Annotated in this window: 51 protein-coding genes (2 of these 51 cut by a window edge); 23 read left to right on the forward strand and 28 right to left on the reverse strand. The window is 73.5% G+C overall.

What is annotated here, in order from left to right:
- The 6 genes from LDL48_RS03310 to LDL48_RS03335 form a co-directional block, all read left to right on the forward strand.
- On the forward strand, positions 1-20 hold the 3' end of the coding sequence (locus LDL48_RS03310) for a carbohydrate ABC transporter permease (protein WP_225253470.1). The gene continues 916 nt to the left of window position 1, outside the view; only the last 20 of its 936 coding nucleotides appear in the window; the start codon falls outside the window, past its left edge; the stop codon is at positions 18-20.
- Positions 17-853: a carbohydrate ABC transporter permease gene (locus LDL48_RS03315; RefSeq protein WP_225253471.1), complete on the forward strand. Its 837-nt coding sequence runs from the start codon at positions 17-19 to the stop codon at positions 851-853. The genes LDL48_RS03310 and LDL48_RS03315 overlap by 4 nt, the downstream gene beginning before the upstream one ends.
- Positions 854-899: 46 nt before the next feature.
- The gene (locus LDL48_RS03320) at positions 900-1,931 is read left to right on the forward strand and encodes a LacI family DNA-binding transcriptional regulator (protein WP_225253472.1); all 1,032 of its coding nucleotides are present in this window, start codon (positions 900-902) and stop codon (positions 1,929-1,931) included.
- A gap of 63 nt (positions 1,932-1,994) precedes the next feature.
- Entirely contained in the window at positions 1,995-3,317 is a 1,323-nt protein-coding gene (locus LDL48_RS03325) for an FAD-dependent oxidoreductase (RefSeq protein WP_225253473.1), read from the forward strand.
- A gap of 6 nt (positions 3,318-3,323) precedes the next feature.
- Entirely contained in the window at positions 3,324-4,979 is a 1,656-nt protein-coding gene (locus LDL48_RS03330) for an SLC13 family permease (RefSeq protein WP_225253474.1), read from the forward strand.
- A gap of 5 nt (positions 4,980-4,984) precedes the next feature.
- Positions 4,985-6,052 (forward strand): tartrate dehydrogenase, encoded by a 1,068-nt coding sequence (locus tag LDL48_RS03335; RefSeq protein WP_372472036.1) that lies wholly within the window; start codon positions 4,985-4,987, stop codon positions 6,050-6,052.
- A 22-nt stretch (positions 6,053-6,074) separates the two neighbouring features.
- On the opposite strand, the gene LDL48_RS03340 is transcribed toward LDL48_RS03335, so the two are convergent.
- Entirely contained in the window at positions 6,075-7,022 is a 948-nt protein-coding gene (locus tag LDL48_RS03340; RefSeq protein ID WP_225253476.1) for a helix-turn-helix transcriptional regulator, read from the reverse strand.
- A gap of 136 nt (positions 7,023-7,158) precedes the next feature.
- Here LDL48_RS03340 and LDL48_RS03345 point away from each other — a divergent pair, with 136 nt between their 5' ends.
- The gene (locus tag LDL48_RS03345; RefSeq protein WP_225253477.1) at positions 7,159-8,100 is read left to right on the forward strand and encodes an alpha/beta fold hydrolase; all 942 of its coding nucleotides are present in this window, start codon (positions 7,159-7,161) and stop codon (positions 8,098-8,100) included.
- A 27-nt stretch (positions 8,101-8,127) separates the two neighbouring features.
- Here the strand turns inward: LDL48_RS03345 and LDL48_RS03350 are convergent, their stop codons facing one another.
- On the reverse strand, positions 8,128-9,060 hold the full coding sequence (locus tag LDL48_RS03350) for a MerR family transcriptional regulator (RefSeq protein WP_225253478.1): 933 nt from the start codon (positions 9,058-9,060) through the stop codon (positions 8,128-8,130).
- A 171-nt stretch (positions 9,061-9,231) separates the two neighbouring features.
- Between LDL48_RS03350 and LDL48_RS03355 the strand changes: the two genes are divergently transcribed.
- Positions 9,232-9,459 (forward strand): hypothetical protein, encoded by a 228-nt coding sequence (locus LDL48_RS03355; protein ID WP_225253479.1) that lies wholly within the window; start codon positions 9,232-9,234, stop codon positions 9,457-9,459.
- Positions 9,460-9,526: 67 nt separating this feature from the next.
- Here LDL48_RS03355 and LDL48_RS03360 read toward each other — a convergent pair whose 3' ends face one another.
- On the reverse strand, positions 9,527-9,838 hold the full coding sequence (locus LDL48_RS03360) for an ester cyclase (RefSeq protein WP_225253480.1): 312 nt from the start codon (positions 9,836-9,838) through the stop codon (positions 9,527-9,529).
- Between the two features lie 65 nt (positions 9,839-9,903).
- On the opposite strand from LDL48_RS03360, the gene LDL48_RS03365 reads away from it, so the two are divergent.
- Positions 9,904-10,281, forward strand: coding sequence for a DoxX family protein (locus LDL48_RS03365; RefSeq protein WP_225253481.1), 378 nt, complete (start codon positions 9,904-9,906; stop codon positions 10,279-10,281).
- 78 nt (positions 10,282-10,359) lie between these two features.
- Here the strand turns inward: LDL48_RS03365 and LDL48_RS03370 are convergent, their stop codons facing one another.
- The 5 genes from LDL48_RS03370 to LDL48_RS03390 form a co-directional block, all read right to left on the reverse strand.
- Positions 10,360-11,775, reverse strand: a complete 1,416-nt coding sequence (locus LDL48_RS03370) for an NAD(P)(+) transhydrogenase (Re/Si-specific) subunit beta (RefSeq protein ID WP_225253482.1) — start codon at positions 11,773-11,775, stop codon at positions 10,360-10,362.
- Positions 11,772-12,068: an NAD(P) transhydrogenase subunit alpha part 2 gene (locus LDL48_RS03375; protein ID WP_225253483.1), complete on the reverse strand. Its 297-nt coding sequence runs from the start codon at positions 12,066-12,068 to the stop codon at positions 11,772-11,774. The genes LDL48_RS03370 and LDL48_RS03375 overlap by 4 nt, the downstream gene beginning before the upstream one ends.
- Positions 12,065-13,210 (reverse strand): NAD(P) transhydrogenase subunit alpha, encoded by a 1,146-nt coding sequence (locus LDL48_RS03380; protein ID WP_225253484.1) that lies wholly within the window; start codon positions 13,208-13,210, stop codon positions 12,065-12,067. Before LDL48_RS03380 ends, LDL48_RS03375 begins: the two co-directional genes overlap by 4 nt.
- A gap of 116 nt (positions 13,211-13,326) precedes the next feature.
- Positions 13,327-14,001, reverse strand: a complete 675-nt coding sequence (locus tag LDL48_RS03385) for a malonic semialdehyde reductase (RefSeq protein ID WP_225253485.1) — start codon at positions 13,999-14,001, stop codon at positions 13,327-13,329.
- Entirely contained in the window at positions 13,998-14,513 is a 516-nt protein-coding gene (locus LDL48_RS03390) for a flavin reductase family protein (RefSeq protein ID WP_225253486.1), read from the reverse strand. The genes LDL48_RS03385 and LDL48_RS03390 overlap by 4 nt, the downstream gene beginning before the upstream one ends.
- A 528-nt stretch (positions 14,514-15,041) precedes the next feature.
- Between LDL48_RS03390 and LDL48_RS03395 the strand changes: the two genes are divergently transcribed.
- Positions 15,042-16,160 carry an SGNH/GDSL hydrolase family protein gene (locus LDL48_RS03395; protein WP_225253487.1) on the forward strand — a complete coding sequence of 373 codons (1,119 nt, stop codon included), beginning with the start codon at positions 15,042-15,044 and terminating at the stop codon, positions 16,158-16,160.
- Positions 16,161-16,297: 137 nt separating this feature from the next.
- Here the strand turns inward: LDL48_RS03395 and LDL48_RS03400 are convergent, their stop codons facing one another.
- Positions 16,298-18,196, reverse strand: coding sequence for a glycoside hydrolase family 9 protein (locus LDL48_RS03400; RefSeq protein WP_443667665.1), 1,899 nt, complete (start codon positions 18,194-18,196; stop codon positions 16,298-16,300).
- A 168-nt stretch (positions 18,197-18,364) separates the two neighbouring features.
- Between LDL48_RS03400 and LDL48_RS03405 the strand changes: the two genes are divergently transcribed.
- Positions 18,365-19,078, forward strand: coding sequence for an SDR family oxidoreductase (locus tag LDL48_RS03405; RefSeq protein ID WP_225253488.1), 714 nt, complete (start codon positions 18,365-18,367; stop codon positions 19,076-19,078).
- A gap of 6 nt (positions 19,079-19,084) precedes the next feature.
- On the opposite strand, the gene LDL48_RS03410 is transcribed toward LDL48_RS03405, so the two are convergent.
- Positions 19,085-19,300, reverse strand: a complete 216-nt coding sequence (locus LDL48_RS03410; RefSeq protein WP_225253489.1) for a hypothetical protein — start codon at positions 19,298-19,300, stop codon at positions 19,085-19,087.
- Positions 19,301-19,389: 89 nt separating this feature from the next.
- Between LDL48_RS03410 and LDL48_RS03415 the strand changes: the two genes are divergently transcribed.
- Positions 19,390-19,851 (forward strand): MarR family winged helix-turn-helix transcriptional regulator, encoded by a 462-nt coding sequence (locus tag LDL48_RS03415; protein WP_225253490.1) that lies wholly within the window; start codon positions 19,390-19,392, stop codon positions 19,849-19,851.
- Between the two features lie 6 nt (positions 19,852-19,857).
- Here LDL48_RS03415 and LDL48_RS03420 read toward each other — a convergent pair whose 3' ends face one another.
- Positions 19,858-21,069 (reverse strand): PucR family transcriptional regulator, encoded by a 1,212-nt coding sequence (locus LDL48_RS03420; RefSeq protein ID WP_225253491.1) that lies wholly within the window; start codon positions 21,067-21,069, stop codon positions 19,858-19,860.
- Positions 21,070-21,208: 139 nt separating this feature from the next.
- Here LDL48_RS03420 and LDL48_RS03425 point away from each other — a divergent pair, with 139 nt between their 5' ends.
- Positions 21,209-23,239, forward strand: coding sequence for a M6 family metalloprotease domain-containing protein (locus LDL48_RS03425; protein WP_225253492.1), 2,031 nt, complete (start codon positions 21,209-21,211; stop codon positions 23,237-23,239).
- Between the two features lie 78 nt (positions 23,240-23,317).
- On the opposite strand, the gene LDL48_RS03430 is transcribed toward LDL48_RS03425, so the two are convergent.
- The 5 genes from LDL48_RS03430 to LDL48_RS03450 form a co-directional block, all read right to left on the reverse strand.
- The gene (locus tag LDL48_RS03430) at positions 23,318-23,983 is read right to left on the reverse strand and encodes a M15 family metallopeptidase (RefSeq protein WP_225253493.1); all 666 of its coding nucleotides are present in this window, start codon (positions 23,981-23,983) and stop codon (positions 23,318-23,320) included.
- 130 nt (positions 23,984-24,113) lie between these two features.
- The gene (locus LDL48_RS03435; protein ID WP_225253494.1) at positions 24,114-25,976 is read right to left on the reverse strand and encodes a CocE/NonD family hydrolase; all 1,863 of its coding nucleotides are present in this window, start codon (positions 25,974-25,976) and stop codon (positions 24,114-24,116) included.
- Positions 25,977-26,026: 50 nt separating this feature from the next.
- The gene (locus LDL48_RS03440; protein ID WP_225253495.1) at positions 26,027-27,448 is read right to left on the reverse strand and encodes a hypothetical protein; all 1,422 of its coding nucleotides are present in this window, start codon (positions 27,446-27,448) and stop codon (positions 26,027-26,029) included.
- Positions 27,445-28,212: a sulfotransferase family protein gene (locus LDL48_RS03445; RefSeq protein ID WP_225253496.1), complete on the reverse strand. Its 768-nt coding sequence runs from the start codon at positions 28,210-28,212 to the stop codon at positions 27,445-27,447. Before LDL48_RS03445 ends, LDL48_RS03440 begins: the two co-directional genes overlap by 4 nt.
- On the reverse strand, positions 28,205-29,128 hold the full coding sequence (locus LDL48_RS03450; RefSeq protein ID WP_225253497.1) for a sulfotransferase family protein: 924 nt from the start codon (positions 29,126-29,128) through the stop codon (positions 28,205-28,207). The genes LDL48_RS03445 and LDL48_RS03450 overlap by 8 nt, the downstream gene beginning before the upstream one ends.
- Positions 29,129-29,211: 83 nt before the next feature.
- On the opposite strand from LDL48_RS03450, the gene LDL48_RS03455 reads away from it, so the two are divergent.
- The 4 genes from LDL48_RS03455 to LDL48_RS03470 all read left to right on the forward strand — a co-directional run bounded on the left by LDL48_RS03455 (position 29,212) and on the right by LDL48_RS03470 (position 33,222).
- Positions 29,212-30,453: a glycosyltransferase gene (locus LDL48_RS03455; RefSeq protein WP_225253498.1), complete on the forward strand. Its 1,242-nt coding sequence runs from the start codon at positions 29,212-29,214 to the stop codon at positions 30,451-30,453.
- Positions 30,450-31,328 (forward strand): sulfotransferase family protein, encoded by an 879-nt coding sequence (locus LDL48_RS03460; protein WP_225253499.1) that lies wholly within the window; start codon positions 30,450-30,452, stop codon positions 31,326-31,328. The genes LDL48_RS03455 and LDL48_RS03460 overlap by 4 nt, the downstream gene beginning before the upstream one ends.
- The gene (locus LDL48_RS03465) at positions 31,325-32,248 is read left to right on the forward strand and encodes a sulfotransferase family protein (RefSeq protein WP_225253500.1); all 924 of its coding nucleotides are present in this window, start codon (positions 31,325-31,327) and stop codon (positions 32,246-32,248) included. Before LDL48_RS03460 ends, LDL48_RS03465 begins: the two co-directional genes overlap by 4 nt.
- 278 nt (positions 32,249-32,526) lie before the next feature.
- On the forward strand, positions 32,527-33,222 hold the full coding sequence (locus LDL48_RS03470) for a hypothetical protein (protein ID WP_225253501.1): 696 nt from the start codon (positions 32,527-32,529) through the stop codon (positions 33,220-33,222).
- 104 nt (positions 33,223-33,326) lie between these two features.
- Here LDL48_RS03470 and LDL48_RS03475 read toward each other — a convergent pair whose 3' ends face one another.
- Positions 33,327-34,523 carry a cytochrome P450 gene (locus LDL48_RS03475; RefSeq protein ID WP_225253502.1) on the reverse strand — a complete coding sequence of 399 codons (1,197 nt, stop codon included), beginning with the start codon at positions 34,521-34,523 and terminating at the stop codon, positions 33,327-33,329.
- A gap of 188 nt (positions 34,524-34,711) precedes the next feature.
- On the opposite strand from LDL48_RS03475, the gene ppdK reads away from it, so the two are divergent.
- Positions 34,712-37,399 (forward strand): pyruvate, phosphate dikinase, encoded by a 2,688-nt coding sequence (ppdK, locus tag LDL48_RS03480; protein ID WP_225253503.1) that lies wholly within the window; start codon positions 34,712-34,714, stop codon positions 37,397-37,399.
- Between the two features lie 10 nt (positions 37,400-37,409).
- Here ppdK and LDL48_RS03485 read toward each other — a convergent pair whose 3' ends face one another.
- Both LDL48_RS03485 and LDL48_RS03490 read right to left on the reverse strand, forming a co-directional pair.
- A complete protein-coding gene (locus tag LDL48_RS03485; RefSeq protein WP_225253504.1) occupies positions 37,410-37,652 on the reverse strand; it encodes a hypothetical protein in 243 nt (80 codons plus the stop codon).
- 54 nt (positions 37,653-37,706) lie between these two features.
- Positions 37,707-40,535, reverse strand: a complete 2,829-nt coding sequence (locus LDL48_RS03490) for an AfsR/SARP family transcriptional regulator (protein WP_225253505.1) — start codon at positions 40,533-40,535, stop codon at positions 37,707-37,709.
- 132 nt (positions 40,536-40,667) lie between these two features.
- Between LDL48_RS03490 and LDL48_RS03495 the strand changes: the two genes are divergently transcribed.
- On the forward strand, positions 40,668-41,267 hold the full coding sequence (locus tag LDL48_RS03495) for a hypothetical protein (protein ID WP_225253506.1): 600 nt from the start codon (positions 40,668-40,670) through the stop codon (positions 41,265-41,267).
- Positions 41,268-41,324: 57 nt separating this feature from the next.
- Positions 41,325-41,741, forward strand: coding sequence for a hypothetical protein (locus LDL48_RS03500; protein ID WP_225253507.1), 417 nt, complete (start codon positions 41,325-41,327; stop codon positions 41,739-41,741).
- Positions 41,742-41,761: 20 nt separating this feature from the next.
- On the opposite strand, the gene LDL48_RS03505 is transcribed toward LDL48_RS03500, so the two are convergent.
- Positions 41,762-45,778, reverse strand: a complete 4,017-nt coding sequence (locus tag LDL48_RS03505) for a trypsin-like peptidase domain-containing protein (protein WP_225253761.1) — start codon at positions 45,776-45,778, stop codon at positions 41,762-41,764.
- A gap of 289 nt (positions 45,779-46,067) precedes the next feature.
- Between LDL48_RS03505 and LDL48_RS03510 the strand changes: the two genes are divergently transcribed.
- Positions 46,068-46,577 (forward strand): hypothetical protein, encoded by a 510-nt coding sequence (locus LDL48_RS03510; RefSeq protein WP_225253508.1) that lies wholly within the window; start codon positions 46,068-46,070, stop codon positions 46,575-46,577.
- Here LDL48_RS03510 and LDL48_RS03515 read toward each other — a convergent pair.
- The 3 genes from LDL48_RS03515 to LDL48_RS03525 are packed head-to-tail and all read right to left on the reverse strand — an operon-like array spanning position 46,472 to position 48,859.
- The gene (locus LDL48_RS03515) at positions 46,472-47,152 is read right to left on the reverse strand and encodes a VanZ family protein (RefSeq protein ID WP_225253509.1); all 681 of its coding nucleotides are present in this window, start codon (positions 47,150-47,152) and stop codon (positions 46,472-46,474) included. The genes LDL48_RS03510 and LDL48_RS03515 overlap by 106 nt on opposite strands.
- Before the next feature lie 11 nt (positions 47,153-47,163).
- A complete protein-coding gene (locus LDL48_RS03520; RefSeq protein ID WP_225253510.1) occupies positions 47,164-47,448 on the reverse strand; it encodes a hypothetical protein in 285 nt (94 codons plus the stop codon).
- A complete protein-coding gene (locus LDL48_RS03525) occupies positions 47,438-48,859 on the reverse strand; it encodes a DUF1349 domain-containing protein (protein ID WP_225253511.1) in 1,422 nt (473 codons plus the stop codon). The genes LDL48_RS03520 and LDL48_RS03525 overlap by 11 nt, the downstream gene beginning before the upstream one ends.
- An 86-nt stretch (positions 48,860-48,945) precedes the next feature.
- Here LDL48_RS03525 and LDL48_RS03530 point away from each other — a divergent pair, with 86 nt between their 5' ends.
- Positions 48,946-50,064, forward strand: a complete 1,119-nt coding sequence (locus LDL48_RS03530; RefSeq protein ID WP_225253512.1) for a sensor histidine kinase — start codon at positions 48,946-48,948, stop codon at positions 50,062-50,064.
- Positions 50,061-50,717 carry a response regulator transcription factor gene (locus LDL48_RS03535; RefSeq protein ID WP_225253513.1) on the forward strand — a complete coding sequence of 219 codons (657 nt, stop codon included), beginning with the start codon at positions 50,061-50,063 and terminating at the stop codon, positions 50,715-50,717. Before LDL48_RS03530 ends, LDL48_RS03535 begins: the two co-directional genes overlap by 4 nt.
- Before the next feature lie 14 nt (positions 50,718-50,731).
- On the opposite strand, the gene LDL48_RS03540 is transcribed toward LDL48_RS03535, so the two are convergent.
- From LDL48_RS03540 to LDL48_RS03560, 5 genes are all read right to left on the reverse strand, one after another.
- Positions 50,732-52,546 (reverse strand): glycoside hydrolase family 3 protein, encoded by a 1,815-nt coding sequence (locus tag LDL48_RS03540; RefSeq protein WP_225253514.1) that lies wholly within the window; start codon positions 52,544-52,546, stop codon positions 50,732-50,734.
- A gap of 34 nt (positions 52,547-52,580) precedes the next feature.
- Complete coding sequence (locus LDL48_RS03545) at positions 52,581-53,480, reverse strand: alpha/beta fold hydrolase (protein ID WP_225253515.1); 900 nt, start codon at positions 53,478-53,480, stop codon at positions 52,581-52,583.
- A gap of 14 nt (positions 53,481-53,494) precedes the next feature.
- Positions 53,495-54,088 carry a TetR/AcrR family transcriptional regulator gene (locus tag LDL48_RS03550; RefSeq protein ID WP_225253516.1) on the reverse strand — a complete coding sequence of 198 codons (594 nt, stop codon included), beginning with the start codon at positions 54,086-54,088 and terminating at the stop codon, positions 53,495-53,497.
- Positions 54,089-54,139: 51 nt separating this feature from the next.
- Positions 54,140-55,756, reverse strand: coding sequence for a diguanylate cyclase domain-containing protein (locus LDL48_RS03555; protein WP_308016431.1), 1,617 nt, complete (start codon positions 55,754-55,756; stop codon positions 54,140-54,142).
- Positions 55,757-55,819: 63 nt separating this feature from the next.
- Positions 55,820-57,292: the 3' portion of a carbohydrate-binding module family 20 domain-containing protein gene (locus LDL48_RS03560; RefSeq protein WP_225253517.1), read on the reverse strand. It continues 288 nt past the right edge of the window; the window shows 1,473 of its 1,761 coding nt (coding positions 289-1,761); its start codon lies off the right edge, out of view; the stop codon is at positions 55,820-55,822.

Consider the following 57,292-nt stretch of genomic DNA (forward strand, 5'->3'; position numbering starts at 1 on the left):
TCGGCGGTGAGCAGCAGTGAGGCGAGCCCGCACCGCCTGGCTGCCGACCGCGGTGCTGGTCCTGGGCGCGGTCTACTGCCTCTTACCGGTGCTCTGGGTGCTGGTCGCCGCCACCAAGAGCGGTTCGTCGCTGTTCACCACGTTCACCTTCGCCCCCGGCGGGGACCTGGTGGCCAACCTGACGGACCTGTCCGGGTACGGCGGCGGCCTGTACTGGCGCTGGCTGCTCAACACGGTGCTGTACGCGGGCGTCGGCGGCGCGCTGTCCGCGCTGGTCTCCGGGCTGTCCGGCTACACGCTGGCCAAGTTCCGCTTCGCCGGGCGCGACGCGCTGTTCACCATCCTGCTGGCCGGGGTGCTGGTGCCCGGGGTGACGCTGGCGATCCCGCAGTACCTGCTGCTCGCCGAGGCCGGCCTCACCGACACCTACTGGGCCGTGCTGCTGCCCAGCATCATCAGCCCGTACGGCATCTACCTGGCCCGGATCTACGCCGCCGCGGCGGTGCCGGACACGGTGGTCGAGGCGGCCCGCACCGACGGCGCCGGCGAGTGGGCCATCTTCCGCCGGGTGGCGCTGCCGATGATGGCGCCCGGCCTGGTCATCGTGTTCCTGTTCCAGTTCGTCGCGATCTGGAACAACTTCCTGCTGCCGTTCGTGATGCTCTCCTCGGACCGCAGGTTCCCGGTCACCGTGGGCCTGTTCACGCTGCTCAACCAGGGTCAGACCGTGCCGGCTTTGTACCGCGTGGTGATCACCGGTGTGCTGCTGTCCGTGCTGCCGCTGATCGCGCTGTTCCTCAGCCTGCAGCGGTTCTGGCGCGTCGACCTGATGTCCGGCGCGGTCAAGGGATGACGCCTCCCGGCTGCGCCGCCCGGCGGGCACCGGACAGAATGTGACCGTGACCGAGCCCCACCGCGCCCGCGGCAGCCGCATCTCACCCGCGCGGCCCACCATGGACGACGTCGCCGCGGTGGCCGGGGTGTCCCGGGGCACGGTCTCGCGCTTCCTCAACGGCGGGCACAACGTCAGCCGGTCCGCCCGGGAGGCGGTCGAGCGCGCCATCCGCAAGACCGGGTACGTGGTGAACCAGCACGCCCGCAGCCTGGTCACCCAGCGGGCCGGCTCGGTGGCGTTCATCCTCTCCGAGCCGCAGGACCGCCTCTTCGAGGACCCGAACTTCAACAACCTGCTGCGCGGCTGCACCCAGGTCCTCGCCGACCACGACATCACGCTGCTGCTCACGGTCGCGGCCACCGACGCCGACCGGGTCCGGATCGGCCGCTGGGTCACCGCCGGTCACGTCGACGGCGCACTGCTGATCTCCAACCACCTGGGCAGCCCGCTGCTCGGCGACCTGAAGGAACGCGGCCTGCCGGTGGTGGTCTGCGGTCGCCCGCTCGGCCACGAACGCGACGTCAGCTACGCGGCCGCGGACGACCGCGACGGCGCGCGGCAGATGGTCGAGTACCTGCGCTCCCGGGGCCACCGGCGGATCGGCATCGTCACCGGCCCGCTGGACACCTCCGGCGGCGTGGATCGTCTGGACGGCTACCGCGACGTGCTCGGGGCCGCCGATCCGGCGCTGGTGGTGTCCGGCGACTACACCCAGGCCTCCGGCGAGGCGGCGACCGCGAAGCTGCTGGACCAGGCGCCGGACCTGGACGCGATCTTCGTCTGCTCGGATCTGATGGCGGCCGGCGCGGTCGCCGCGCTGCACCGGGCCGGGCGGCGGGTGCCGCAGGACGTCGCGGTCGGCGGTTTCGACGACTCCAAGGTGGCCACCACCACGACGCCGTCGCTCACCACGATCCGGCAGCCGTGGATGCGGCTCAGCGCGGAGATGGTGCGGCTGCTCCTGGCCCGGGTGGACGGTGAGGACCCGGCCGCGGTCCTGCTCCCCACCGAACTGGTGGTCCGCGACTCCGCCTGACCGGCGCCGAAGACCGCACGATACGACGAGCATTGGAGCGCTCCCATCACTTAGCGTTGCCTGATGGAGTCTGTCCGTAACGCAGTGGTGCTCGGTGCCAGCCTGGCCGGGCTGGCCACCGCCAAGGTGCTCAGCGAGGTGTACGACACGGTCACGGTCGTCGATCGCGACCAGCTGCCGGAGCGGCCCGGCCCGCGCCGGGGCGTGCCGCAGTCCCGGCAGTTGCACGTCGTGCTGGCCCGCGGCCGTCAGGACCTGGACAGCCTGTTCGACGGGCTCAGCGACGAACTCGGTGCGCGCGGCGCGCCGCAGGTCGACATCAACCACCAGGTGCACTGGCTCAACGACGGCTACCGGATGCGCCGCGCGCACTCCGGCCTGATCGGGGTCGGGGTCAGCCGCCCGCTGCTGGAGCACGTGGTCCGGGAGCGTGTGCGGCGGCTGTCCAACGTGCGGTTCCGGTGCGGCGCCGCGGCGTCCGAGCTGTGCACCACCGACGACCGGACCCGGGTGGTCGGCGTCCAGGTCACCCCGCGCGACGGCGCGCCGTACCCGATCGACGCGGACCTGGTGGTGGACGCCTGCGGGCGGTCCTCGCGGACCCCGGCCTGGCTCACCGCGCTGGGGTACCCGGCGCCGCCGGAACGGCGCGTGAGGATCGACATCACCTACGCCACCCGCCTCTACCGGCGCGAGCCGCACCACCTCGGCGGGCGGCTGGGGGCGCTCACCAACGCGGTGCCGGAGCGGCCCCGGACCGGAGTGGTCGCCGCCCAGGAGGACGACACGTTCGCGGTCGCGCTGTGCGGCGTGCTCGGCGACGAACCACCCCTGGACCCCGACGGATACCTGCGGTTCGCCGAGTCGCTGGGGGTACCGGAGATCACCGAACTGGTCCACGACGCCACCCCGATCGGCCCGCCGGTGCGGATGCGGTTCCCGGCCAGCGTCCGCCGCCGGTACGAACGGCTGCGCCGCTTCCCGGCCGGCCACCTGGTCGTCGGCGACGCGCTGTGCAGCTTCAATCCGGTGTACGGCCAGGGCATCACGGTCGCCACCGCGGAAGCCGTGCTGCTCCGGGACCTGCTGCGCACCGGCCGGACCGACCTGTGGCGGCGGTTCTTCCGGGGCGCCGCCCGGATCATCGACGGGCCGTGGGACATCGCGGTCGGGACCGACCTGCGCTTCCCGGCGGTCCAGGGCCGGCGCACCCCGAAGATCAGGTTCATCAACGCGTACGTGCACCGGCTGCACGCCGCCGCCCGGCGCGACCCGGTGCTGGGCGCCGCGTTCCTGCGGGTCCTCAATCTGGTCGACCCGCCGGCCCGGCTGCTGCGCCCGGCGATCGCGATTCGGGTAGTGCGCGGCGGGTGGCGACCGGTCTAGCATCGGATGATCGAGATCACTCGATGGGCCCACGCGACGCAGCGGGAGGTCACCGTGTCCGCACCCGACGAAGCCACCGAGACCCGGACCGACATCGACGGCGCGCTGCTCGGCGGCGCCACCTACCGCAGCCTCGGCGAACAACAGCTGTCACCGGCCGAGGAACGCTTCGAGCGCAACCGCCGTACCGTCGGGCTCTTCCTGGCGCCGCTCGTCGCGCTGATCTTCCTGGCCCTGCCGCTCGACCTGCCGCCCAGCCAGCAGACCCTGGCCGGGCTGCTGCTCGGCGTCATCGTCCTGTGGGTCACCGAGCCGGTGCCCATCCCGATCGGCGGCCTGATCGGCGTCGCCCTCGTGGTCATGATGGGCGTCGCCCCGGCCGCCGACGTGCTGGCGCCGTTCGGATCGTCCACCGTGTTCACGTTCATCGGCGCGTTCATCCTGGCGCAGGCCATGCTCAAGCACGGGCTGGCCCGGCGCTTCGCGTTCCGGGTGCTGTCGCTGCCCGGCGTCGGCCGCACCACACCGCGGGTGATCATCGCGTTCGGCGCCATCACCTGCCTGCTGTCCGCGTTCGTGTCGAACACCGCCACGGTCGCCATGCTGCTGCCCACCGCGCTCGGCATCCTCTCGGTGATCGCCAAGCTGATGCAGGACCGCGGGGTGGTCCGACCCGGCTTCGACCCGACCCGGTTGCGCGTCGGTGCCGCGCTGATGCTCATGCTGGCGTACGGCGCCAGCGTCGGCGGGCTGCTCACCCCGGTCGGCACGCCGCCCAACCTGATCGGCCGCGGGCTGATCGAGGAGGCCACCGGGGAACGCATCTCGTTCGCCCAGTGGATGGCCGTCGCGGCCCCGATCTGCCTCGGCATGTTCGTGATCCTCGCGCTCGTGCTGCTGCTGCTCAACAAGCCGGAGATCCGGCAGATCGAGGGCGTCGAGTCCTATGTGGTCGCCGAGCGGGCCCAGCTCGGGCCGCTGTCCCGGGCCGAGCGCAACACGCTGATCGCGTTCGGCGTCACGGTCACGCTGTGGATCGTGCCGGGCATCGTGGCGCTGATCGCCGGCAACGACTCGGCCGTGTACGAGACGGTCAGCGGCCGGCTCAACGAGGGCATCGTGGCCGTCTTCGGCGCGTCCCTGCTGTTCCTGCTGCCCACCGACTGGCGGCAACGCGAGTTCACGCTGAACTGGAGCGACGCCGCCCGGATCGACTGGGGCACGATCGTGCTGTTCGGCACCGGCATCATCTTCGGCTCGCTGCTCGAGGACACCGGCCTGGCCGAGCGGATCGGCAACAGCAGCGCCGACGCGCTCGGACTGTCCAGCATGTTCGCGGTCACCGCGTTCGCCGTGGTGCTGGCCATCGTCATCTCCGAGACCACCAGCAACACCGCGTCCGCCGCGGTGGTCGTCCCGATCATCATCCCGATCGCGATCGCCACCGGGAACGACCCGTTCGTGCCGGCCCTGGCCGCCACGTTCGCCGCGTCGTTCGGGTTCATGCTGCCGGTGTCCACCCCGCAGAACGCGGTGGTCTACGGCTCCGGCGTGGTACCGATCACCACGATGATCCGCTCCGGCATCTCGTTCGACGTCCTCGGCGCGATCCTCATCCTGCTGCTCCTGCCGCTGATGGTGGCCGCCGTGGGGATCGGATGACGGCCGTGCAGCGGATCGCGGTGATACCCGGCGACGGCATCGGCCGTGAGGTGACCGCCGCCGCCCGCGCGGTGCTCGACACGGTCACCACCCGGCACGGCATCGCCCTGGACTACGACGAGTTCGACTGGTCCTGCGAGCGGTACGCCCGGGACGGCGCGATGATGCCCCCGGACGGCATCGCGCGGCTGCGCCCGTACAACGCGATCCTGCTCGGTGCGGTCGGCTGGCCCGGCGTACCCGACCATGTCTCGCTCTGGGGTCTGCTGATCCCCATCCGCCGGGCCTTCCGCCAGTACGTCAATCTCCGCCCGATCCGGGTCTTCCCGGGCGTCGCCAGCCCGCTGCGCGACGCCCGGCCCGGCGAGGTCGACTTCGTCGTGGTGCGGGAGAACGTCGAGGGGGAGTACAGCGAGATCGGCGGCCGGCTCAACCGCGGCTTCCCGGACGAACTCGCCGTGCAGGAGGCGGTGTTCACCCGCGCCGGCGTGACCCGGATCGCCGACTACGCCTTCACCCTGGCCCGCCGGCGCCGGTCGTACCTGACCTCGGCGACCAAGTCCAACGGCATCGTGCACACGCTGGTGTTCTGGGACGAGGTGCTGGCCGAGCGCGCGGCCGGGTTCCCCGACGTCCGTTGCGACGCCGAACACATCGACGCGCTCGCCGCGAAGCTGGTGCTGCAGCCGCAGCGGTTCGACGTGATCGTGGCGTCCAACCTGTTCGGCGACATCCTCAGCGACCTGGCCGCCGCCGTCGCCGGCAGCATCGGCATCGCGCCGTCGGCCAACCTGGACCCGACCGGCGCGTACCCGTCGATGTTCGAGCCGGTGCACGGCTCGGCACCGGACATCGCCGGGCAGGGCGTGGCGAACCCGGTCGGCGCGGTCTGGTCGGCCGCCATGATGCTCGACCATCTGGGGCACGAACGGGCCGCGGCGGACGTCCTGGCGGCGATCGAGTCCTGCCTGGCGGCGCCGGAGACGCGGACCCGCGACCTCGGCGGCACCGCGGACACCGCGACGGTGGTGGCCGCCCTGCGGGACCGGCTGAGCGGGCCGGACCGCCGGTGAACCGCTCCGGTCCGGGCCGGCGTCAGCCGTACCGTTCGACCAGCGCGGCGCCGATCGAGGCCAGCCGGTCGCGCACACCCGGCGGGCCGGTCACCTCGAGCCACTCGACCAGCCCGGCAAGCTCGCCGGCGAGCGCGTACTCGTTGTAGCCGCGGATCACGACCTCGGCGCGGCCGTCGCTGGTGGCGCCGCCCACCACGAGCCGGTCGCCGAGCACCATCCGGAGCCGGCTCAGCGCGTGGCGCACGCATAGCGCCTGGATCTCGAGGGGCGTCCGCCGGCGTTCGACCTCGTCGGCGATCTCCCGCCAGCTCTCGGCGAGGTCGAAGTCGCGGGGCCGGTGCACGGGTTCGCCGGTCGGGTCGGCGGACGACACGCGGTCGATCCGGAAGGTCCGCCGGCCGGCCTCGGTGTGGGCGACGAGATACCACGACGGGCCCTTGGCGACGATGCCGAGCGGGTGGACGGTTCTGCCGGTTTCGGCGCCGTTGCCGTCGACGTAGCCGAGCCGCACCTGGACGCCCCGGATCACCGCGTCCTGGAGGTCGTCGAGGAAGCGTGGCACCGGGTGCTCGACCCGACTCGCCCCCCATCGTTGCGGGTCCCGGACCAGCGCCGACGCCGCCGCCTCGGCCTGCACCCGGAAGGGCTCCGGCAGGGCGTGGACGAGCTTGCGCAGCGCCGTCTTCACGGCCGGCGTCGCGGCCGAGGCCGGACCGGCCACCAGGAACAGGGCGCGGGCCTCACCCGCGGTCAACCCGGACAGGTCGGTGCGGGCGCCGCCGATGAGGCGCCAGCCGCCGCCCCGGCCCTGCAGGGAGTACACCGGCACCCCGGCCATGGCCAGCGCGTCCAGGTCGCGGCGGGCGGTGCGCTCGGAGACCTCCAGCTCCCGGGCGACCTCCGCCGCGGTCACCTGCTCACGCTGCTGCAGCAGCAGGAGAACGGCCACCAGCCGGTCGGTTCGCACGCCGGCAACACTGTCACAGAAAACCGGTCACGAGGTGACCGGTTTCGGTCGGCAGGATGGCGGCATCAGCTCACCGACGGGCCCGGCTACCCACGGCCGTGTCGGCCCGCACGCCGAAAAGATGGATAGGAAAGCAATGTTCGATTCAGCCGATTTTCCCGAGCCCACCCTCATTTCCGTCAACGGGGTGGAACTGGAGGTCTTCGAGGCGGGCCGACACCATCGGGGAAGGCCCATCGTGCTCTGTCACGGCTGGCCGGAACACGCCTTCTCCTGGCGTCATCAGGTGCCCGCCCTCGCCGCGGCGGGTTACCACGTCATCGTCCCGAACCAGCGGGGTTACGGCCATTCGTCCCGCCCGGCCGAGGTGACGGACTACGACCTGGAACACCTGTCCGGCGATCTCGTCGCCCTGCTCGATCACTACGGGTACGCGGACGCCACCTTCGTCGGTCATGACTGGGGCGCCATGGTCGTCTGGGGACTGACCCTGCTGCATCCGAAGCGCGTCAACAAGGTGATCAACCTGAGCCTGCCGTACCAGGAACGCGGAGCACGACCCTGGATCGAGGTCATGGCGGAGGTGTTCGGCGACGACTTCTACTTCGTCCACTTCAACCGCCGGCCGGGCGTCGCGGACGCCGTGTTCGACGAGGACCCCGCCCGTTTCCTTCGCAACCTGTACCGGAAGAACGTGCCGCCCGCGGAGCCTCAGCCGGGCATGGCACTGATCAATCTCGCCAGGGCGGAAACCCCCCTCGGCGAGCCCGTGATGAGCGACCGCGAACTGGCCGTCTTCGTCTCCGCGTTCACCTCGTCGGGATTCACCGGAGGCGTGAACTGGTACCGGAACCTCGACCGCAACTGGCACCTGCTGGCGGACGTGGACCCGATCGTCCGCCGGCCCGCTCTGATGATCTACGGCGCCCGGGACGCGATCCAGCGGTCCGCCGGCCTGACGGATTACGTGCCCCAGGTGGACGTGGTCAGTCTGGACTGCGGTCACTGGATCCAGCAGGAGATGCCGGACGAGACAACCCGGGCGATGCTCACCTGGCTGGCCCGGTGGGACGCCTGAAGCGCCGAACCCGATCCGGTGAATCGATCAGCTGCCCGCGGAGTGGGCGTCGGCAAGGGCCTCGCCGACGAGCCGTCCGGCGAGTTCCACGCAGCGCATCCGGGCGGGAGAGAAGTCGTACGGCATCTTGGTGATCGCGGTGGCGGCACTCATCTCTGTGCCCTCCGCTTTCAGGTCGGCGTCGTAGATCTCGAAGATCTTCTCCTCGGCCGCGTCGAGACCAGCTGCCTCGATGGCCTGATTCAGGGCCATCGCGTGAGCGCATCGCTGGACGGCGAGCTCGTCGACGCGGGGGTCGTCGGGTTCGACGCCGTCGTCGAGGGCGGCCTCGGCCGCCTCCAGACGGTCGTCCTCGGCCCGCAGGTCGGGGTGGGTGGCCAGCACGATGAACCTGCCGGCCTGGATGGCGGCGCCCAGCGGCCCGAAGATCCGTTCTGTGACCAGCAGGGCGTCCAGATCGGAGGGCCGCAACGCGCCCGGGGGCAGGTGGCTGAGCCGGTCCGTGACCAGTTCGGAGAGCAGCCCCAGCGGGCTGCCCACCGCCCGCAGGCGCTGGACAGCCGCGCGCCGGCGTTTGATGGCGGCCTCCTGCGCCGCCAAGGTTTCCTCCAGCCTGCTCAGGACCGACTCGATGTCCGGGGCCTGGTCCGGGGCTTCGTCTCCCGCTTCGTCCCGGGCTTCGCCGAAGGCGGCCCGCATGTCGTCCAGGCTGATACCGGCATCAGCCATCCTGCGGATCCACAGCAGGCGGATCATGTCGTCATAGCCGTAGCGGCGGCGGCCGTCCCCGCCGCGCTCGGGCTCCGGCAGCAGACCGATCTCGTGGTAGTGGCGGATGGCGCGTGGGGTGATCCCGGCGAACGCCGCGGCATCACCGATCTTGACCTGCCGGGGAGGCGTGTGGGAGGGGTACATCGCAGACAGAGCCTTTCGTGCTGTGGTGCCCCGACCCCACCACATGCCGCTACGGCATGTGCAACAGCCCAGCCAGGTGCCACCGCGGCCAGGAACACAGTCCTGCCGGATCGGCGAATGGTCAGGAATCAAGAAGCGCCCCCCGGCGCACCGCACATAGCGTGACCGTCGTCAAGGCACCCGCCCCGACTGCTCGTCCCCGAGGGAGAGATTCCGATGAACGGCAACAAATGGGTCCGGCAGATCCACCGCTGGCTGGCCATCATCTTCACGCTGACGGTCGTGGTCACCTCGGTCGCGCTGGCCCAGGAAGACCCGGTCGTCTGGGTCTCCTATCTGCCACTGTTCCCGCTGGCGCTGCTCCTGTTCACCGGGCTCTACCTCTTTGTCCTGCCGTACGCCACCCGGTGGCGCGGCGGGCGCCGGGCCAGTCCCGCGCGATGACCCCGCACACGGCCGTCGCGGAGCCGCAGGCCCCGGGTCCGCGACGGTGCGGATTCCGCACCGCTGATCACGTCACGCGCTGGACGGTTCGGTGAGCTGACCACACCTGTTCGATCCGGCTGTCCCGGAAACGGTAGAAGACGTGCTCGCCGAACGAAACCCGACGACCGCCCGCCTCGATACCGAGAAACTGCCGTTGCGGGGTGCAGCCGAACCTCAACCGGCACGCGACGTGATCGGTTGACCTCGTCGAGTTGTTCGCGCATTGCGTGCTCCTTTCCACCGTCACGATGGCACGCCCGGGCAGTGGAGGGACGGTGCGCGCGGGACGTGCCCAGCCGCGGCTCTCCACCCGGCGTGGTCGCGGCGGGTGATCCATGACTGCACACTCGTCCCGGCGTACCTTCAGTTAAGGGTTGAAGTCAGTCGAGCGTAGGAGACGCCGTGGACACCGTGTTGTGGATCATCGCCGCCGTGCTGGCGGTCGCCTTCGTCGCTTCCGGCGCCATGAAACTGCTCCGGTCCCGGGAGCAGCTGGCCGCGTCCGGGATGGGCTGGGCGCCGGAGTTCAGCGCCGGGACGGTCAAGCTGATCGGCGCGCTGGAGGTGCTGGCCGGGATCGGCCTGATCCTGCCGGCGTTGCTGGACATCGCCCCGGTGCTGGTGCCGCTGGCCGCCCTCGGCCTGATTCTGGTGATGATCGGTGCGGCGGTGGTGCACGCCCGCCGCAAGGAGTACCCGTTGATCGCGGTCAACGCGGTGCTGCTGATCCTGGCCGCGGTGGTGGCGTGGGGCCGCTTCGGGCCATACCCGTTCAGCTGACCGCGAGTTCGGCCGCCCGCGAGGAAGGCCCGCGAGGAACGCCGGTCCGGTGCGCCCGGTCGGGTGTCTCGCCGGCCGCTACCCGGCGTACGCGTGCAACCCGGCGATCAGCGCCGCCAGGCCGGCCTTGGCGTCGGCGAACAGCATGGCGGTCTTCGGGTCGGTGTACAGCTCGTTGTCGATTCCGGCGTAGCCGTGGCCCAGCGACCGCTTCACCACGATCACGCTGCGGGCCCGGTCCACGTCCAAAATCGGCATGCCGGACACCGGGTTTCCGGGGCGCCGGGCCGCCGGGTTCGTCACGTCGTTGGCGCCGACGACCAGGACGACGTCCGTACGCGCGAACTCGGGGTTGATCTCCTCCAGGTCCTTCAGCTCGGGGTACGGGGCGTTGGCCTCGGCGAGCAGCACGTTCATGTGGCCGGGCATCCGGCCGGCCACCGGGTGGATGCCGTAGCCGACCTCGACGCCCCGCTCGGTCAGTGCCTGCGCCAGCGCCACCACCTCGTGTTGCGCCTGCGCCGCGGCCAGCCCGTAGCCGGGCACGATCACCACCTTGCCGGCGTACGCGAGCTGGATGGCCGCGTCGTCCACGGTGATCTCGCGTACCGTGCCGTCGCCGGACACCGCCGCGCCGGGTGTGTCGTCGCCGGTGCCGAAGCCGCCCGCGACGATGGCGCCGATCGGCCGGTTCATGGCGTCCGCCATCAGCTTGGTGAGGATCGCGCCGGCCGCACCCACCAGTGCCCCCGCGATGATCAGCAAACTGCTCTCCAGGACGAACCCGGCCATCGCCACCGCGGTCCCGGTGAACGCGTTGAGCAGCGAGATGACCACCGGCATGTCGGCGCCGCCGATCGGCAGGGTCATCAGCACGCCGACGATCAGGGCCGCCGCCGCGATGCCGGTCAGCGCGGCGATCTCCGCCCGGCCGGCCACCACCAGCGCGGCCAGCCCGGCGGTGGCGGCACCGAGCAGCACGACGAGCAGGCGGCCGCCGGGTACCGCGATCGGACGGCCCGGCACCAGCCCGGCCAGCTTGCCGGACGCCACCAGGGACCCGGTGAACGTGACGCCGCCGATCAGCACGTCCAGCACCGCGGTGACGGTGATCTGCACCGGCAGCCGGCCGGTCAGGTCGCCGTGCCGCACCACCTCGCCCAGCGCGATCAGGGCCGCGGCGCCGCCACCGACCGCGTTGAACAGGCTGACCAGTTGCGGCATGGCGGTCATCCGGACCCGGCGCGCGGTGACCAGGCCGGCCACCGTCCCGGCCAGGACGCCCACGGCCAGCACGGCGGCGGCGACCGCGGTGATCTGCCGGTGCACCACCAGCACCACGGCGGTGGTGGCGACGGCGGCGGCCATCCCGGCGGCGGACAGCCGGTTGCCGCGGCGGGCGGTGGCGGGCGCGTTCATCAGGTGCAGCCCGATCACGAAGCAGGTGGCGCAGGCCAGGTACACCAGGTGCACCCAGGTGTCGAAGGCCGTCACTTGCGGAGCTCCGTCCGGGTGCGGAACATCGCCAGCATGCGGTCGGTGACCAGGTAGCCGCCGGTGACGTTCATGGCCGCGAACGCGGCGGCGACGAACAGCAGCACGTACCCGGTCAGGGTGGTCGTGGTGGCGGCGAGCAGCATCACGCCCACCAGGACCACGCCGTGCACCGCGTTCGCGCCGGACATCAGCGGGGTGTGCAGGGTGGCCGGCACCTTGCTGATCACCTCGAAGCCGACCAGCAGGCTCAGTACGAAGACGGTCAGGTCGGCCAGCAGCAGAGGGCTCACGATCCGGCCTCCCGGTTGTCGAGGGCGGTCCGGACGGCCGGCTGGACGATCTGGCCGTCGTGCGTGACGACCACGCCGGCCTGGATGTCGTCGGCCGGGTCGACGGTGATCACACCGTCGCGCAGCAGCGCGGGCAGCAGGGCACAGACATTGCGGGAGTACGCGGTGGAGGCGGCCTGTGGCACGGTGGCCGGCAGGTGCGCCGCCCCGATCAGGGTGACGCCGTGCGCGGTGACCACCGTCTGGTCGGGCACCGATCCGGCGACGTTGCCGCCGAGCGGGCCGGCCGCCAGGTCCACCACCACCGAGCCGGGCCGCAACGCCCGGACGGCCGCCGTGGACACCAGTTCCGGCGGGCGCGCGCCCGGCACCTGGGCGGTGGTGATCACCACGTCGAAGCGGGCGACCGCCGCGTCCAGGGCCTGCTGTTGCGCACGGGCCTCGGCGTCGGTGAGCCGGCGGGCGTAGCCACCGGCGCCGGTGGCCTCCGGTCCGGGTAGGTCGAGGACGGCGGCGCCGGTGGACGCGATGTCGGCCCGCGCGGCCGCCCGGACGTCGTACCCGGTGATCATCGCGCCCAGCCGCCGGGCGGTGGCGATCGCCTGCAGCCCGGCGACGCCCGCGCCGAGTACCAGCACCTGCGCCGGCCGGGTGGTGCCGGCCGCGGTCATCAGCATCGGGAAGAACCCGCCGTACGCCTCCGCGGCGACCAGCACGGCCTTGTAGCCGGCCACGTTCGCCTGGGAACTCAGCGCGTCCATCGCCTGCGCACGGCTCAGTGTGCGGGGGAGCAGGTCGAGGCTGACCGCGGTCACCTTCGCCTCGGCGAGCCGGCGGACCAGCGGCGCGTCGGTGAGCGGCGACAGGAGACCGGCGAGCATCCGGCCCTCGGGCAGCGCCCCGGCGTCCGGTGGCGGATGGATGCAGACCAGGATGTCGGCGTCCGCCAGCACCCGGGCCCGGTCGGTCACGGTGGCGCCGGCGGCGGCGTACCCCTCGTCGCCGAACCAGGCCGCCGCGCCGGCTCCCGCCTCCACCAGGACGTCGAGGCCGAGCGCCCGCAGGCGCCCGGCCCCGTCCGGGGTGAGCGCGACCCGGCGCTCCCCGGCGCCGGCCTCCCGGACGACGCCGACCGTCGTCATGCCGTCTCCGAGCGTCGGTGCGACCCTGCCATGGTTCCTCCCCGGTGCGGCGTCCGTGATCCCGAGGATGCGCCTCGGACGGGTCCGCACTCAAGGGGTTCCGTCGATGGTCCTGGCTAGAGCATGTGGACGACGTCGTCGGCGCTGAGCCGGGGCAGGCGGTCGGCCCAGGCGTCCGGGCCGGGCCGGCCGAGGTTGACCAGCAGCAGGGACCGCAGCCGACCGTCCGGGAAGAACTCGGCGTCCACCCCGGCCGGACGGAAGCCGGCCATCGGCCCGGCGGCCAGCCCGGCGGCCCGGACGCCGACGATGAAGTAACCGATCTGGACGGCCGCGTTGAACCGGGCCTGGTCCAGCCGCGCCGCGTCGTGCGCCGGGCCGGTGAAGTAGTCGCGGACGTGCGGCCGGTCCGGGTTCAGCCGGGGCAGGTGCTCGTGGAACCGGGTGTCCGCGGCCAGGATCGCGACCAGCGGTGCCGCGCCGGTCTTGGCGCGGTTGCCGGCGGACAGGTGGGGCAGCAGCCGCTCCCGGGCGGCCGCCGAGCGGATCAGCACGATCCGCAGTGGCTGGGAGTTGAACGCGGTCGGCCCGTACCGGATCAGCTCGTGCACGGCCCTGATCTGCTCCGGCGTGACCGGCTCGTCGGTGAACGTGTTCGCGGTCCGCGCGGACCGGAACAGCAGATCCTGCGCAGCGGGATCGAGCGCCAGCAGGTCCGGTGCGGACGGCCCGTTCGGTGCCGGGTCCTGCTCCGCGGAACGGCGGGTCCGGACCGTTGCCTCACCGCTCATGCGGCGAGGCGGGCGTAGCGGCCGTCGTGGTAGAGCAGCGGGACGCCGTCGTCGTGCCGGCCGAATTCCGGCTCGGCCAGCACCACCGCGTGGTCGCCGGTGGCCACCCGGTCGATCACCCGGCACAGCAGCCAGGCCAGCGTGCCGTCGAGCAGCGGCACGTCGTGCGGTCCGGGCCGCCACGCGGTCGGGCCGGCGAACCGGTCGATCCCGCTGGTGGCGAACCGCCGGGCCAGGTCCTGCTGGCCGTCGGCGAGCAGGTGCACGGCCACGTGGTCGGCGCGGGCCACGGTGGGCCAGCTGGAGGAGTCCCGGTTCAGGCAGAAAGACACGATCGGCGGGTGCAGGGACACCGAGGTGAACGAGGTGGCGGTGAAGCCGGCCGGGCGGTCGCCCGGTGCGGTCACCACGGTCACCGTGCTGGCCTGGTGGCGCAGCAGGCGGCGGAACTCGGTGACGTCGAGCGGGGCTCCGGGGTGCGGAGCCGGTAGCGGACCGGTGGTCAGGGTCATCAGATCCTCCGTGGGAGCGGGCACGGCGGCACGACCGGCGGTGGGTCGCCGGGTGCCTCGGCGGGTGGGACGGCCGCTACGTCGATGGAGGCGGCGGACGGGCCGGCGCCGGCCCGCATGGGGTGCGTGGGATTCTGCGCTGCGTCGGACGACTCAACAGGCGCAGGTGCACACCCGGAGGAAGTCGACGAAGCGCCGTCGGATGAGACGGGTGCTCCGGTTCATGCCAGCAACGTAACGTCGCGGCCGACGCCGCGTCACCGGCTTGTGACCCAGGACACATATAATTCCCATAGGCTAGGAGGGATATCCCCACCATGCTGCGTACTTAGGGGCACTAACCGGCAGGTAAGGGGGCTGAGGATTCGGCCGGCGCGGACGCCGGGCACCGCCCCGACCAGCCAGGACGCCGCATTCGGGACTCTCCGCGGTCGGTGCCGCACGGTGCGTCGCGGCGCGGTGTTGGTACAAAGCCGATGCGCCGGCCGCCACCGGCGCGTCCGCACCGTCGCCCGAGGAGAGTCTTCGTTGAGAGCGCCCCAGTCAGCCGCCGTTCTGATCAGATCGCTGGCGGTCGCCGTCGTGGTGGTGGGAACCGGTCTGGCGACCACCGGTCCGGCCGCCGCCGCACCGTCGGCCACCGTGGACTACGTGGCACTCGGCGACTCGTACGCGTCCGGCGTCGGGTCCGGGCCGGAGACCGGTGAGTGCCGGGTCACCGAGTACGCGTATCCGGCCCTCTGGGCCGCCACCGAGCCCACCGCGGTGAAGCTGACCCAGAAGGCCTGCAGCGGCGCCTCCTCGGCCGACGTGCTCGCCGACCTGGTGAGGACGCCCGACGCGACCAACCCGGTGAAGGCGCTCGACGCGGGGACCGACCTGGTGAGCCTCACCGTCGGGGCCAACGACCTGAACCTGGTCGACGCGTTGAAGACCTGCGCCGACACGAGCCAGGCGCAGGCGTGCGCCACCAAGCTGGCCGCGGCCGAGGCCGCGCTGACCACCACGTTCCCGGAAGACCTGGGCAAGACGTTGGCCGCGGTGAAGACGAATGCCCCGAAGGCGCGGATCGCCGTCGTCGGGTACCCGTTGCCGTTCGAGGACGTCGCCCAGTGCGCGCTGCCGCTGCCGAAGACGCTGCGCGACGCCGGCAACACCGCCGTGGCCGGCATCAACCGGGTGCTGGAGGCGCAGGCCGCGGCGGCCGGCGCCACGTTCGTGGACGTGGCCGCGCGGTACGCCGGACACGGCCTCTGCGGCACCGAACCGTGGATCGTCGGCCTGGCCGGACTGGCCAACAACACGCTGCTGCACCCGAGCCGGCTGGGTCAGGAGCGCGGTCAGCTGATCGCCTTCACCGAGAAGGTCGGCACGCCGGAGGAGATCCTCGCCTGGATCGCCGACCGGGACAAGCCGGCGCCGGTGCCGAGCGCGACGCCGACGCCGACGCCGACCACCACCGGCCCGGCCGCGCCGGACACCGCCGGTGGCACCGGTGCGGGTGACTCCGGCTCGGCGTCCGGCGGTCTGCCGGTCACCGGTACCAACGTCTGGATGCTCGCCGGCGTCGGCCTGGCGCTGCTGGTGGCCGGGGCGTTCGCGCTCCGGGTACGGCGGCCCCGCCGGGTCCGCGTCGTGTCCGAGTAGGCGCACGCAGCGCCGGCGGCCGGGTTCCCGGCCGCCGGCGCCGGCCCTGCTCCGGTCCGTGGCCGTCAGGCCCGGACCCCGGAAGCACGGCCCCGGCCGGCGTCCCCCGTCCGGCCGGGCCGTGCTTCCGCCGTGTCTCAGGCCGGCGGCGCGCCCCAGACCAGCGTGTCGCCCTCATACAGCGGCACACCCTGGTTCGGCCCGGCCGCCGCCCGGTACGACGGGTCGTCCGAGGGATCCCAGGTGCCGCCCTCGACCACGCCGATCTTGAGCTGGACCTCCATCCGGTGCGCCGACTGCCCGGCCGGCGCGATGGTGTACCCGGTGCAGTCCACCTCGACGTACCAGACGTCGCCGGCGTGCTGCTGTGCCGTGGTCGGCTTCGGGCAGCCCTGGGTGTACGGCGAGCTGACGGCCAGCGCCGCGTCCGAGTCGCGGGTGAAGTAGTACCGGAACTTGGCCGCGGTCAGTGCCCGGGCGGGGAACGCCGACTTGTTGTAGAGCATCACCTTGACGCCGGTGGAGCGCGTCTCGTTCTGCATCACCGTGGTCTCCACCGACAGCTCGGCGATGTCCGGCTGCTCCGGCTGCGGGAAGGTGGCCTGCGGTGCGCCGCCGTACTCGCCGTACAGGCGGGCGACCGCGGAGGTGAAGCCGGCGTTGTAGTCGGTGGCCACCTCGTTCATCACGTAGTCGGCGCGGCTGTCGGTGTACGCGTCGTTCGGCGCGGACGGACCGCCGACCAGCGCACCGTAGAGCACGTGCCGGGTCTGCTCGGGTACCTGCTGGCTGTCCCACCAGGAGCCGTGCGCCGTCCGGTGGTGCGGGTTCTTCGGCGGGTTCGCGCCGAAGCCGATCACGTAGCTGGACCGGCGCGGGTTGTCGCCGAGCGCGTAGTCGATCTGCTTGACCGCGAAGTCGTGGTACCGGGTCTTGCGGACCGCGTCGGTCAGGTGGTCGCTGTGCACCAGCGCCACGAACGCGGTGTTGGCCGCGTAGCGCAGCGCGCCCCAGGTGTCCACCACCACCATGCCGCCGGGGGAGGTGCGGACCTTCTCGCCGTTCACGCCCACGGTGAACCAGTCCAGCCAGCGGTTGGCGTCGTCCAGGTACTTCTGCTTGCCGGTCAGCCGGGCCAGCAGCACGTAGTTGCCGTACTGCTTGTTGTCCCAGGAGATCGTCCACTTGTACATCTTGGTGCTGGTCTGGTTCTCGTTGCCCTGCGCGTCGTAACCCGCCTCGGCCTTGGTCAGATAGGACGCCTCGCCGGTGGCGCGGTGCAGCCAGACCGCACCCCAGACCAGCTCGTCGGCGTACCCGCTCCAGGAGCGGTAGAACGACGTCACGTCGGTGATGCACTCGTGGTAGCTGCGGCGCACCGTGTCGGCGAACGAGTACAGCTGCCGGGCGTGGGTGAGCAGCGTGTCCGCGTACCCCGGATCGGTCGGCCGGAACACCATCGAGCTGGCCGCCATCGCGGCCGCCGTCTCCGCCGCCAGCTCGGTGCCCCCGCAGCTCGCATCGATCTTGTACGCCGGGCGGGCCATCGGCATGACCTCAGCCGGTCCCCACCACTTGTGGTCGTCGTCGCCCTTGCCCACCTGGCCGTACAGCACGTTCGGCGCGGGGTGCGCCTTGATGAAGTAGTCGTTCGGTACGCGCAGGTTGTTGAGCAGGTGGGTGAGCTGCCCGGAGTCGGCGTACGCGGCGCGGTTCTCCACCGCGCCCCAGGCCAGCATGGTGGTGGTGAACGCCATCGGCAGGCCGAACTTGACGTGGTCGCCGGCGTCGAACCAGCCACCGGTCAGGTCCAGGCCGGCGTCGGCGCCGTCGCGCAGTGCCGAGTCACCCCGCCAGGACACCCGGTTCCACTCCGGTTTGCGGCCGGCCACCTGGGCCTCGTAGAAGAACAGCGACTTCTGCAGCGCCTCGCCGTAGCTGTAGGCGGGTGCCGCGGCGGCGCCGGTGGGGGCCGGCACCACGAGCAGGCCGGCGCCGAGGAGCAGCGCGGCGAGGACGGTACGCGGGGAGGGCACGATGCGCTCCTGTCCGGGAGCCGCGGGCCACGTGAGGACGGCGTGGGAGCGCTCCCATATCGGTTGTCCTCGATTTAACCCCGTCCGGGCCGCGCAGGGAAGCGCCCGGTGTGACTCCGGTCGCAGGACTTGCCTTTGACGCCAACGTCACGTTCTACCGTTGCCGGCATGCAGATCTCCGGAGCAGTCGCCCTGGTCACCGGGGCCAATCGCGGCCTCGGCCGCCACTTCACCCGTCAGTTGCTCGACCGCGGCGCCGCCAAGGTGTACGCCACCGCGCGCCGGCCGGAACTCGTCGACGTCCCGGGCGCCGAGGTGCTCCGGCTCGACGTCACCGACCCGGACTCGATCGCCGCCGCGGCGGCCGTCGCCACCGACGTCAACCTGCTGGTCACCAACGCCGGCGTGGACACCAACACGAACCTGGTCACCGGCGACCTCGCCGAGATCCGCCGGGAGATGGACACCCACTTCTGGGGCACGCTGCACACGATCCGGGCGTTCGCGCCCCGGCTGGCCGGCGGCGCGATCCTGACCATGCTGTCCGCCATGTCGTGGTTCAACTATCCCGGACACGAGGCGTACGGCGCGGCCAAGGCCGCCGCCTGGAACCTGACCAACGGCGTGCGGCTGGAACTGGCCGCGCAGCGCACCCAGGTGACCGCGGTGCACGCGGGTGCGGTCGACACCGACATGTCGGCCGGCTACGACGGTCCCAAGGGCGACCCGGCCGCCGTCGTGCGGGCCGCCCTGGACGGGCTCGAGGAGAACCGGTTCGAGGTGGTCGCCGACGAGTGGAGCGGATTCATCAAGTCGACGCTGGCCGGCGAGCCGGGCGACCTCTACGCGCGGTTCGGGCTCGGGTCCGTCGCCGCGAACTGAGCCCGGTCAGAACATGCCGGAGCCGCGCCGGGCCTCGCGCTCGGCGCGGCGGCGTTCGCGCTGTTCGCGGGTGTGGCGCTTGCGGTTCTCCAGGTCCCGCTTCCACTGCTCCCGGGCCTCGGCGTCGCACCCCTGCACCGCGTTGTCCACTGCCGCCGGCCCGATCAGGGACCGGAACCAGAAGTCGTCGAACCTGCGGCGGAACCAGCCGTCCCTCGCCATCGCGTGCTCCTCCCGCAGATACTTGGCACACCAACCATTGGTACACCAATCATCGGCTACGATAGCAGCGGACCCGAGGAGATGCCGCTGTGCGTGAGCCGAACGACACCGACCCGCTTGCCCTGGAGCAGCAGGTCTGCTTCGCGCTGTCGGTGGCGGCCCGCAGCGTCGTGGCGGTCTACCGTCCGCTGCTGGAGCCGATGGGCCTGACCCACCCGCAGTACCTGGTGATGCTGGCCCTGTGGCAGCACGCGCCGCTGTCCGTGCGGGATCTCAGCGCCCTCCTGCAGCTCGACCCCGGCACGCTGTCCCCGCTGCTGAAACGGCTCGAGGCGATCGGCTACCTGCGCCGCGAACGCAACCCGGCGGACGAGCGCAGCCTGGCCGTCACGCTCACCGCGACCGGGCGCGCGCTCCGGCGGCGGGCCGAGCAGATCCCGCCCGCCGTGGTCGAGCGGCTCGGCCTGCCGATCGAGGACCTGCACCGCCTGCACGCCGCGCTCACCCAGGTGATCGCCGCGGCCCACCCGGCACGGGCCGCGGCCGGCTGAGCCGGGTCAGCCGACGCCGGACAGCTGGGCCAGCTTCAGCGCCAGGTGCAGGGTGAGGCGCTCGTTGCCGTCCTTGAGGTTGGTCCCGGCCAGCTGCTCCACCCGCTGCAACCGGTAGTACAACGTGGTGCGGTGCAGGCGCAGGCGTTCCGCGGTCGCGTGCGCGTTCCCGGCCAGATCCAGGTACGTCTCCAGGGTCTGCGCCAGCACCCGGCCGCCGTCCGCGTTCAGCAGCCGCAGCAGACCCGGATGCACCTCCGGCACGTCCACCTGCTGCTCGTCGACCATGCTGAGCAGCCGCCACACGCCGAGCGACGCCCACGACGCGACGTCGCCGAGCGCCGGCAGCCGGGCCGCGATCCGGGCCGTCCGCACCGCCTGCCGGTACGAGCACGCGGCGTCCGCCAGCCGGGGGTACGTCTCACCCAGGCCCACCACCGTCCGGGCCACGCCGGGCACCCGGCCGACGGCGGCGCGCAGCCCCGCGGTCAGGTGGCGGGCCACCGACGCGGCCGGCCGGTGCGCCGCCTCACCGCCGCACAGCAGCAGCGTGCCGTGGTCGCGCCGGACCAGGTGCAGCGCGGACCGGGTGCCGTACCAGCGGCGGGTCAGCACCAGCGCGTGCTCCAGCGCGGCCCGGACCGGGTCGGCCGTGGCCCGCTCACCGACCGGCTGCACGACCAGCGCGGTGACCGGCCCGTCGTCCGCGACCACGCCGTCGGCGAGCAGCTCGGCGGCCGCCCGGGCACGGTGCTCCGGCGGCTCCGCCAGCAGCGTCCGGGCGGCCTCGGCCTCGCGCTCCGACGCCAGGTCGCCGAGCAGGTCGGCGCGGTGCAGCAGCCGGGACACGTCCGCGGCGGCGGTCTCGGCGTCGCGGATGTCCGCATCGGACATCGAGCCGTCCGCGTCCACGAACCAGAGGAATCCGAGCAGCATGTCGGCGTGCAGCAGCGGCAGGCAGACGCGGGGGAGCAGGTCGAGTTCGGGCGCGGCGGGGGTCCGCATCGGAGCGCGGGTCCGGTGGACGCCGGCCGCCCGGAACCAGGCCGCCACCTCCGGCGTGGTGTGCCGGCTCAGGATGGACGTCCGGCGCACCGCGTCCAGCGGCTCGGTGTGCGCGCTGTACGCGATCACCCGCTGGTGCCGGTCCTCGATCAGCGCCGCCCGGCCGACCCGTCCGGCGACGGCGTCGACGACGCGCTGCAGATCCCCGTGCAACAGTGCACCTCCGCCTCGATCCTGATCGATTCCCGGTAACGGTTCAAGGCACGACTTCGTCAGGTGTCGCATCACACCCCGGCACGTGCCGACATCTGCAGGTATCGGCCGGCCCGTGCCGCCCCTAGGTTGCGGAAGCATGCAGCTCACGGATTCGCGCACCCGCCGCGGCACGATCGCCGCCGCGGTCGCCGCCGTCCTGGTCGCCTCGCTGGCCAGCACACCCGCCACCGCCGCGCCCGCCGATCCGGGCACCGGCCCGTTCCGGGTGGTGGACCCGCAGAACTGGGAGAACCCCGACACCATGACGTGGGCCGACTACGTCGCCCCGCCCGGCACCGACTGGTCCGATCCCGCGGTGCGCGGCTCGGTCCGCAACTTCGACATCGCACTGGTCACTCTGGACTATCCGGACCAGCCGTTCGTGGTGACCCGGCCGGCCCGCTCGACGATCTTCGGCAACCCGCAGCCGGCCGCCGCCGGGGTGCCCCGTGAGCAGGTGCCGGCCTACTACCGGGACCTGCTGAACACGCCGAACGCGCTGAACCAGGGCCACACGCTGCACGAGTACTGGATGCAGGACTCCGGCGGCCGGTACGGGGTGGACCTCACCGCGTTCGGGGCGTACACCATGCCGGCGAAGTCCTACCAGTACGGCATCACCAACGACATGAACCCGGGCATGTGCCCGACCGGGGAGACCTGCAACCGCAACCTGCGCACCGACGGGCTGGGCGCCTGGCGCGCCGACGTCGGCGACGAGGTGGCGGACTCGTACGAACTGGTCTTCATCCTCTCCGCCGGCCAGGACGAGTCGTCCACCTGGCAGGAGTTCGGCGAGATGCGGTTCCAGACCAAGAACGACGTGACCGAGCCGTTCGGGCCGCCGGACGAGACCCGGCCCAACCACGCGCGCACCCGGTACGTGGAGTGGACCTCGTGGGCGTCGGCCGCGACGATCTGGCCGAACGCCGGCGGCGGTTCGTCGACCCAGGCGGAGAGTTCCGGCATGGGCGTGTACGCGCACGAGCTGAGCCACCTGCTGAGCATCGGCGACAACTACAACAACCCGTACGGCGTGCCGCTGCGCCGGGCGTACACCGGTCCCTGGTCGATGATGTCCCGCGGGTCCTTCAACGGTCCCGGCGGGCCGCACACCCGCTGGCAGATCCCGGCCGTCCAGGGCGGCTCGATGGGCTCGCTGCACACCCTTCGGGACAAGCTGAAGATCGGCCTGGTCGACGAGACCAACGTGCTCCGGCTGTCCCGCGAGGCGCTGTCCTCCTCCGGCCTGGTGGTGGCCCGGGTGACCGCCCGCGGGGTGAAGCCGGGCCCGCAGGACCTGGCCGGGCTGAACATCGCCATGAACGCCGACCGCTCCCCGTCCTGCGACCCGTCCACCGAGGTGCTCTGCGACGGCGGCGGCTTCGAGAACTACACCGTCGAGGTGGTGGACCGGATGGGCGCGGACTCGTTCACCCCGGACGCCGGCGTGCTGCTCAGCAAGACCAAGAACCAGGACCGGGCGCCGTTCCAGTGGGTGGTCGACGCGAACCCGCAGGACATCAACATGATCGACTTCTACCGGCCGGACGGCACCCCGGCCATGGTCACCATGGGCGACTACCGCCAGCTGTCCGACGCGCTGTTCCACGCCGGCACCCGGTCGGGCAGCGAGTACGAGTACGTCGACGAGGCCAACCGGCTGCACTTCTACGTGCTGAACGTGCGCCGGGACCAGACCGGGGTGCTGTCGTACACGGTGGCGGTGCGGTCGCTGGATTCCGACGGCGGGCCCAGCACCCACGGGGTGGCACTGGAGCAGGGTCACGTGACGTCCGGCGGTAAGCCCACCGGCCGCGGCGTGACGTGCACGTTCCGGCTGACCAACACGGGCACGTACTCGGCCGGCGGCCAGGCCCACCCGGAGAACGTCGCGTCGTACCTGACGTCGGACGTCTACCGGCTCTCCGCCGACGTGGCCGGCATCGGCTGGCGGGTGGAACTGCCGAACGCGCTGTCCGCGGTCCGGTTCGGCGGCTCCACCACGGTGGACGTGGCGGTGGCCGCGAACGCCGGCGCCGCGCAGAGCGGGTTCGTCAAGCTGACCGCCACCTCGGAGAGCGACCCCACGAAGACCGTCACGATGCCGTGCCGGGTGAACCGCTAGCCGATCGGTGTCGCCGGCCTCAGGGGATCGGCACCTGGGGCCGGCGCCCGGCGGGCGGCGGTGCGGCGGACGCCGAGATCAGCGTGGCCCGTAGCGGGTGGCCGGGGCGGACGTGGTCAGCGCCCAGTACAGCTCGCCGTACGACCAGTGCCACCACTCCGTCGGGTAGTTCACCAGGCCGGCCGAGCCGAGCGCCTCGATCAGGATGCCGCGGTTGCGCCGGGCCTCGGCCGGGATGTTCGTGGCCGCCGTGTAGCACGCGTTCTCGCTGTCCACCGGCGTGGCGTCGATGACCGTGCCCATGTCGAGTTCGGCGCCGTCGTCGTCGCACAGGGTCAGGTCGACCGCGCCGCCGGTGCTGTGCGGGGCCACCTCCACGGGCGAGACGAACTTGCTGGTCTCGCGCCGGAGGTGGTCGGCCGGCCAGTCCGGATACCGGCCGCGCAGTTCGTCCTGGTATCCGGTGAAGATCTCCAGCTGCCGCTGGTAGGGCCGGTACCCCTCGACGATCAGCAGCCGCAGGCCGGTGGGCAGCGACCGCTGCGCGGCGGCGAGCCGGTCCACCACGCCCTCGCGCAGGTGGGCGTACGAACCCGACTCGTCCGCGGCCCGCGGATCCAGCCGGAACTCCGGGTACCCGCGCAGGTCGACGAGCGGCTCGCCGTCGTCGTGCACGGGGATCGCGGAGATCTCCGGGTCCGTCAGGAGAATGGTGCGGGACTCGCGGGCGACGGCGCCGGGCATGGGTTCCTCTCGGTCGGTGGGTCTCGTCAGGTACGCGAAGACTCACCGATCCGGTCGCACCGCCGCACCTCCGGGCCGATCATAACCGCCGTGCGGTGGCCGCGCGCCGTCCGGCGCGCGGCCACCGGTGTCAGAGCCCGGCCGCGTGGGCGGCCGCGGTGCCGCCGACGACGGGCAGCTGCAGGCGGCTGGACCGCAGCTGGAAGGTGATCCGGGCGCGGTTCGGGTCGGCCTGGCTGGAGTACTGCGGGTAGCTGCCGACCAGGATCACGCCGATCCGGTGCCCCGCCGGGAACACGTAGTCCTCGGGCAACAGCGGGAAGTCGTAGTTGTAGGCCCGGCCGGGCACCAGCGGCTCGGCCACCCGCAGCGACTGCCGGTTCGCGGCGTCGTGGATGCCCTTGGTGACGATCTCCAGGTCGGCGGTGCGTACCCGCTTGGCGGTCTGCCGGTAGCAGCCGTCGTCGGTGGGGCTGGACTCGCCCCAGCAGTCCTGGCTGTCCAGCGTGACGATGCCCTCGCCGGACGCCCGGTGGTCGACCCGCTCGGCGGTGCCGTAGTCGACCAGGATCACGCCCAGGTTGGTGTCGGCCTGGTCGGCCGAGGCCCGCACCTGCAGGCGCGGGGTGCCGGAGACGTGCAGCGGCGCGGTCAGCGGCTCGGAGAGGTACGCCAGCCGGTTCGGCTGCACGGTGTCCGGGTTCTGCACCATGGTGGCCTGGCTCTGGGTGGGGTTGTCCTGCACCGCCTCGGTGGCCGTCGCCGCGGCCGGCACCAGGCCCAGGTCGCCGCCGGGCCGGAAGAACACCTCGGTGGGCTGCGCGCCGGGCACCGGCCAGTCCGGGTACGTCTCCCACACGTCGGCGGCCCGTTCCAGGTCGATCCGCGGCTCGTCCATGATGCCGTTCGGGACGCCGTGCAGCCAGAAGTCGAACCAGCGGTGCAGGGTGTCCACCCACACGTCGCGCCGCACGTCGAACGGGTCGACGTGGCCCTCCTGGGACAGCCACGCCTTGCGCGGGATGTCGTGCTCGGCGAGCGCCGCCCAGTACTTGCTGAAGTGGTCCGGGCGGACGTTGTCGTCGTTCAGGCCGTGGTAGAAGAGCACGCTGGCGGTCTGGTTCGGCACCTTCTTGACGTAGCTGCGCTCGTTCCAGAACGCGGTGTAGTCACCGGTCTCGTCGCCGTCGTTCGCGGCCAGGCCGGCCCGCACCCCGGCGCAGTACTCCCGGCGGTCCGGGTTGGTCACCACGTTCGCCAGGTACGACGGGTAGTCGTTGCCCCGGGTCACCACGCCGTTGCTGCGCACGTAGTCGTAGTACTCCGACGGCGGGCTGATCGGCACCACCGTGGTCAGTCCCGGGACCCCGGTGACCGCGGTGGCCAGCGCCAGTGAACCGTCGTACGACTTGCCGACCATCGCGGACCGGCCGTTGTCCCAGTCGGCGACCACGGTGTGCCCGGCCGCGTCGCGGGCGGTGGCGCGCCCGTTCAACCAGTTGATCGCCTGCTTGGCGCTCAGGTTGTCGGAGTTGGCGTTGGTGGTGGGGCAGCCGGTGGAACCGCCGGTGCCGGCCATGTCGAGCAGGATCACCGCGTACCCGCGGGGCACGAAGTAGTTGTCGTAGAACAGCGGCCACTTGTCCAGCAGGCCGTCGCCGTCCAGGTCGGCCTTGCACTCGCCCTCGTTGCCGCGGCACACCGTGGTGTAGTACGGGCTGGCGTCCATCACCACCGGCACCTTGAGGCCGTTCGCGGTGGCCCGGGGGCGGATCACGTCGAACGCGATGATGTCGCGCAACCCGTCGCCGTCGCTGTCGAACGTGGAGTCGATGAAGAGCCGTTCGCGGATGGCGTCGGCGTAGCCGAACACCGGCTGCGTCACGCCGTCGGCCACCACGATGGTCGGCGGTTCCGCGGCCAGCGCGGGCGCGCTCGTGGCGAGCAGCGCACCGGCCGCGACCACGGCGGTCATCCAGGACAGTCGTTTCATGGGCTGAGGCTAGGAGCCGGTGGACCGGCTCACCAGAGGCACCTGTCGGATCAACCGCCGAGCGAGTCCAACGCTTTGTCGAGCGGCTGGTCCGACTCCACCAGCACCGGGTCGGCCCCGGCCGCCGGTGCCGGCTGTCCGTCGCCGAGCGTGCGGGCGCGCTGCACCGGCACCGGGCGGGTGGCCGACCACACCACCATCCGGGTGCCGTCGCGGCGGCCGAACGCCACGCCCTGCAGTCCGTCCTGATCGACCGGGGCGGCGGTGGCACCCCGGGCCGCGTCGGCCAGCCCGGCCAGGGCCACCCCGGCCTGGCGTTCCCGGCCGTCCGGCTCGAGCAGCCCGGCGCGCACCTCGGCGCCGGCCCGGTTGCCCGGGTTGTAGGCCAGCGGCAGCCAGACGATCTCGGTGAGACCGGCGGCGGCCAGGCGGCTGACCACCTTGGTCATCTCGTCGGCGACCACGGCCGGGTCGGCGTCGGCGGACTTCTCGAACCGGCCCACCTCCCACGCCTCGATCGGCACGCCCGCCGGGGTCTGGTCGGTCAGGTACTCCAGCAGCGGCGCGATCCCGTCCGGGTGCTCGTAGAAGTGCAGCTGGCGGACCTGCACCACGCCGGCGTCCAGCAGCCGTTCGGTGGCGGCCAGGTAGTCCAGGTTGCGCGCGTTGACCGGATGGGCGAGCGCGGCGCGCAGTCCGGCCTCGTCGGCGACGTCCGGGATCTGCCGGCCGCGGGTGCCGATCCGGCGGGCGAAGTAGCCGCGGTAGGCGGCCACCGCCTGATCCGCCCGGCCGGCGAGCAGCAGCCGGTTCGCCACCCCCATGCCCAGCGCCACGCTGCTGATCCCGGAGTCGGTGACCCGCGCGGCCGGGTCGGCCGCGTGGATCGCCTCGGCCGCGGCGCGGACCAGGTCCTCGAACTGCTGCGGCGTGCCGGCCCAGTACTGCGGCGCGTTCACCTCGTTCTCCACCGCGTACCGGGTGACGCCGTACGGCCGGTAGCGGGTGACCAGGTCACCCACGAATGTGCGGTAGGCGGCCAGGTCCTTCGGCATCGCCGACTCGGTCTTGTTGGCCTGCCCGCGGGTGTGCCGCGCGGTGCCGCCGGTGGCCCAGCACACCCCGGTGCGGATCTTCAGGTGCAGCGTGATGCCCAGGTCCCGGCTGCGCCGGGCGATCTCGTCCAGCGCCGCCCAGTCCGGCCGGCCCTGGGTCTTCTCCACGTCGCACCAGCTCAGCTCGTGGTACGTCGACGACCCGGCGAGCTTGCGCAGGTACGGCTCGAACTGCTGGTAGCGGTTCCAGTCCCAGTGCGCGCCGAACACGGTCCGGCCGGCCGCCGCCGGTGTGCCGCGGTCCGGGGCCGGGGCCGACGGCGGGGCGGCGGTCGGCCGCGGCCGGGGCTCCGGGGTGGACGTGCACCCGGCCAGCACCAGCAGCGCGGCGACCGGCAGCGCGAGCAGTCGCCTCATCGGTACCCCAGTTCCTTGAGCATCGGGCCGGAGAAGATCCGCACCAGGATCCGCAGGAACGGGTCCAGTTCCCGGCGGTACGTGCCGACCCGGGACGCGTAGATGGCGGCGTCGGTGCCGGCCGCCGCGCGCCGCCGGTCCGCCTCCACGGTGTACTTGCCGGCCACGTCGTGCGGGCGGTCGGCGTACTCCAGCACGCCCTCCTCCCACGGCTCGCCGAGGAACTCGAACAGTGCCTTCAGCGTCTTGTCCGGGTCGCCGACCGCCTCCTCGTAGCGCAGCTCGTGGTAGCGCCCGGACGGCAGCGTGGCGCCGAACGCCCGCGCGGTGCGGATGTAGCGCGGCCATTTCACCACGCACTTGACCGCCGACCAGTAACCGAAGCGCTTGCGGTGCGAGACCACCACGTCCCGGCCGTCCCGGATGACGTGCACGATCTGCGCGTCCGGGAAGACCTCGGTGACGAAGTCCAGGCTGAGGGCGTACAACGGGGTCTTGTCGGCCCACCGCGCCTTGCCCCGGCCCGCCGCGTAGTCCGCGTGCACGCCGCCGAAGAAGTCGCCGATCCGGCGCAGCCAGTCCTCGCGGGGGAACCCGAACCGGGCCAGCCGGGGCCAGTCCCGCCGCTCGTCGACGATCCGCCGCAGGTCCGGCAGGAACCGGGTCTCCGGGCCGCAGCTGATCCGCGAGTGCGAGTCGAGCACCAGGCGCAGCATGGTGGTCCCGGAGCGCTGACAACCCACCAGGAAAATCGGGCTATCCACGATCCGCCACCTCCGCACCGGCACGCTGCAGGCGAGCGGTCAGGTCGTCACAGAGCGCGCGCACGCGCGCATCGATCGGCAGCCGCTCGCGGGCCGGAGCGGCGGTCACGTCGGCCGCGAACTCCGGCCGGTAGGGCAGGTCCAGGAAGGCGCAGACGCACCCGGCCTGCCCGGCCGGGTCGAGGACCATGTCGGAGTACGACACCAGCAGCACGTCGTCGCGCCGGTCCAGGCCGAGCCGGAAGAACAGGTCGTTGCGGACGTACCAGAACAGCGCCGCCGCGGTGTGCGGGTGCATCCGGTCGTAGTCGAACGACGCGACCAGCGCGCGGGCCTCGTCGTCGAGGCCGCCGCCCTGCCAGCCGGCGCCGATGGTGCCGTCCGCGACCGCCCGCAGGGCCCGCAGGTTGGCCGGGCCGAACTTGGCCACCTCGGAGCGGGCCCGGTCGTCGACGTCGCGCCACATCCACAGGGCGCGGCCCGGCACCCGGGTCGGCAGCGCCAGCAACCGGTCCACCCGGTGGCTGTCGCACAGCGGCTTGACCAGCACGATCGCGTGCCGGCTGCGGTGGACCGTGTCGACCAGCACGTCGTCGCCGCGCAACCGGAACCGGTGGAAGACGGTGCGGTCGTTCTCGTTGCGGGCCTCCACCTCGGGCGCCGCGTCCAGCCCCCGGACCAGCATGTTCGTGCCGGAGCGCTGCAGGCCGACCAGATAGACCGGCCGGGCCGTGCCGGGCTGCCCGCCGTGCCGGCGCCGCCAGCGCCGTTTCGCCGCGGCGGTGCGGACCCGGTCGACCGGGTTCAGCCGGTCCTCGGCGATCAGCCGACCCAGCCCTTCGCTGCGCGCCCAGCGGACGTGCCGCGCGATCCGGCGCGCGGTGTACCGCAGCGCGGACGGCTCCTGCTGGGCCACTGATCCTCCTCGAAGCTCCCCGACGGGCGGCCAAATGCTAGCGTGAGCGGCCCTCGCCACCCGACACACCTGTGGATATCTCGATGCGCGTCCTGCACGTCAACAAGTTCCTCTACCGCCGCGGCGGTGCGGAGGGCTACCTGTTCGACGTCGCCGGCCTGCAACAGCGCGCCGGTGACGAGGTCGCGTTCTTCGGCATGGCGCACGACGAGAACGAGTCCGGTCTGCGGTACGCGGCCGACTTCCCGTCCCGGGTGGACCTGGAACCGGCCCCGCCCGGACTGCGCGGCCGGGTCGCCGCCGCCGGCCGGATGCTCTGGTCCACCTCGGCCCGGGCCGGTCTGCGGCGGGTGCTCGCCGACTTCCGTCCCGACGTGGTCCACCTGCACAACGTCTACCACCAGCTGTCGCCGTCGGTGGTGGCCGCCGCCCGCGACGCGTCCGTGCCGTGCGTGATGACGCTGCACGACTACAAACTGGCGTGTCCCAGTTACCAGATGCTCGACCACGGCCGGCCCTGCGACGCCTGCGTGACCGGCGGCCCGTGGCAGGCCGCCCGGCGCTCTTGCAAGGACGGTTCCCGCTCGGCCAGCACGCTGCTTGCCGCGGAGTCGTGGCTGCACCGCCGGCTCGGCGCGTACGACGGCGTCGGTGCCCTGCTCGCGCCCAGCCGCTTCCTGGCCGGCGTGCTGACCCGGGCCGGCGTCTACCCGGACCGGCTGCGCGTGCTGCGGCACCCGGTCGACGTCGACCACCTGGCCACCAAGCAGGCCCCCGGCGGCGGCGTGGTGTACGCCGGCCGGCTGGCCCCGGAGAAGGGCGTGCACACCCTGATCCAGGCGGCCGCCCTGCTGCCCGCCGGCGTTCCGGTCGACGTGGCCGGCGACGGGCCGTCCCGCGCCGCGCTGGAGGACCTGGCGGACCGGGTCGCGCCCGGCCGGGTCCGGTTCCACGGCCGGCTGCCCAAGGACCGGCTGCACGACCTGGTCCGCGCGTCCGCGGTGGCCGCCGTCCCGTCGGTCTGGTACGAGAACCAGCCCCTGGCCGTGCTGGAGGCCTTCGGCTGCGGCGTGCCGGTGGTCGGCACCGACCTGGGCGGCCTGCCGGAGCTGATCACGTCGGACGTGGACGGCCTGACCGTGCCGGCCGGGGACGCGGCGGCGCTGGCCGGGGCTCTGGCACGTACGCTCGCCGATCCGGACCGGGCCCATGCGATGGGCCGCGCCGGGCGCGCCAAGGTCTCCCGCGACTTCGGACCGGCCGACCATCTCGACGGCCTGCGCGCCGCGTACGCCGCGGCCGGTGCGCCGGTGGCCGTGTCATGAGGGTGCTGTATCTGGCCGGCAGCGGGCGCAGCGGCAGCACCCTGATCACCACCGTGCTGGGCCAGCTGGACGGGTTCTTCGCCGCCGGTGAGCTGCGCTACCTGTGGCAGCGCGGCCTGGTCGAGGGCCGGCCGTGCGGCTGCGGGGCGGCCCTGCCGGACTGCCCGGTGTGGAGCCGGATCCTCGCCGACCTGCCGCCTGCCGACCCGGCCGCGGTTGCCGCCGGCCTGCGCACCCGGCTGCGGATGCGCAACCGGCTCCGGGTCGAGGCGCACCCCGACGACGCGACGATCGGCGCGCTCTACGCCGCCCTGGCCGCGCACACCGGCGACGCGGTCGTGGTCGACTCGTCCAAGCTGCCGCCGTACGGTCTCCTGCTCGCCGGCCTGCCCGGCATCGACCTGCGCGTGCTGCACGTGGTGCGCGACCCCCGCGCGGCCGCCTTCTCCTGGCGCCGCCGCCGCTCCCTGGACGGCGACGACCGGCTGATGACCCGGCACCCGGTGTGGAAGGCGGCGCTGCTCTGGTCGGTCTGGAACACCGCCACCATCCGGCTCTGGGGCCGCGGCGCCTACCTGCGGGTGCGGTACGAGGACTTCGTCGCCGACCCGGCCGGGACGATCCGCCGGATAGCGGACTTCGCCGGGGCCGATCCGGCGACGCCGCTGCCGTTCGACGACCGTGGCACGGTCCGGCTCGAGGCGACCCACTCGGTGGCCGGCAACCCGGTCCGGCACCGCACCGGCGGCGTCGACGTGACCCCCGACGACGAGTGGCGCACCGCCCTGCCGGGCCGGGCGCACGCGACGGTCACCGCGCTCACCGCCCCGCTGCTGCTGCGGCTCGGGTACCCGCTCGGAAGGAGAAGACGGTGACGCTCGCGGTCGTGACCGGAACCGGCCGGTGCGGCTCCACCCTGGTGCAGGAGCTGCTGTGCCGGCACCCGGCGGTCGGGTTCGTCTCCGGCGTCGACGACAAGCTGTCCAAGCTGAATCTGACCGGCCGGTACAACGGGCGGCTGTACCGGGCCGGCGGGCCGCGGCCGTCCGGCATGACGTCGCTGCGGCACAGCCGCCGGCTGCTGGAGGCCGGCCGGGTGCGGGTGGCGCCCAGCGAGGCGTACCAGTTGCTCGACCGGCACGTGCTGGCCGGCTGGTCGCGTCCCTGCCGGGACCTGCTGGCCGGTGACCTGACCCCGGTGGTGGAGCGGCGGCTGCGCGCGTTCTTCGACACCCGCCGCGCCGCCCAGCGCTGCGACCTGATGGTGCAGCACGTCACCGGCTGGCCGCGGACCGGGCTGCTCGGGGCCGTGTACCCGGACCTGAAGGTGGTCAACGTGGTCCGGGACGGCCGGGCCGTGGTCAGCTCGTGGCTGCAGATGGGCTGGTGGGACGGCTGGCAGGGCCCGGAGAACTGGTATCTCGGCGCGCTGCCCGCGCCGCTGCGCGAGCAGTGGGAGGCCGCCGGGCGGTCGTTCCCGGTGCTGGCCGCGCTGGGCTGGGCCATGCTGATGGACGCGTTCGCCGCGGCCCGGGCCGCGCACCCGGCCGGGCAGTGGCTGGACCTGCGGTACGAGGACCTGGTCGCCGAGCCGCGCAAGGAGATCACCCGGGTCTGCGAGTTCCTCGGGCTGGACTGGTCGCCGGCGTTCGAGCGCGGGTTCCGCCGGCACGTGATCCACGGGGGTCGCGAGGACGCCTACCGCGCGGAGCTGACCGCGGTGCAGCTCGCGGACGTGGAGCGGGTGCTGGGGGAGCCGCTGGCCGAGTGGGGGTACCCGGCCCCGGCGCGCTGAGCGGTGGTGATAGAGCCATAGCTGCACGAGTTCGCCGGGCCGTCGATGCCTGCGTATCGTGCGGAATTGCGGCACAGCGCGAGCAGAGAGGTGGATCGCTTGAGCGGCTTTGCCCGGAAAGCGGTCTTGTCCCGGCTCGCGGACTTGCCCCACATGAGCCGCCAGGATCTGAGTCGACCCGCCGAGATCTCCCGCTCCCGGCAACCACACCGCTCCGCGAAGCCCACCCCACGCAGAGGCGATCGTCGCAGGTCGGCGGCGCGTGCTTAGATTGCCGGATGCTCGTGATCGGTAAGGTCGGCCGGACCGTCGGCGCCGCGCTGTGCGCCGTGGTGCTCGCCGCCGGATGTTCCTCGGACGACGCGCCGGAACCGCCGGACGGCGGGACCATCGACGTCACCACCATGCGTGACGCGCTGCTGCAGGCGGCCGACATCGGGCCCACCTGGAAGCCGCCCGCCAACTCCGCCGACCCGGAGCGGCTGGTCGCCTTCTGCGGCGGCGCCGCCACCGTGCCGCCGGTGCCGCCGGGCGCCGAGGTGGTCGTGGTGCCGCTGGTCGACGAGGGCACCAAGGGCGCGCAGAGCCTGCATCAGGCCGCGCTCGTCTACCCCGACGCCACCGCCGCCAAGGCCGGGCTCGCCGCGCTGCGTGCCGTCGCCGACGGGTGCCCGGCCGACGTGAACCAGCCGGCCACGCAGACCGCGGACCGCAACGAACCGGCGTATACCGAGACGACCTCCACCACCGACCTCACCGAGGGCGGCTGGACCGGCTTCGTGGTCACCCGGCACAAGCAGTACGAGCCGAAGCACCCGGGCACCGCCGACGCCGCGGTGGCCGTGCTGACCAAGCAGAACGTGCTGTTCGTGGACGCGTACGCGGTGTACCGGCTGGGCACCGCCAGCTCCGGCCCGGCATTCGACTCGGACTGGAAGAAGCTCGTCGGGACGGTCCTGAACCGGGTGGGATAGACAGCCTCCGCACCGGTGGTCTAACCTTCCGACAACGCCGTTGCGAGTTCTTCCCCCGTGGAATTCGCAGCGGCGTCTTACGTCCGGCCCCCACTCCGAAACACCTAGGTGCGGACCGGCATCCGGGTGAGCCCGCGGATGGTGAGGCTGTCGCGCCGTTCCGGTTCTCCGGCCGCCACCAGGTTCGGGAACCGGCGGAACAGCGCCGGGAAGGCGATCTTCGCCTCCAGCCGGGCCAGCGGCGCACCCAGGCAGTAGTGGATGCCGCCGCCGAACGACAGCGGCGCGTTGTCGGCGCGGAACAGGTCCAGCCGGTGCGGGGCGATGAACCGCTCCGGATCCCGGTTGCCGGCCCCGAGGTACGCCACCAGCCGTTCGCCGGCCCCGATGGTGACCCCGGCGATCTGCACGTCCTCGTACGCCAGCCGGGAGATCAGCTGCACCGGCGTGTCGAAACGCAGCAGTTCCTCCACCGCGCCGGCCGGGTCGGCCTGCACCGCCGGCACCTGTTTCGGGTGCCCCAGCAGCGCCACCAGACCGTTGACCAGCAGGTTCGTGGTGGTCTCGAAACCGGCCGCGAAGAGTAGCCCGGCCATGGTGACCAGCTCGTCCTCGGTCAGCTGTTCGGTCCCACCGGCGACCAGCGAGCTGATCAGGTCGGTGCCGGGCCGGCGGCGCCGCTCGGCGATCAGGTCGGCGAGGTAGGCGCGTACCGTGCTCGCCGCCGGGTCGGCCCGGGCCAGCACCTCGGGGTCGATCACCTCGAGGACCTGGGTCCAGTCCCGGATCAAGGGCTGGAACTGGGCCCGGTCGGCGGCCGGCACGCCGAGCAGTTCGCCGATCACGTTGACCGGCAGCGGGAACGCGAACGCCGACACGAAATCGGTCTCGCCGTCCATCCGGTCCAGCAGGTCGGCGACCATCGCCTCGATCGCGGGCTCCAGCGCCTGCACCCGGCGCGCGGTGAACGCGGAGCTGACCAGGCGGCGCAGCCGGGTGTGCGCGGGCGGGTTGGCGGCCAGCATGCTGGTGAACAGCAGCCGCAGCGCCGGGTGTTCGGCCCAGTCCGGCAGGCCGACGAACGCCAGCATGTCCGGTGAGGTGTGCCCGAGCCGGCCGTCGCGGGCCACGGTGGCGCAGTCGGCGTACCGGGTGACGACGATGGCGCCGTCGTCCGCGCGCACCAGCGGCGAGATCTGCCGCAGCCGGTCGTACCGCGGGTACGGATCCTCCCGGCCCACCATGGTCGTCAATTCCGACAACAGCTCGGATGTCTCCGCGGTCTCCACAATGGTCGCCATTTCTGCACCATAGCGAATGCGTTCCTGCGCATTCCTGCGCGATGGGAGCGCTCCCCGAGCAGCACGGACCGGCCGGCTGTGGAGAATCCCACCGGCGAGTATCCATCGGCGAAAGTTTCGCCTAGCCTTCGGTTTCCGGGTGGGAAACGCGTCCGCGCCGGGTATTCGTAACCTGGGAGGCGATCGTCATGGAGGGCACCGGCACTGACGCCAAGTTCGTCTACGACTTCACCGAAGGCCGCAAGGAACTGAAGGACCTGCTCGGCGGCAAGGGTGCCAACCTCGCGGAAATGACGAACCTCGGACTGCCCGTGCCGCCCGGATTCACCATCACCACCGACGCCTGCCGGCGCTACCTGGCGACCGGGTCCCGCCCCGCCGGCCTGGACCGGGAGATCGTCGCGCACCTGGGGACGCTGGAGCGGGCCATCGGCCGCCGGCTCGGTGACCCGGCCGACCCGCTGCTGGTGTCGGTGCGTTCCGGGGCCCGGTTCTCCATGCCGGGCATGATGGAGACGGTGCTCAACGTCGGGCTCAACGACGCGTCGGTGGCCGGGCTGAGCCGGCAGGCCGGCGGCAACGACCGGTTCGCCTGGGACTCGTACCGGCGGCTGATCCAGATGTTCGGCAAGACCGTCTGCGACGTGCCGGGCGACGAATTCGAGGACGCGTTGCAGGACGCCAAGGTCGCCAAGGGCGTCACCGACGACGTCCAGCTCGACGCGGCCGACCTCCGTGCCCTGGTCGGGGTGTACAAGGAGGTGTTCGCCAAGCACACCGGCCAGGAGTTCCCGCAGGACCCGCGGGAGCAGCTGGACCGGGCGATCGAGGCGGTGTTCCGCTCCTGGAACGCCGACCGGGCGGTGCTCTACCGCCGCCAGGAGCGCATCCCGGCCGACCTCGGCACCGCGGTCAACGTGGTGGCGATGGTCTTCGGCAACCTCGGCCCCGACTCGGGCACCGGCGTGGCGTTCACCCGCGACCCGGCGACCGGCGCCAGCGGGGTGTACGGCGACTACCTCGCCGACGCCCAGGGCGAGGACGTGGTCGCCGGAATCCGCAACACGGTGCCGCTGCAGGAACTGGAACGCCTCGACAAGCACTCGTACGACGAACTGCTCGGCATCATGGCCACCCTGGAGGGTCACTACCGGGACCTGTGCGACATCGAGTTCACCATCGAACGCGGCAAGCTGTGGATGCTGCAGACCCGGGTCGGCAAGCGCACCGCCGCGGCCGCGTTCACCATCGCCGCCCATCTCGTCGACGAGGGCGTGATCGACCTCGACGAGGCGCTGCACCGGGTCACCGGCAGCCAGCTGGCGCAGCTGATGTTCCCGCGCTTCGACCTGGCCGGCCGGCCGGAGGTGCTGACCCGCGGCGTCGGCGCCGCACCCGGCGCGGCCGTCGGCGAGGTGGTGTTCACCGCGGCCCGGGCGGTCGCGCTCGCCGCCGAGGGCCGCGCGGTCATCCTGGTCCGCCGGGAGACCAACCCCGACGACCTGCCCGGCATGATCGCCGCCCAGGGCATCCTCACCTCCCGCGGCGGCAAGACCAGTCACGCCGCCGTGGTGGCCCGCGGCATGGGCAAGACGTGCGTCTGCGGCGCCGACGCGCTCGAGGTCGGCGGGACCTCGTTCACCGTCGGCGGGCGGGTGGTCCGGGAGGGCGACGTGGTGTCCGTCGACGGCACCACCGGCCGGGTGTACCTCGGTGAGGTGCCGGTCCGGCCGTCCGAGGTGGTGCAGTACTTCGAGGGCGACCTCGACCCGGCCCTGGCGAACGAGCCCCTGGTGTCCGCGGTGCACCGGATCGTCACGCACGCCGACGAACGGCGCCGGCTGCGGGTCCGTACCAATGCCGACACCGGCACCGACGCGGCCCGGGCCCGCCGCTTCGGCGCCGAGGGCGTCGGCCTGTGCCGCACCGAGCACATGTTCCTCGGCGACCGGCGGGAACTGGTCGAGCGGCTCATCCTGGCCCGCACCGCCGCCGACCGGGACGCGGCGCTGGCCGCGCTGCAGCCGTTGCAGCGCGCCGACTTCCTGTCGCTGTTCCGGGAGATGAACGGCCTGCCGGTCACCATCCGGCTGATCGACCCGCCGCTGCACGAGTTCCTGCCGTCGCTGGAGGACCTGGCGGTGCACGTCGCGGTGGCCCGGGAACGCGGCGAGGACCCGGGGCGGGACGCCGAGATGCTCACCGCGGTACGCCGGATGCACGAGCAGAACCCCATGCTGGGGCTGCGCGGGGTACGCCTCGGCCTGGTCGTGCCCGGCCTGTTCGCGATGCAGGTACGCGCCATCGCCGAGGCCGCGGTCGCGCTGGCCCGGGAGGGTGGCAACCCGAAGCCGGAGATCATGGTCCCGCTCGTCGGCGCCGTGCAGGAGCTGGAGACGGTCCGCGCCGAGGCCGAGAAGATTCTCGCCGAGGTGGTCGGCGACTCCGGCGTCCGGGTCCTGATCGGCACGATGATCGAGGTGCCGCGGGCCGCGCTGACCGCCGGCCAGATCGCCGAGGCCGCCGACTTCTTCTCCTTCGGCACCAACGACCTCACCCAGATGGGCTGGGGTTTCTCCCGCGACGACGTGGAGGGCGCGTTCTTCTGGCGCTACCTCGAACTCGGCATCTTCGGCATCTCCCCGTTCGAGTCGCTGGACCGCGACGGCGTCGGCCGGCTGGTCCGCATCGCCACCGACGAGGGCCGGGCCGCCCGCCCGGGTCTCAAGCTCGGCGTGTGCGGCGAGCACGGCGGCGATCCGGAGTCGGTGCACTTCTTCCACTACGTCGGCCTGGACTACGTGTCCTGCTCGCCGTTCCGGGTGCCGGTCGCCCGGCTGGAGGCCGGCCGGGCCGCGATCGAGGCGGCCGGGTAGCCGCGCCGGGTCATCCGCGGGTGATGTGGCCGGCCCGCTCGATGAGAAGCTCGGCCACCCCCGGGGTGTAGGCGGCCCGGAACTGTTCCTGGAACGAGCGGTGCTCGGTCGCTGCGCTGGGACGCACCGTGTCGGCGGCGGCCCACACCACCGCGGCGAGCAGTCTGCGCTGCGCGGCGGTGAGCTGCTCCAGGCCGTCCAGCGCGCCGGCCAGGTCGTCGAGGTCTTCGTCGGAGATCGGATCCTGCGCCACGGCATCCTCCAATGTGGGGGTTTCTCTGTACGGTGCCCGGCCCGGCAAGCCGGGTCAAGCGCGCACCTCCGCCGACGCCAGCCGGGCCAGCTTCTCGCGTACCTCCTCGGCGTCGGCGCGCCTGAGGCCGGAGAACAGGTGGTAGGCGGCCCGCCAGGCGTCGGCGGCGGACGGTGCGTCCCCGGCCGCGAGGCAGGCGTCACCGAGCGAGTTCAGCACCTGTGCCTCGTGATAGCGGTGCTGCAGGGACCGGTAGAGCGTGACGGCGGCGCGGTAGTGGGCGAACGCCTGTGCGTGCCGGCCCAGGCGGTGATGGGCGTGTCCGAGGCTGTCCAGCGTGCCGGCCAGGTTGAACTGGTCGCCGAGTTCCTCCTGCAGGCTGAGCGCCAGCTCGCAGTACTCGATCGCGGCCCGGTGGTCGCCGAGGCGGCTGTGGAACCAGCCGACGGCGTTGAGGGCGCGGGCCTGGCCGACCAGGTGCCCGGCGGCGCGGTACAGGGCCAGTTCCGCCTCGGCATGGGTGAGCGCCTCCCGGGCCCGTCCCCGCTGCTCCAGCATCCAGGCGAACAGGTGGTGCGCGTGTGCCTGACCGAGCGGATCGCCGGCCGCACGGTACCGGTCGAGCGCGGACCGCAGGTGCGCACCGGCCCTCCGGTAGTCGGCGAAGTGGACATGGGTGGCGCCCAGATACAGGTGGGCGAAGCCCTCCCGGCCGGGGTCGCCGGTGCGCCGGGCCGCGGCCAGGGCCACGGTGAGCGCGTCCACCTCGTCCTGCCAGTGGCACTGGTACGCGAGGAAGCGCCGCAGCGCCCAGGCCAGGTGCCAGGTCTCGGAATCCGAACCGGCGCCCTGGTGCAGCAGGGCGAGCAGAACCGCCCGCTCCGCGGTGAGCCAGGTGAGGCTGTGCTCGCGGCTCACCGGCCGCTCCACGACCACACCCGCCGGCACCGGCGGCGGTTCGGGAGGAGCGTCCCGGTGCGGGTCGATCAGCGCGTCGGCGGCGTCCGCGCTGTGCACGTAGTGCGCCAGCATGCGCCGGGTGGCGGCGTGTCGCTCCGCCCGGCCGTCCCGCTCACCGGCGAGTTCGGCGGCGTACGCGCGGAGCAGATCGTGGAAACCGTACCGGCCCGGGACGCGCTCGTCGACCAGATGGGCCCGCGCGAGTTCGGCCAGCCACGGTCGTACCTCGGCCACCGGCCGGCCGGTCAGGCTGGCCGTCGCGGACACCGTCACGTCCGGTCCCGGGTGCAGGCCGAGCAGCCGGAACAGGGCCGCCGCCGGCGGGGTGAGCTGGCGGTACGACCAGGAGAACGCGGCTCGCGGGTCGGCCGCCGGGCCGGCGCCCACGAACGACGTCAACATCGGCCGGGCCGGGCCCCGGCCGGAGCCGGCCACCGGCCCGGTGCCCGCGAGTTCCCCGGCGAGGGCGGCCAACGGGAAGTCGGGGTGCAGGGCGGCGCGGGCGGCGACCACGCTGAGGGCGAGCGGCAACCGGGCACACCACACGACGATCTCCGCGACGGCGGCGGGCGCGGCGGCCACCCGCTCCGCGCCGATCCGGCGGGCCAGCAGTTCGGTCGACTCGGCCGGGCCGAGCAGGTCGAGCGGGACCGGCTGGGCACCCTCGGCGACGAGCGCGGTCAACTGGTCCCGGCTGGTCACCACGACGGCGCAGCCGGGCGCGCCGGGAAGCAGTGGCCGGACCTGCTCGGCGTCGCGCCCGTTGTCCAACAGCACCAGGACGCGCCGCGGCGCGAGCAGGCTCCGGTACCGACCGACCTGTGCCTCGAAGCTGGCCGGGAGCCGTTCCGGCGGCACGTCCAGGGCGTCCAGGAAACTCCGTACCGCTTCCGCGGGAGTCATCGGTGTGCCGGTCGGGTCGAACCCGCGCAGGTTCACGTACAGCTGGCCGTCGGGAAACCGGTGGCGTACCCGGTGCGCCCAGTGCACGGCGAGAGCGGTCTTGCCGACCCCCGCCGTGCCGGTGACCGTGACGGTCGCGGGTCCGGGACCACCGGCGCCGGCGAGCGCGTCGAGGCGGCGGAGTTCGCGGTCCCGGCCGGCGAAGACGGGTACGTCCGGGGGCAGCTGAGCGGGTACCGGGCCGTCCACCGGCACGGCCGGGGCCGCGGCCGGCAGCGTTCCCCGCAGCAGGGCCTGGTGCAGGGTGCGCACCTCGCTGCCGGGATCCACGCCGAGCTGATCGGCCAGGCGACGGCGGAGGGCGGCATAGCGCTCGACCGCCTCGGCGGTGCGCCCCGCGGCGTGCAGGGCCCGCATCAACGCCTCTTCCAGCGGTTCGGCCAGCGGATACTCGGCCACCAGATCGGACAGGTCGGCGATCACCGGTTCGGGACGGCCGAGTCGGGACTGGGCCAGGGCCCACGCCACCACCACGGCCAGCCGCCGACGCTGCCAGCCGTTCCGGATCCGGTCCGCCCAGGCGCCCGGCACCCCGCCCAGCGGCGGGCCCCGCCACAGCTCCAGCGCCGAGCCCAGCAGGCGCACCCGGTCCGGGTCGGCGCACCGGGGGTCGAGGCCGCGGTCGGCCAGGCGCGCGAAGCGGTGGAGGTCCACCCGGTCGGGGTCGACGTCGAACAGGTAGCCGGCCGGCCGCCGGGTGATCCGTGGCGCCGCCCCGCCGGCGTCGCGGGCGCCCTGGCGCAGCATCCGGCGGATCCGGCTGACGTGGGAGTAGACCACATTGCGCGCCTCGGCCGGCGGTTCGGTGTCCCAGACCCGGTCCACCAGCGCCTCGATGGTCACCGGCCGGGCCGCGTCCACCGCCAGAGCGGCCAGCACGGCCTGCTGCCGGGGGGTGCCGACGTCCAGGGCGCGGCCACCGGCCCATACCTGGACCTCCCCGAGCAGAAGGAACTCCACGTCCCCCTCCCATCGCCCATCGTCGATCCTGTCCGGTCCGCAAGGTGGCCGCAAGGTCGCCGACCAGATCGGCGCGCGACGGTGCAGGGGCCGGGTCGCCCGACCCGGCGTCAGCAGAACCGAGGAGGACCCATGAGGATCCGAACGCTCATGCTCACGTCGGCCACCGCGCTGGGACTGGCGCTGGCGCCCGCCGTCGCGCCGGCCCAGGCGGCCGCCGCACCGGTGCCGGGGGCCGGGACGTCCGGCCACTGCGTGCTGGACGTGTCGGCCGAGCGGCCCGCGCCGGTGTGCTTCGGCAGCTTCACCGAGGCCATCGCCCGCGCGACCGGCGGCCGGATCGCCGACGCGCCTGCGGACGCCGGTACGGCGCTCAAGGACGCCCGCTTCCGCGCCCGGGTGGAGGACAGCAACGCGCGCGGCGCGGGCCGGAGCAACTCGCTGGCGGACGTGCTGATCGGCATCGAGTTCGAGGACAGCGACTTCGACGACAACGAATGGGTGGTCACGGCGGCCTGGGGATGCACGTCCAGCCTGGCGGACGTCGACTGGCACGTGGCCGAGCTGGGCTCGTACTGGAACGACCAGGTCGGGTCCTACCAGACCTTCTCCGGCTGCCGGGCCCAGCATTTCGAGCACAGCCACTTCACCGGCATCTCGATGGCGTACGACACCGGACGCGCCGACATGGGCTGGATGGACGACGAGGCCAGCTCGATCCGCTGGTCCTGACCGCTCGGGTGGCGGCGCACACCGCGCCGCCACCCCGCCGATCGGAAAGGAACGACCGTGCAGACGTACACCCGGGCTCTGGCCCTGATCACCGCCGCCGCGGTGGGCGCACTGACCGTTCCGCCGCCCGCCCGGGCGGCGGAACCGCACCGCTGCATGATCGGCCTCTCGCGTGCCGGTGGCCCGGCGGCGTGTGCGCCGGTGACCGCCGCGGCCGACGCGACCATCGAGGTGATGTACCTGGCCGGGGACGGCAGATACCTGGTGTCGGCCCCGGCGCCGTGCACCGCCGACGCGGGCGACGTCGACTACGAGTGGGCCGTACCCGCGTGGGGGCCGCTCCTGCTCGACTGGTACCAGACCTTCGCAGGTTGCCGTGCCACCCACTACGAGTTGCCGGACTTCGCCGGCCGGACCTTCGAGGGTACGACGGAACCGAGGCCGTTCCCGGTCCGGTCGATCCGCTGGACCTGAGCCGGCGGACGTCGCCCCGGTCAGAGGTTGAGGCTCAGCGCCAGGATCCCGGCGCTGAGCCCGACGATCAGCAGGCCCGCGGCCGCGATGCAGGCGGTTGCCTCGTGGTGCACCGGGATGGTCAGCTCCAGCGTGCCGGTGGCCGGGTCCCACAGCCGGGCGGTGCCGTCCTGGCTGGTCGAGGCGAGCAGCGTACGCCGGTCGACGGGCACGGTGCAGAGCCCGCTGATCCGCCCGGTGTGCCCCTGCAGCGCATGCCGCTGCCGGCCGGTCCGGCTGTCCCAGATCCGGACCACCTGGTCGTCGCCGGCCGAGGCGACGAGTTCCTCGCCCCGCACGGTGACCGTGCAGAGCGCCCGGACCTGGCCCTTGTGGTTGCGGAACTCCAGGTGCGGGCGCCGGGTCTCCAGGTCCCACACCCGTACCGTGCCGTCCTGACCGGCCGAGACGATCCGGCAGCCGCCCGGGGTGGTCAGGGTGCACAGCGCCGCGACGCTCCCGTGGTGGCCGTGGGGCCGGCGCCGGAAGAACCGGTTCTGCTGCCCGAGGCGGTCCATCCGTTCCCGGCCGGTGTACGGGTCCCACAGCTGGATGGTGCCGTGCTCGCCGGCCGAAGCGACGTACACCCGGCGGTTGGCGTACGCGGTGCTGAGCGCGGTCGACCAGCCGGTCTTGTCCTGGCGGGTCATCGTCGGGGTGGGTGAGCGGTGCGCCCACACCCGGACGCTGCCGTCGGCGGCGCCGGACGCGAGCAGCACGTCGCCCATGGCGAAGACCGCGCTCAGCGTGGTGACCGGTCCGGTGTGGCCGGTGAGGATGCGCGCGTCCTCGCCGGTGGCCGCGTTGCGCAACTGGATGACGCCGTCGCCCCGGCCGCAGGCCACCAGCGCCCGGCTGCCGTCCGAGAAGGCGGCGAACGCGGTCACGTCCGCGGACCGGCCCGGCACCTCGGACCAGCGTTCCGCGGTCTCCGGGTCCCAGCAGCGCACCGTGCTGTCGCCCACCGACACCAGCAGCACCCGGTCGTGGAACGGCACGGTGCACAGGTCCCGGACCGGTGCGCCGTGACCGAACACCCCGGGCCACGCCTTCCCGGTGCCCAGATTCCACAGCTGTACGGTGCCGTCGTCGCTCGCCGTGGCGAGCAGGCTCATCCCGCGGATCTGGATCGGGCACAACGACGTCACCGGGCGCGGCTGTCCCTCGACGAACAGCCGGCCGATGCCGGAGTCGGCGTTCCACAGCCGGACGTCCCCGTCGGCGCCGGCCGAGGCCAGCAGCCGCCGCCCGCCCAGAGTCAGCCAGCACATCGCGGTGACCGCGCCGCGGTGCCCGGCCACCGTCCACCCGATGGTGCCGCCCGGCACGTGGCAGCGGATCCGGCCGTCGGTGCCGCCGGCCCCGAGCCGGTCGCCGTCCCCGGCCACCACGTCGACCTCGTCGGCGTGCCCCGGCAGCAGTTCGGCGTCGTGGCGCGCCGGATCCCACAGCCGGACCGAGCCGTCCGCCAGCCCGATCGCGATCCGGGTCGCGCCGGGGCGGTCCAGCGCCGACATGGTGCGGATCCGGCCGGGCGCGAGGTGCAGGGTGTGCCGGTGCTGTCCGGTGTCCGGATCCCAGAGCACGACCGTCCCGTCCGGCCCGGCCGACGCCACCATCGGCCGCCCGGCCACGGCGACCGGGCACAGCACGGAGACCGGTCCGCCGGCCAGCAGGACGCCGTCCTGCTGCCCGGTGCTGGGGTCCCACAGCCGGACCGTGCCGTCGGTCCCGCCGCTGGCGATCAGCACCCGCCCGGTGCCGGACCGTACCGCGCAGACGGCGTGCGCCGCGCTGGTGTGCCCCTCGAAGACCGCCCACTCCTGCCGTCGCTGCACCGACGACCAGGCGGTGCGGTACGGCGCCCGCGGGTCGACCACGATCCGGGCGTCCAGGTCCTCCAGCGCCGCGGTGACGTTGTACTGGGCGGCTCGCTCGGCCGGATCGGCGGAGGCCGCCTGCGGGGTGAGCCGCAACAGCCGGGCCCGCTGCTGGCCCAGGATGGTACGGGCGAAGTTGGCCGGCGGCGCCAGGCGCGGCAGGTCGGCGTAGAGCAGGTACCGGTCGTCGATCAGCAGCTCGTCGATGAGGCCGCCGGCGGCGGCGTGTTCCGGCAGCGAGCGCAGCAGGTAGCGGTCCACGTCGCCCCAGCCGACCGCCCGGCCGTGCCGGATCAGGTGGTAGCTGATGCTGCGCTGGTCGGTCGGGGCCAGCTCGTACCGGTGCCGCTCGCGCAGCAGCGCGTCGTTGAGGGCCTGGTGGAACAGCCGGAACTCGGGTGCCGCGGCGTCCGAACTCGACTCGATCAGGAAGTTCGCGGCCGACGAGCGGGCGAACTCCTCCAGGTCCCGGATCTCGGCCACGGCGCCGAGGGCCCGGTGCATGATCTGCCACATCGGCAGGGACAGCCCGGGGGAGTGGGCGTAGGCGAGCGCGGTCAGCGCCAGCTTCGCCGGGGTACGGCCCACCGGCGGCAGGCGCTGGATGTAGTCGTCCAGGGCGGCGTCCACGTCGGCGGAGAAGGCGAGTTCGTTCGGCCGGACCGGGCGGGTGTCGTACAGGCCGTGCCGGCGGGCGATGAGGCCGGCGACCAGGAAGTTGCGGTCGGCCAGCTCGGCGATCCGCATGGCCACCGGGCCGGCCACGGCCGGATCGCGGTACGGGTTGCCGGCCCGCTCCGCGCCGACCAGCTGGACCGTGGCCAGCGCGTAGGCGGCCAGGTCCTCGACCTCGAAGAAGTCCTCGCTGTCCAGGTCCACGACGAGACGGTCGGGGCCGAACGACCGCAGCAGGTCACCGCCGTCGTCGGTGCGCCGGGTGCCGACGATCACCTGGGCGCCGGCCCGCCCGCACCGCCGCGCGATCGGCAGCACGATGTCGTCGACGATCAGCCGGGCCTGCTGCGGGCTGACCGCCTCGTCGAGCGCGTCCAGGATCAGGTTGAAGCGCGGCGCGTCCCGGTCGCCGAGGCGCCGGCACAGCGCGGGCGCGAGATCGGCCACCTGGTCCGGCAGGCGTACCGCGGCGGCCCGGGCGATCTCGGCCGCGACGTCCAGGGCGGTCTTGCCCTTCACGTGCACCGCGCAGCTGACCGTGCCGACCTCGGCCTTGACCGCGTCGTCGTCGTCCGGCAGGGATGACCGGATGCCGGCGTCGGCCGTGGTGACCACCCGGCCGAGGACCGCCGACTTGCCCACGCCCGGTGAGCCGGTCACGATCAGGATCCGGTCGTCGAGGATGCCGCGTTCCAGCCAGCCGACCACGGCGGAGAGCGCGGCCCGGCGTCCCCGGAACCGGTACCCGGCCTCGCTGTCCACCGCCACGCCGCGGGCCCGGGGACGCCAGTGCCGGCCGGCCTCCACATCGGCGTCCAGCGACCAGCCCCACGCGGCCAGCGCGGACTCGCCGGCGTCGATGACCGACCAGCTCGCCAGCGCCTGCAGCTTCTCCTCGGGCAGGTCCTGGCTCGCCTGCACCAGCGTCAGGGCCGCGGCGTCGCCGCTCTGCGGTACCCGCCCGACCACGCCGACCACGGCCTCGAAGCGGCTGGACCACACGCCGGCACCGAGGAACCCGGCGCCGAGCCGGGTGCGGGACTCGACCTCCAGACGCACCCATCCGTACGCGAGCGCGGCACCCACGGTCCCCTGCGCGTCGCTGCCCAGCGGGGCGTCCGCCGGGAAACCGAATGCCCACCACCGTTCGCCGGCCAGGTCACCGGGGTCCGGGCAGAGCAGCGGTGCGGCCCGTACGCCGGACGGCACCGGTTCGTCCAGCACCAGGACGGCGACGCCGCTGCCCTCGTCGGCCCGGACCGACACCACCCGCCGGCGGGCCGACCGGGACACTCCGGCCTTGGGGAACGCCACCCAGACTCCTCGCCCCGAGGCGTGCCGGTCCGCGACCACCGACCAGCAGGTCAGCACCCGCCAGTCGTCGATGACCACCCCGGTGCCGAGCGGGTGGTCCTCCCGGGTGCCCGCCGGTTCGGCGTGCATCGTCACCGTCCACGGATCCTTCCGTGGCGCAACCATGTTCGGCCCGGTCATCGCCTTCCCCACAAGCACCGGGACGTTGATCGGCTATCACCGTTGTGCGGACGCCGCCACGTCACTTTGTGTTATCAACCGCGAAGCGTACGGCCCGCGACCGGTGATGACAATGAGTGATCATGGACAGTTGCCACCGTGGTATGGCCAGGAAAAATCGGCACAGACAATGCATGTTGCGTCGATCCGACCGGGTGTCCGTGGTGGACCTCCGCACCGTGCCGCTACCGTCGGCAACATGAATCCCTTGGCCTGGGGTGCCGTGATGGAGCCGAAGGACTGGGTGTCCTCCGGCCTGGCGGCGCTGGCACTGGTCGTCGCGGTGGCGGGTCTGTCCGTCGCGGCCCGGTCGGCCCGGGCGGCCGACCGGTCCGCCACCGAGGCGGCCCGCTCCGCGGACGCCGCGGAACGCCAGGCCGAGGCGTCCGAACGCCAGGCCGCCGCGGCCGAGGCCGGGATCGCACCGTCCGGCACCGCCGAGGAGCCGCCGCCGGTCCGCTGGACGCTGACCCGGGTCGGGAAGATCGCCTACCGGCTCCGGAACATCGGCCGGGCGAAGGCCACCGGCGTGCGCGTCGCCGGACTCCCCGCCGACGCGGCCTGGCTGGTCCGGTTCACCGGCGGCGCCGACGTGGCGGCCGGTCACTCCGTCGACGTCACCGTGCTGTCGGTGATGGGCACGGCGGTGGTGGCGCTGGAGGTCTCCTGGGGCGACGGCGACTCGGAGGTGCTCCCGGTCGGGGACTGACGTCCGGCCACCGGGCGGACGGCCGGCCGCGATACGCCGGACCGGTCGCCGGACGCGGGCGACCACCAGCGCCGGGACAGGCCCGCGGCGGCCATCGCGCCGAGCGTGTTGAGCAGCACGTCGTCGGCCGACGACACCCGGCCGATGTCCAGCGCGTACTGTCCGATCTCGACGGCCAGCGACCCGGCACACGCGAGCACGCCGACCAGCGGCGGGCGCAGCGACCGGAACCGGACCGGGGCGGCGAACCCGAACGCGGCGAAGACCAGCAGGTTGCCGGTCACCTGGGCGAGCACGGTGCCCGGGTCGCCGGCCAGCTGCACGGCCAGGTCGCGCAGCGGCACCGCGGTCACCCCACCCGCCGCCGGCTGCGGCGTGAACGCCATGACCAGCCACGGCACGGTGCCGGCCACCATCGCGACCTCGGCGAGACTGTGCCGCCAGGCGGGCCCCGGCGGCACGCCGCGCCGCATCCGCCGGTGTGCCGCCAGCCGGGCCGGCAGGCCGCCGAGCGCCGGGACGAGCAGCAGGGCGGTCAGCGCCACCCAGCCGTGGTCCCGGAACGCCTCGCTCATCGGTGCGGACCCTACCGGTCGCGGACCTCGAGCACGCGGGTGGTGGGCGCGGCGTCCCCGGCGCGCTCCCGCAGGGCGAGCCGGTCCGGGTCCACCATGAAGGACTCGTATCCGGCCCGGTCCCGGAACCGGATCACGTGCACCTCGCTGGTCCCGTCGGTGCTCTGCAGGCGCCGCTCGACCGCGCCGCCGTGCCGGTCCAGCAGGTCCAGGACCGCATCCTCGTACCGCCGGCCGGCCTCGACGGCGCCGGGCGCCATCTCGACCAGCGCGACCAACAACAACTCACCCGTCACGGTCCGACGATAGGCCACCGCGCCGGCGGGTGCCGCGGGCGCAGCCGAGGAGCACAACCACGTACCCGCCGAGCACCGCCAGCCCGGCCCACCAGGACAGCGGGAGGTACCCGCCGGACGGTGCGTAGTGCGACAACACCTGCGGATACCGGGTCACGGTCTGCACCACCGCGAAGCCGGCGGCCGGGGTGACCCGCAGCAGCCACTGCGCCGCCGGGTCGGGCAGCAACGGCACGGCCGCGAGCGCGTACGGCACGACCACGGCCAGCGCCGCCAGCAGCCCGGCGATCCAGGCTCGGCGGACCAGCACCCGGAGGGCGACCGCGCACCCGGCCGCGCCGGCGAACAGGGCTGCGACACCGGCCACCACCCGTACCGCGGTGGGGAGCGGCACCGGGTCCACGGCCGCGGCGCCGAGGAGCACGGTGCCGCCGGCGGCCAGCAGTCCGGTGCCGAACGCGGCCGCGGCCATCCCGGGTGCCCGCGCCAGGGTGGGGTGCCGCACCGCCACCAGCAGCACGATCAGCAGGGCGACGGGCAACCCGGGCAGGAGGTCCTCGAGCTGCCGGCTGCCGACCGAGCCGAGCGGCCCGACGTCGCCGGAGCCGGTGACCGTGACCGTGCCGCCGGAGCGGACCGTGCCGGCCGGGCGATGGCGCTTCTCCCAGTCGCTGCCGCCGGTCTCGCCGACGACGGTCTGCCGCCACGGCACCGGGGGGCCGCCGGTCACCTCGACCGCGTCGAAGGTGCCGGTGGCCTGGGTGAAGCGGGACTCGGTGATCCGCCCGCCGAGCGCCACCCGGCGTAGCGTCAGGTCGCCGGGCGAGGTGGCGAACAGGCCGGCCTCGGCGGTCGGCGGCAGGCCGGCGACGCGCGCGGCGCCCACCCGGGTCCACCGCCGGCCGTCCGCGGACTCGTACCCGGTGACGGTGTTCCCGGAGCGGGTGAGACGCAGCCAGCGGGGTGCGTCCGGGGACACCCGGCCGGGCCGGCCGGCGACGTCGTGGACGTAGTCGGACTGCAGCCGCACGCCGTGCGCGCCGGTCACCACGAGCGCGACGTACGACGAACCCGTCCGGGTGCCGTCCTTGATCATGAGGCCGGCCTTCGCCCAGGGCACCACGCCCGGCACGATCGTGTTGTGGTCCGGCGGCGGGTGCGTGATGATGCCCGTCAACTCGGTCACCCGGACGGTGATGCTGCCGTCGGTGGACAGCGGCCGGTGGGTGAAGGAGAACTGGTCACTCACCGGCTGCCCGTGCGGGCCCACCGGGTCGGTCGGACAGGTCGTCGGCACGTCCCCGACGGAGCACGAGGGACGGCCGGCGTACGCGGCGAGCAGGCCGAGCAGGACGGTGACGAGGACGGCGGACGCCAGGGCGACCGTCCGGCCGGAAACGATACGAGGCATGCCGACGGTTCTACGCAGCGGCGGGTAACACGGCCGGAACGCGCGATGTCACACCGCTGTTAGGCGGCGACCGGCATCCTGGACGGATGCTTCGACCGTGGCGGACCGTACGGCAGCGCTTCACCGTGCTGTACGCCGGCCTCTTCCTGATCTCCGGCGCCGGCCTGCTGGTGCTCACCAACCTGCTCGCCCGGACCCAGGTGACGCAGCCCGCCGCGGCACCGGGCGGGGCGGCGGATCAGGTCCGCCTGCTCCAGGCGCAGCTGGCCGAGGTGCACGCGATCCAGGCCCGGCAGCTGCTGGCCGGTTCGCTGATCGCGCTGCTGGTGATGGCCGCCGTGGCGGTGCTGCTGGGCGACGTGGCGGCGCGCCGGGTGCTGCGACCGCTGCGCACCATCACCGCGGCGACCCGGCGGATCACCGCGGACAATCTGCACGAGCGGCTCGCCGTCGCCGGTCCGGCCGACGAGGTCAAGGCTCTGGCGGACACCGTCGACGGGCTGCTCGGCCGCCTGGAGGCGGCGTTCGCCGCCCAGCGCCGGTTCGTCGCCAACGCCTCGCACGAACTGCGTACCCCGCTGGCCACCATCCGCGCGGCGCTGGACGTGGCGATGGCCAAGCCGGAGCCGGTGCCGCCGCAGACCCGGGCACTGGCCGATCGGGTCCGGACCGAACTCGACCACGTCGACCGCCTCCTGGAGGATCTGCTGGTGCTGGCCCGCGCGCAGCACGGCGTCCTGGCCGGGGAGGGTCCGGTGCCGCTCGGCGCGCTGGTGTCGGACGCGGTGTCCCGGCACCGGGCCGCCGCCGCGGCGGGACAGCTCACGCTCGAGATCGCCCCGGACACGCGGGCCTCGGTCCGGGGCCGCCGGACGCTGCTGGCCCGGCTGGTGGACAACCTGGTCGACAACGCCGTCCGGCACAACGACGACGGCGGGTGGATCCGGATCCGCACGGGTACCGCGGACGCGGCGGCGTACCTCGTGGTGGAGAACGGCGGCGGGCGGATCGACCCGGCGCACCTGACCCGGCTGGCCGAGCCGTTCGGCCGGCTGGCCGACCGCACCGCCGCCGGACCGGGTCTCGGCCTCGGCCTGTCGATCGTGGCGGCGGTCGCCGAGGCGCACGGCGGCCGTCTCGACCTGCACGCCCGGCCGGACGGCGGGCTGCGGGTCACGGTCTGGTTCCCGGACGTCCCGGCATGAGGGTCCTCGTGGTGGAGGACGCCCGGTCGCTCGCCGAGATCGTCGCCGAGGGCCTGCGGGACCAGGGCATGGCCGTGGACCTCGGGTACGACGGCCTGGCCGCCGCCGCGAAGCTCGACCTCAACCGGTACGACGTGGTGGTCCTCGACCGGGACCTGCCGGGCATCTCCGGCGACACGCTGTGCCGCATGATCACCGAGCGCGAGGACCGCCCGATGGTGCTCATGCTCACCGCGGCCGGCACGCCCGGCGACCGGGTCAGCGGCCTCACCCTCGGCGCCGACGACTACCTGGCCAAGCCGTTCCACTTCCCGGAGCTGGTGCTGCGGATCCGGTCGCTGGCCCGCCGCCGCCCCGCGACCCGGGCCCGGACGCTGCGCGCGGCCGGCATCGAACTCGACCCGGCCCGCCGGACCGCCACCCGGGACGGCCGCCCGCTGGACCTGTCCGTCAAGGAGTTCGCGTTGCTCGAGGCGCTGCTGCTGGCCAGCCCCGGCCACCTGAGCGCGGAGGAGCTGCTGGAGCGGGTCTGGGACGAGAACGCCGATCCGTTCACCAACACCGTCACGGTGACCGTGGGGCGGTTGCGCCGCAAGATCGGCCTGCCGCCGGTCATCACCACCACCCCGGGCGTCGGCTACCGCATCGGGTGACCCGCCGGCCGCGGTCAGCCGGGGAAGCCCAGCCCGTGCCCGAACGGGTAGAGCACGCCCGGACCGTCCGCCCGGGGGATCGCCACCGGCAGCCGCCCCACCGGCCCGATCTCGCCGAACAGGATCCGGGTCAGCGACTCCATCGACGCGGCGGTGTAGCCGTAGGTGGCCAGGTAGGTCGGCGCCCCGGGCAGGTACGCGACGTCGTACGGGTTGCGCACGCCCGCGACCACCACCGGCGTCCCGGTCGCCAGCAGCGCCCGGACCAGCGCCTGCTGGGCGGCGGCCGCCGCGGTGGGCCGTCCGGTGGCGGCGTCGACCGCGTCCGCGTTCATCGTGGACACCACCACCAGGTCGCGCTGCCGGGCGTCGGCCACCGCCTGGTCGACGGCGGCCGGGGTGGGTGTGCTGCCGGTCTCCCGGATCGTCACCACCGGACCGCGCCGGGCGATGGCGGTGCCGAGCCCGCCGGTCGTGGTGGCGCCCCAGCCGGTGACCAGGACGGTGCCCGGCCGGCCGGTCAGCGGCAGCAGGCCGGCGTCGTTGCGGACCAGCGTGGTGGTGCGGTCCGTGATGCGCTGCTCGTCGCGGCGGTGCTCCGGCGCGCCGACCACCCGGTCCGCGCGCTCGACGTCGACGTACGGGTCCGCGAACAGGCCCCGGCTCATCTTCAGCCGCAGGATCCGGGCGACCGACGCGTCGAGGCGCCGCCGGGAGATCTGGCCGGTGCGGACGGCGTCCAGCACGGCGGCGTACGCCAGGTCCATCCGGGGGGCCAGCACGAGCTGGTCGGCGCCGGCCCGGAGCGCCTCGACCGGCGCGACCTCCGGCGGGTACGTGCCGGAGGCGCCGCCCATGTCCAGCGCGTCCGTGACGATCAGGCCGCGGTAGCCGAGGTGTTCCCGGAGCAGCCCGGTGAGGACGGGCCGGGACATCGTGGCCGGTGTGCCGCTGGGGTCGACCGACCGCAGGACGACGTGCGCGGTCATGATCGTGTCGACGCCCCGGGCGATCGCGGCCCGGAACGGCGGCAGGTCCACCGCGTCGAGTTCCGCGCGGGTGTGCGTCACCTCGGGCAGGCCGAAGTGGCTGTCCACCGCGGTGTCGCCGTGTCCCGGGAAGTGTTTGGCCACGGCCGCCACCCCGCCGTCGTGGTAGCCGTCGACCTGTGCGCCGACCACATCGGACACCAGGGCCGGGTCGGCGCCGGCCGAGCGTACGCCGATCACCGGGTTGGCGGAGTTGACGTTGACGTCGGCGACCGGGGCGTAGTTCTGGTTGATCCCCACGGCGGCCAGCTCGGTGCCGATCACCTCGGCCGAGCGGCGGGCGTCGGCCGCCGAGCGTCCCGCGCCGAGCGCCATGCCGCCGGGCATCGCGGTCGCCGGGGCGGTCAGCCGGAAGACCACCGACCCGCCCTCCTGGTCGGTGGAGATGAGCAGCGGGATCGGCCGCCGCCGGCGCATCGCGGCGGCCTGCAGCCCGTTGGACAGGGTGGCGATCTGCCGCGGATCACGCAGGTTGTCCGGGCCGCGCCGGGCGTCGAAGTAGATCACCCCGCCGGGCCGGTACTTGTCGATCACCTCGGCCGGGGTGTCCACGCCGTACCGGGCGCGGTTGCCGGGGGACACGGTGCCGGCGTCCTGGCCGTACACCTCGACCACGAACAGCTGGCCGACCTTCTCCCGTAACGTCATGTGGTGGAGCATCTGCACGATCTTGCCGTGCGGCCGGTCCCCGGTGGCGACCGCGGGCACCGGCGTGGCGCCGAGGAGCGCGCCGGCCGAGGCGACGGCGACGCAGGCGCGCGGGGCGGACCGGATTCGCACGGCAGCCTCCGGAGCAGGCGGACATCGACCGGCCTCACCTTAGCCGTCCACCGGCGACGAAGCCGACCACCTCGGCCACCACGCCGGGGTCACGCAGCAGCCGCCGGTGGCCCAGCCCGGTGGTCAGATGCAGCCGCGCGGAGGGCCAGGCCGCGGCGATCGCCAGGCCGTCGCCGACCGGGGTGAACGCGTCGTCGCGGTCGTGCACCACCAGGGTGCTCGGCATCGCCACCGCGCGGCCCAGCGCGGGCACGTCGAAGTGGTGCATCGGTGCGCCGACGCGGCGCTCGGCCCGGGCGACCAGCCGCCGGTAGGCCGGTTCGCCGAGGCCGAGCAGGCCGGCGAGGCGGCGCCCGTACGCGGTCGTGCCGGCCATCGGGGCGAGCAGCGCGACCCGGTCGGCGCGCAGGCCGTCGCAGAGGGCGACCGCGGTGGCGGCGCCGCCCATGGAGTGCGCGATCACCGCGTGGGCCGGCCCGCAGGCGTCCACCACGGCGGTCAGCGCGGCCGCGAACTCCGGGATGGTGGACGACCGCGGCCCGTACGCGCCCGGGGCGGACCGGCCGTGGCTGGGGGCGTCGAACGCGACCACCCGGTGTCCGCGCTCGACCAGCGGCGGCACGAACCCGGCGAGCTGGCTGGCCTCGCCGCCCCAGCCGTGCAGCAGGTAGACCGCCGGCCCGGTGCCCCAGGCCTGACCCACCACCCGGTGACCGCCGGTGTCCACGGTGAAGGCGCTGCCGCCGGGCACCGGCACCGCCCGGGCCGGGGCCGCCCGGCGGGGCGTGGTGAACCAGATCTGCTCGGCCCACCGGGCGGCGAGGGCGGGGGAGGCGCGGTTCAGCACGGCGAACGCCATCCGCACCGGCCGGGGCACCTGGAAGACACGAACGTTCGTGCTTTTCTGCGGGGACGGACCGGTCCTGGTGGTCATGGTGGATGCCTCTTTCAGTCGGAAGGGATGCGGCGCACCGCGTGGAGCAGCGCCTCGAAGGCGTGCCGGGCGCGCTGGTCGGCCCGCTCGTCGTCGAGCAGCCGGAGGTAGTGGTGGCGGGACAGGATGACGCCGTACATGTCCTGGGCGAACTGGTCGGCGTCCGCGTCGTCGCGGAAGTGCCCCTCGGCGACGCCGGTCCGGAAGACCGTGGCGATCATGTCGATCATGTCGCGCTGGTCGCGCACCAGGCGCTCGCGCACCGCTCCCGGCCGGTCGTCGAACTCGGTCGACGCCGCCACGAACGGGCAGCCGCCGGGCAGCGCGTCCCAGTCCATCCACAGATCGAACAGCTTGCGGAGCCGGGGTTCGCCGCGCGGCGTGCGCAGGGCGGGCCGGGCGACGGCCACCTCGAAGCCGGTCCGGGCGTGCGCGAGGACCTGCAGCTGCAGCGCCTCCTTCGAGCGGAAGTGCCCGAACAGGCCGCTCTTGGACAGCTCCGCCTGCTCCGCCAGCGAGCCGATGGTCAGCCCGTTCAACCCGAGCCGGCGCGCCACGTCCACGGCCCGGTCCAGCACCGCGGCCCGCGTCTCCTCGCCCTTACCCACCCGCCAAGAAGAGCACGACCGTGCGGAAAGCACAACCCGGGGGTACGGCGGTCAGGCGCCGGCCAGCACGTGCCGGCTCTTCCCGGTGGACTTCGCGGTGTACATGGCCAGGTCCGCCTCCCGCAGGATGTCGTCCGCGTTGTCGCCGGCCCGGTTCAGGGCGACCCCCACGCTGGCCGTCACCCGCGCCTCCCGCGCGCCCAGGTCGACCGGTGCCTGGACGGCCTCGACGATGCGGGTGGCGGTGAGGTGCACCTCCTCCGGCGCGGCCAGCTGTTCCAGCAGGATGGCGAACTCGTCGCCGCCGAAGCGGGCCACCGTGTCCGAGTCGCGCAGGCAGCCGCGCAGCCGCTCCGCCACGGCGAGCAGGACGGCGTCGCCGGCGCTGTGGCCGTACCGGTCGTTGACCGCCTTGAAGCCGTCCAGGTCGATGAAGAACACCGCGAACGTGCCGGCGCTGCGGGCGTGGGTGTCCAGCGCCCGGGTTACCCGTTCGTGGAACAGGCTGCGGTTCGCCAGCCCGGTGAGCGGGTCCTGGAACGCCAGCCGGCGCAGCTCGTTCTCCCGCTGGCGCAGGCGCTCCTCGACGGCCTGGCGGCGTTCGATGTCCTGCCGCAGCGCCGCGGTGGCCTGGTCGACCCGGTCCATGGCCCGGTTGCGGCCGATCGTCAACATGCCCACCAGCAACGCCACCAGCAGCGTGAACCCGGTGCCGACCGCCACGGTCAGCTGAGCCATCCGCTGATCCGACGCGCTGAGCAGGGCGGTCGTGGGCGTCATCCGGAGCCGCCAGGTGTGCTGGCCCACCTCGATGGTCTTCTCCCGGTGCAGCGCGGGGTCGTCCATCGGGGTGCCGCCGGCCACCGAGGCGATGGTCAGCGTGCGGTGACCGGCCGGGTCGACCAGGTGCACCCGCAGGGCGTCGCGGGCCTCCGCCTGCAGCGTCCGGCGCAGGAAGTCGTCGCCCCGCATGCCCATGGTGATCCATCCGTGCACGGTCCGGGCGTCGGCCGTACCGGGACGCCCGAACACCGGCGCCGCCAGGGTGAACGTGATGTCCTGCCGGTCCGCGGTCCCCGGCCGGTCGACCGGCTGCACGTGCGCCGGGCCGACCGCGAAGGCGGCGCTGCGCCGGGCCACCCGCAGCGCCTCGGCGGTCTCCGGGGTCTGGCTCAGATCGCGCCCGCCGAACGGCAGGGCGGTGTCGAACGAGCGCTGGAAGACGACGAAGGCGTGCTCGGTGTCCGTACCGTTGCGGTAGAGGCTGAGCCGGCTCGCGCCCCGCGCCCGCCACTTGGCCTGCACCGCGGCCACCTCGTGGTCGTAGGCTGGCACGACGAACGACACACCGCTCGCCCCGGGCAGCCGGCTGCCGTCCATCGCCGCCGTCATGCCCTCGAAGTCCTCGCTGGTCAGGTGCTCCTGGGCGCTGACCCCGGCGGCCAGGTCGGTGAGCGCGTCACCGTAGTGGCTGACCTCGTCGGTGATCTCCTCGGCGATGGTCCGCAGGTGGTAGTCCATGACCTGCGTGGCGAGTTGCCGCCGGCTGCGGTCGACGGCCACCGCGGCACCGACCGAGACGGCGCCGCCGGTCACCAGCACGAGCAGGACCAGCACGAAGCCGACCAGGCGTCTCCGCCCGGCCACACCGCGACGCACCGGCTCCATGCGCATTCCATCGGCGGCTCGCCCGCGGACCTGAACGATCGGGTCCGCGGGCCCGCTGCCGGGTCAGCGCCAGGTGTCCGTCCAGGCGGCCGAGCACGGCGCCGCGGACGCGGTGGTCCGGGTGCGGTTCGGGTCGCTCTCCCAGACCACCGCGGAGCCGTTCTTCCTGAGGTACTTGTACTGCACCGCGGTGCCCGCCGGCAGCGCGACGGTGCCCCGCCAGACCGGGTACGTGGCGGACGACAACGCCACCGCGTTCGCCGGGTTCCAGTTGCCCAGCGCCGCGGTGTCGCCGACCACGAAGACGTTCTCGCCCCAGACCGTGGTGGCGTCGACCGCGAACCCGGTGGCGACCGTGGTGCACCCACCTGGGCCCGGCGCGCCGGTCCGCGCACCGGTGTGCAGGGCCAGCGCGCCGCCGGCCGGCACCGTGGCGGTGACCTGGCCGGCCGCGTCCACCCGGTACACCGGGCCGGTGCACGAGCCGCCGTCCGGGTCGCCGTTCATCACGTCGCAGTACGTCCCGGCCGGCAGGCTGGTCTGGAACGTGCGGGACAGCGGCGTACCGGAGCGGTTGAACGCCACGTAGGCGGCGCTGCCCCGGCCGAACGCGATCTGCTGGGAGCCGTTGGTCCACCAGTGCGTGACCGGCGCGCCGGCCGCGGTGTTGCGCAGCGCCACCATGTTCGCGGTGGTGCGCCAGCGGTGCTCGCACACCCAGCCGCTGCCGCAGGCCACCGCGGAGGTGGTGCCGTCGGACGCGGCCGGCGGGCCCGCCTCCGGGTCGGTGAAGGCGAAACTCGACATCACCTGCGGTACGCCGTACGGGTGCGCCAGCAGGAACGCCTCGGCCAGCGCGTACGGCGAGCCGTCCCGGTAGGTCAGCTTCGCCCGCCCGTTGCGCTGGGTGTCATGGTTGTCGATGAACGCCACCGCGTCGCCGGAATCCAGCCGCATGGCGTCCGCCAGGGTGTTCAGCCCGGCCAGGTTGCCGTCCCGGAACGCGCTGCCCACCACGTCGCCGTAGCGGAACTCGGTGACGTCGCCGACGCCCGCGTACTCCTCCGGCGTCGGTTCGCCGGCCCCGCCCTCGATCGTCTCGCTGAACACGTACGGCTCGCCGCCCACCGGGTCGACGATCGCCGCCAGATCGGCGGCCGGCAGGTGCTTGGCCGCGTCCACCCGGAAGCCGTCCACCCCGAGCGAGACCAGATCATCGAGGTACGCGGTGAGCTTGCCCCGTACGTACGATGACTCGGTCCTGAGGTCGGACAGATCGACCAGCTCGCAGTTCTGGATCTCCCACCGGTCGCCCCAGTTCGCGATGTCGTCGTTGCCGTTGCGCCCGCAATGATGGAAGTCCCCGCTGCCGTACGGCACCGCCGGATAGGCATACTGCGAGTAGCCTGAGCCCGCGCTGCCCGCCCCGGTGGAGGCCCCGCCGGCCATGTGATTGACCACCGCGTCGACGTAGATCTTCACGCCGGCCGCATGACAGGTGCGCACCATGGCGGCGAATCCCGCCCGGTCGCCACG

It is taken from the genome of Jidongwangia harbinensis, from assembly GCF_020216025.1.
GTDB classification, from domain to species: Bacteria; Actinomycetota; Actinomycetes; order Mycobacteriales; family Micromonosporaceae; genus Actinoplanes; species Actinoplanes harbinensis.

Coding starts and splice junctions, on each gene's coding strand:
- LDL48_RS03325 (WP_225253473.1), top strand. CDS start 1,995: ATGGAGTCTGTCCGTAACGCAGTGGTGCTCGGTGCCAGCCTGGCCGGG.
- LDL48_RS03330 (WP_225253474.1), top strand. CDS start 3,324: ATGATCGAGATCACTCGATGGGCCCACGCGACGCAGCGGGAGGTCACC.
- LDL48_RS03345 (WP_225253477.1), top strand. CDS start 7,159: ATGTTCGATTCAGCCGATTTTCCCGAGCCCACCCTCATTTCCGTCAAC.
- LDL48_RS03350 (WP_225253478.1), bottom strand. CDS start 9,060: ATGTGGTGGGGTCGGGGCACCACAGCACGAAAGGCTCTGTCTGCGATG.
- LDL48_RS03355 (WP_225253479.1), top strand. CDS start 9,232: ATGAACGGCAACAAATGGGTCCGGCAGATCCACCGCTGGCTGGCCATC.
- LDL48_RS03360 (WP_225253480.1), bottom strand. CDS start 9,838: ATGGATCACCCGCCGCGACCACGCCGGGTGGAGAGCCGCGGCTGGGCA.
- LDL48_RS03380 (WP_225253484.1), bottom strand. CDS start 13,210: ATGACGACGGTCGGCGTCGTCCGGGAGGCCGGCGCCGGGGAGCGCCGG.
- LDL48_RS03385 (WP_225253485.1), bottom strand. CDS start 14,001: ATGAGCGGTGAGGCAACGGTCCGGACCCGCCGTTCCGCGGAGCAGGAC.
- LDL48_RS03390 (WP_225253486.1), bottom strand. CDS start 14,513: ATGACCCTGACCACCGGTCCGCTACCGGCTCCGCACCCCGGAGCCCCG.
- LDL48_RS03405 (WP_225253488.1), top strand. CDS start 18,365: ATGCAGATCTCCGGAGCAGTCGCCCTGGTCACCGGGGCCAATCGCGGC.
- LDL48_RS03410 (WP_225253489.1), bottom strand. CDS start 19,300: ATGGCGAGGGACGGCTGGTTCCGCCGCAGGTTCGACGACTTCTGGTTC.
- LDL48_RS03425 (WP_225253492.1), top strand. CDS start 21,209: ATGCAGCTCACGGATTCGCGCACCCGCCGCGGCACGATCGCCGCCGCG.
- LDL48_RS03430 (WP_225253493.1), bottom strand. CDS start 23,983: ATGCCCGGCGCCGTCGCCCGCGAGTCCCGCACCATTCTCCTGACGGAC.
- LDL48_RS03435 (WP_225253494.1), bottom strand. CDS start 25,976: ATGAAACGACTGTCCTGGATGACCGCCGTGGTCGCGGCCGGTGCGCTG.
- LDL48_RS03440 (WP_225253495.1), bottom strand. CDS start 27,448: ATGAGGCGACTGCTCGCGCTGCCGGTCGCCGCGCTGCTGGTGCTGGCC.
- LDL48_RS03455 (WP_225253498.1), top strand. CDS start 29,212: ATGCGCGTCCTGCACGTCAACAAGTTCCTCTACCGCCGCGGCGGTGCG.
- LDL48_RS03460 (WP_225253499.1), top strand. CDS start 30,450: ATGAGGGTGCTGTATCTGGCCGGCAGCGGGCGCAGCGGCAGCACCCTG.
- LDL48_RS03470 (WP_225253501.1), top strand. CDS start 32,527: ATGCTCGTGATCGGTAAGGTCGGCCGGACCGTCGGCGCCGCGCTGTGC.
- LDL48_RS03475 (WP_225253502.1), bottom strand. CDS start 34,523: ATGGCGACCATTGTGGAGACCGCGGAGACATCCGAGCTGTTGTCGGAA.
- ppdK (WP_225253503.1), top strand. CDS start 34,712: ATGGAGGGCACCGGCACTGACGCCAAGTTCGTCTACGACTTCACCGAA.
- LDL48_RS03495 (WP_225253506.1), top strand. CDS start 40,668: ATGAGGATCCGAACGCTCATGCTCACGTCGGCCACCGCGCTGGGACTG.
- LDL48_RS03505 (WP_225253761.1), bottom strand. CDS start 45,778: ATGCACGCCGAACCGGCGGGCACCCGGGAGGACCACCCGCTCGGCACC.
- LDL48_RS03510 (WP_225253508.1), top strand. CDS start 46,068: ATGAATCCCTTGGCCTGGGGTGCCGTGATGGAGCCGAAGGACTGGGTG.
- LDL48_RS03515 (WP_225253509.1), bottom strand. CDS start 47,152: ATGAGCGAGGCGTTCCGGGACCACGGCTGGGTGGCGCTGACCGCCCTG.
- LDL48_RS03525 (WP_225253511.1), bottom strand. CDS start 48,859: ATGCCTCGTATCGTTTCCGGCCGGACGGTCGCCCTGGCGTCCGCCGTC.
- LDL48_RS03530 (WP_225253512.1), top strand. CDS start 48,946: ATGCTTCGACCGTGGCGGACCGTACGGCAGCGCTTCACCGTGCTGTAC.
- LDL48_RS03535 (WP_225253513.1), top strand. CDS start 50,061: ATGAGGGTCCTCGTGGTGGAGGACGCCCGGTCGCTCGCCGAGATCGTC.
- LDL48_RS03545 (WP_225253515.1), bottom strand. CDS start 53,480: ATGACCACCAGGACCGGTCCGTCCCCGCAGAAAAGCACGAACGTTCGT.
- LDL48_RS03555 (WP_308016431.1), bottom strand. CDS start 55,756: ATGGAGCCGGTGCGTCGCGGTGTGGCCGGGCGGAGACGCCTGGTCGGC.